General features: G+C 66.8%; 53 protein-coding genes and 1 pseudogene (1 of these 54 only partly in view). 32 read left to right on the forward strand and 22 right to left on the reverse strand.

Features of this window, described 5'->3' with window-relative positions; genetic code table 11:
• Positions 1-122 precede the first annotated feature (122 nt).
• Entirely contained in the window at positions 123-908 is a 786-nt protein-coding gene (gene trpA, locus ACN6PJ_RS03225; protein WP_427994468.1) for a tryptophan synthase subunit alpha, read from the reverse strand.
• Positions 905-2,113, reverse strand: a complete 1,209-nt coding sequence (gene trpB, locus ACN6PJ_RS03230; protein ID WP_427994469.1) for a tryptophan synthase subunit beta — start codon at positions 2,111-2,113, stop codon at positions 905-907. Before trpB ends, trpA begins: the two co-directional genes overlap by 4 nt.
• Before the next feature lie 117 nt (positions 2,114-2,230).
• Between trpB and ACN6PJ_RS03235 the strand changes: the two genes are divergently transcribed.
• Both ACN6PJ_RS03235 and ACN6PJ_RS03240 read left to right on the forward strand, forming a co-directional pair.
• Positions 2,231-3,103, forward strand: a complete 873-nt coding sequence (locus ACN6PJ_RS03235) for a LysR substrate-binding domain-containing protein (RefSeq protein ID WP_427994470.1) — start codon at positions 2,231-2,233, stop codon at positions 3,101-3,103.
• Between the two features lie 116 nt (positions 3,104-3,219).
• Positions 3,220-5,301 carry a PIG-L family deacetylase gene (locus tag ACN6PJ_RS03240; protein WP_427994471.1) on the forward strand — a complete coding sequence of 694 codons (2,082 nt, stop codon included), beginning with the start codon at positions 3,220-3,222 and terminating at the stop codon, positions 5,299-5,301.
• A gap of 43 nt (positions 5,302-5,344) precedes the next feature.
• Here the strand turns inward: ACN6PJ_RS03240 and ACN6PJ_RS03245 are convergent, their stop codons facing one another.
• Positions 5,345-5,941: a low affinity iron permease family protein gene (locus ACN6PJ_RS03245; RefSeq protein WP_427994472.1), complete on the reverse strand. Its 597-nt coding sequence runs from the start codon at positions 5,939-5,941 to the stop codon at positions 5,345-5,347.
• Positions 5,942-6,094: 153 nt separating this feature from the next.
• Between ACN6PJ_RS03245 and ACN6PJ_RS03250 the strand changes: the two genes are divergently transcribed.
• From ACN6PJ_RS03250 to ACN6PJ_RS03270, 5 genes are read left to right on the forward strand one after another with little or no spacing between them, the layout of a single operon-like run.
• On the forward strand, positions 6,095-7,303 hold the full coding sequence (locus ACN6PJ_RS03250) for an amino acid ABC transporter substrate-binding protein (protein WP_427994473.1): 1,209 nt from the start codon (positions 6,095-6,097) through the stop codon (positions 7,301-7,303).
• Positions 7,304-7,332: 29 nt separating this feature from the next.
• Positions 7,333-8,196, forward strand: a complete 864-nt coding sequence (locus ACN6PJ_RS03255; protein WP_427994474.1) for a branched-chain amino acid ABC transporter permease — start codon at positions 7,333-7,335, stop codon at positions 8,194-8,196.
• Positions 8,193-9,140 carry a branched-chain amino acid ABC transporter permease gene (locus ACN6PJ_RS03260; RefSeq protein WP_427994475.1) on the forward strand — a complete coding sequence of 316 codons (948 nt, stop codon included), beginning with the start codon at positions 8,193-8,195 and terminating at the stop codon, positions 9,138-9,140. Before ACN6PJ_RS03255 ends, ACN6PJ_RS03260 begins: the two co-directional genes overlap by 4 nt.
• Complete coding sequence (locus tag ACN6PJ_RS03265) at positions 9,137-9,871, forward strand: ABC transporter ATP-binding protein (RefSeq protein WP_427994476.1); 735 nt, start codon at positions 9,137-9,139, stop codon at positions 9,869-9,871. Before ACN6PJ_RS03260 ends, ACN6PJ_RS03265 begins: the two co-directional genes overlap by 4 nt.
• Complete coding sequence (locus ACN6PJ_RS03270) at positions 9,868-10,590, forward strand: ABC transporter ATP-binding protein (protein ID WP_427994477.1); 723 nt, start codon at positions 9,868-9,870, stop codon at positions 10,588-10,590. The genes ACN6PJ_RS03265 and ACN6PJ_RS03270 overlap by 4 nt, the downstream gene beginning before the upstream one ends.
• 21 nt (positions 10,591-10,611) lie before the next feature.
• Here ACN6PJ_RS03270 and ACN6PJ_RS03275 read toward each other — a convergent pair whose 3' ends face one another.
• The 6 genes from ACN6PJ_RS03275 to ACN6PJ_RS03300 form a co-directional block, all read right to left on the reverse strand.
• Positions 10,612-10,950: a MoaF-related domain-containing protein gene (locus ACN6PJ_RS03275; RefSeq protein WP_427994478.1), complete on the reverse strand. Its 339-nt coding sequence runs from the start codon at positions 10,948-10,950 to the stop codon at positions 10,612-10,614.
• Between the two features lie 3 nt (positions 10,951-10,953).
• Positions 10,954-12,072: an alkene reductase gene (locus ACN6PJ_RS03280; protein WP_427994479.1), complete on the reverse strand. Its 1,119-nt coding sequence runs from the start codon at positions 12,070-12,072 to the stop codon at positions 10,954-10,956.
• Positions 12,065-13,033, reverse strand: a complete 969-nt coding sequence (locus ACN6PJ_RS03285) for a TIGR03571 family LLM class oxidoreductase (RefSeq protein WP_427994878.1) — start codon at positions 13,031-13,033, stop codon at positions 12,065-12,067. The genes ACN6PJ_RS03280 and ACN6PJ_RS03285 overlap by 8 nt, the downstream gene beginning before the upstream one ends.
• Positions 13,034-13,131: 98 nt before the next feature.
• Positions 13,132-14,316: an MFS transporter gene (locus ACN6PJ_RS03290; RefSeq protein WP_427994480.1), complete on the reverse strand. Its 1,185-nt coding sequence runs from the start codon at positions 14,314-14,316 to the stop codon at positions 13,132-13,134.
• A gap of 160 nt (positions 14,317-14,476) precedes the next feature.
• Positions 14,477-14,902, reverse strand: coding sequence for an SRPBCC family protein (locus ACN6PJ_RS03295; RefSeq protein WP_427994481.1), 426 nt, complete (start codon positions 14,900-14,902; stop codon positions 14,477-14,479).
• Positions 14,903-14,924: 22 nt separating this feature from the next.
• The gene (locus ACN6PJ_RS03300; protein ID WP_427994482.1) at positions 14,925-15,944 is read right to left on the reverse strand and encodes an aldo/keto reductase; all 1,020 of its coding nucleotides are present in this window, start codon (positions 15,942-15,944) and stop codon (positions 14,925-14,927) included.
• 104 nt (positions 15,945-16,048) lie between these two features.
• Here ACN6PJ_RS03300 and ACN6PJ_RS03305 point away from each other — a divergent pair, with 104 nt between their 5' ends.
• Positions 16,049-17,005 (forward strand): LysR family transcriptional regulator, encoded by a 957-nt coding sequence (locus tag ACN6PJ_RS03305; RefSeq protein WP_427994483.1) that lies wholly within the window; start codon positions 16,049-16,051, stop codon positions 17,003-17,005.
• 115 nt (positions 17,006-17,120) lie between these two features.
• Positions 17,121-17,870, forward strand: coding sequence for a class I SAM-dependent methyltransferase (locus ACN6PJ_RS03310; RefSeq protein WP_427994484.1), 750 nt, complete (start codon positions 17,121-17,123; stop codon positions 17,868-17,870).
• 16 nt (positions 17,871-17,886) lie between these two features.
• Here ACN6PJ_RS03310 and axcR read toward each other — a convergent pair whose 3' ends face one another.
• A complete protein-coding gene (axcR, locus tag ACN6PJ_RS03315) occupies positions 17,887-18,747 on the reverse strand; it encodes a putative beta-lactamase transcriptional repressor AxcR (RefSeq protein WP_427994485.1) in 861 nt (286 codons plus the stop codon).
• A gap of 100 nt (positions 18,748-18,847) precedes the next feature.
• Between axcR and bla the strand changes: the two genes are divergently transcribed.
• Positions 18,848-19,744 carry a class A beta-lactamase gene (gene bla, locus ACN6PJ_RS03320; protein WP_427994486.1) on the forward strand — a complete coding sequence of 299 codons (897 nt, stop codon included), beginning with the start codon at positions 18,848-18,850 and terminating at the stop codon, positions 19,742-19,744.
• A gap of 52 nt (positions 19,745-19,796) precedes the next feature.
• On the opposite strand, the gene ACN6PJ_RS03325 is transcribed toward bla, so the two are convergent.
• The 4 genes from ACN6PJ_RS03325 to ACN6PJ_RS03340 are packed head-to-tail and all read right to left on the reverse strand — an operon-like array spanning position 19,797 to position 24,195.
• Positions 19,797-21,431 carry a PepSY-associated TM helix domain-containing protein gene (locus ACN6PJ_RS03325; RefSeq protein WP_427994487.1) on the reverse strand — a complete coding sequence of 545 codons (1,635 nt, stop codon included), beginning with the start codon at positions 21,429-21,431 and terminating at the stop codon, positions 19,797-19,799.
• Positions 21,432-21,442: 11 nt separating this feature from the next.
• Positions 21,443-21,733 (reverse strand): hypothetical protein, encoded by a 291-nt coding sequence (locus ACN6PJ_RS03330; protein ID WP_427994488.1) that lies wholly within the window; start codon positions 21,731-21,733, stop codon positions 21,443-21,445.
• Positions 21,720-22,007 (reverse strand): hypothetical protein, encoded by a 288-nt coding sequence (locus tag ACN6PJ_RS03335; protein ID WP_427994489.1) that lies wholly within the window; start codon positions 22,005-22,007, stop codon positions 21,720-21,722. Before ACN6PJ_RS03335 ends, ACN6PJ_RS03330 begins: the two co-directional genes overlap by 14 nt.
• Positions 22,008-22,017: 10 nt before the next feature.
• The gene (locus tag ACN6PJ_RS03340) at positions 22,018-24,195 is read right to left on the reverse strand and encodes a TonB-dependent receptor (protein ID WP_427994490.1); all 2,178 of its coding nucleotides are present in this window, start codon (positions 24,193-24,195) and stop codon (positions 22,018-22,020) included.
• A 230-nt stretch (positions 24,196-24,425) separates the two neighbouring features.
• Between ACN6PJ_RS03340 and ACN6PJ_RS03345 the strand changes: the two genes are divergently transcribed.
• The 6 genes from ACN6PJ_RS03345 to ACN6PJ_RS03370 all read left to right on the forward strand — a co-directional run bounded on the left by ACN6PJ_RS03345 (position 24,426) and on the right by ACN6PJ_RS03370 (position 30,730).
• The gene (locus ACN6PJ_RS03345; protein ID WP_427994491.1) at positions 24,426-24,932 is read left to right on the forward strand and encodes a sigma-70 family RNA polymerase sigma factor; all 507 of its coding nucleotides are present in this window, start codon (positions 24,426-24,428) and stop codon (positions 24,930-24,932) included.
• Entirely contained in the window at positions 24,929-25,933 is a 1,005-nt protein-coding gene (locus tag ACN6PJ_RS03350; RefSeq protein ID WP_427994492.1) for a FecR domain-containing protein, read from the forward strand. Before ACN6PJ_RS03345 ends, ACN6PJ_RS03350 begins: the two co-directional genes overlap by 4 nt.
• A 116-nt stretch (positions 25,934-26,049) precedes the next feature.
• Entirely contained in the window at positions 26,050-28,575 is a 2,526-nt protein-coding gene (locus ACN6PJ_RS03355; RefSeq protein WP_427994493.1) for a TonB-dependent siderophore receptor, read from the forward strand.
• Positions 28,576-28,752: 177 nt separating this feature from the next.
• A complete protein-coding gene (locus tag ACN6PJ_RS03360; RefSeq protein ID WP_427994494.1) occupies positions 28,753-29,136 on the forward strand; it encodes a PAAR domain-containing protein in 384 nt (127 codons plus the stop codon).
• Between the two features lie 4 nt (positions 29,137-29,140).
• Positions 29,141-30,004 carry a Tox-REase-5 domain-containing protein gene (locus tag ACN6PJ_RS03365; protein ID WP_427994495.1) on the forward strand — a complete coding sequence of 288 codons (864 nt, stop codon included), beginning with the start codon at positions 29,141-29,143 and terminating at the stop codon, positions 30,002-30,004.
• Between the two features lie 9 nt (positions 30,005-30,013).
• Positions 30,014-30,730, forward strand: coding sequence for an immunity 52 family protein (locus tag ACN6PJ_RS03370; protein ID WP_427994496.1), 717 nt, complete (start codon positions 30,014-30,016; stop codon positions 30,728-30,730).
• 56 nt (positions 30,731-30,786) lie between these two features.
• Here the strand turns inward: ACN6PJ_RS03370 and ACN6PJ_RS03375 are convergent.
• The 3 genes and pseudogenes from ACN6PJ_RS03375 to ACN6PJ_RS03385 all read right to left on the reverse strand — a co-directional run bounded on the left by ACN6PJ_RS03375 (position 30,787) and on the right by ACN6PJ_RS03385 (position 33,709).
• Positions 30,787-31,497, reverse strand: a pseudogene (locus tag ACN6PJ_RS03375) (transposase).
• Between the two features lie 405 nt (positions 31,498-31,902).
• Entirely contained in the window at positions 31,903-32,655 is a 753-nt protein-coding gene (locus ACN6PJ_RS03380) for an alpha/beta hydrolase (protein ID WP_427994497.1), read from the reverse strand.
• A gap of 115 nt (positions 32,656-32,770) precedes the next feature.
• The gene (locus ACN6PJ_RS03385; RefSeq protein ID WP_427994498.1) at positions 32,771-33,709 is read right to left on the reverse strand and encodes a LysR family transcriptional regulator; all 939 of its coding nucleotides are present in this window, start codon (positions 33,707-33,709) and stop codon (positions 32,771-32,773) included.
• 96 nt (positions 33,710-33,805) lie between these two features.
• Here ACN6PJ_RS03385 and ACN6PJ_RS03390 point away from each other — a divergent pair, with 96 nt between their 5' ends.
• A complete protein-coding gene (locus ACN6PJ_RS03390) occupies positions 33,806-35,023 on the forward strand; it encodes an MFS transporter (RefSeq protein ID WP_427994499.1) in 1,218 nt (405 codons plus the stop codon).
• Positions 35,024-35,047: 24 nt separating this feature from the next.
• Here ACN6PJ_RS03390 and ACN6PJ_RS03395 read toward each other — a convergent pair whose 3' ends face one another.
• The 3 genes from ACN6PJ_RS03395 to ACN6PJ_RS03405 are packed head-to-tail and all read right to left on the reverse strand — an operon-like array spanning position 35,048 to position 38,872.
• Positions 35,048-35,620: a hypothetical protein gene (locus ACN6PJ_RS03395; RefSeq protein WP_427994500.1), complete on the reverse strand. Its 573-nt coding sequence runs from the start codon at positions 35,618-35,620 to the stop codon at positions 35,048-35,050.
• Positions 35,621-35,643: 23 nt separating this feature from the next.
• The gene (locus tag ACN6PJ_RS03400; RefSeq protein WP_427994501.1) at positions 35,644-38,391 is read right to left on the reverse strand and encodes a hypothetical protein; all 2,748 of its coding nucleotides are present in this window, start codon (positions 38,389-38,391) and stop codon (positions 35,644-35,646) included.
• Positions 38,392-38,401: 10 nt separating this feature from the next.
• Complete coding sequence (locus ACN6PJ_RS03405) at positions 38,402-38,872, reverse strand: type III secretion system chaperone (RefSeq protein WP_427994502.1); 471 nt, start codon at positions 38,870-38,872, stop codon at positions 38,402-38,404.
• A 343-nt stretch (positions 38,873-39,215) separates the two neighbouring features.
• On the opposite strand from ACN6PJ_RS03405, the gene apbC reads away from it, so the two are divergent.
• From apbC to ACN6PJ_RS03465, 12 genes are all read left to right on the forward strand, one after another.
• Complete coding sequence (apbC, locus tag ACN6PJ_RS03410; protein ID WP_427994503.1) at positions 39,216-40,304, forward strand: iron-sulfur cluster carrier protein ApbC; 1,089 nt, start codon at positions 39,216-39,218, stop codon at positions 40,302-40,304.
• 12 nt (positions 40,305-40,316) lie between these two features.
• Positions 40,317-40,883: a DUF3305 domain-containing protein gene (locus tag ACN6PJ_RS03415; RefSeq protein WP_427994504.1), complete on the forward strand. Its 567-nt coding sequence runs from the start codon at positions 40,317-40,319 to the stop codon at positions 40,881-40,883.
• On the forward strand, positions 40,880-41,503 hold the full coding sequence (locus ACN6PJ_RS03420; RefSeq protein WP_427994505.1) for a DUF3306 domain-containing protein: 624 nt from the start codon (positions 40,880-40,882) through the stop codon (positions 41,501-41,503). The genes ACN6PJ_RS03415 and ACN6PJ_RS03420 overlap by 4 nt, the downstream gene beginning before the upstream one ends.
• Positions 41,500-43,596: a 4Fe-4S binding protein gene (locus tag ACN6PJ_RS03425; RefSeq protein WP_427994506.1), complete on the forward strand. Its 2,097-nt coding sequence runs from the start codon at positions 41,500-41,502 to the stop codon at positions 43,594-43,596. Before ACN6PJ_RS03420 ends, ACN6PJ_RS03425 begins: the two co-directional genes overlap by 4 nt.
• Positions 43,593-44,222, forward strand: a complete 630-nt coding sequence (locus ACN6PJ_RS03430) for a TorD/DmsD family molecular chaperone (RefSeq protein ID WP_427994507.1) — start codon at positions 43,593-43,595, stop codon at positions 44,220-44,222. The genes ACN6PJ_RS03425 and ACN6PJ_RS03430 overlap by 4 nt, the downstream gene beginning before the upstream one ends.
• Before the next feature lie 149 nt (positions 44,223-44,371).
• On the forward strand, positions 44,372-44,575 hold the full coding sequence (locus ACN6PJ_RS03435; RefSeq protein WP_427994508.1) for a formate dehydrogenase: 204 nt from the start codon (positions 44,372-44,374) through the stop codon (positions 44,573-44,575).
• Positions 44,576-44,588: 13 nt separating this feature from the next.
• On the forward strand, positions 44,589-47,558 hold the full coding sequence (locus ACN6PJ_RS03440) for a formate dehydrogenase subunit alpha (protein ID WP_427994509.1): 2,970 nt from the start codon (positions 44,589-44,591) through the stop codon (positions 47,556-47,558).
• A gap of 10 nt (positions 47,559-47,568) precedes the next feature.
• Entirely contained in the window at positions 47,569-48,213 is a 645-nt protein-coding gene (gene fdh3B, locus ACN6PJ_RS03445) for a formate dehydrogenase FDH3 subunit beta (protein WP_427994510.1), read from the forward strand.
• Entirely contained in the window at positions 48,210-48,434 is a 225-nt protein-coding gene (locus ACN6PJ_RS03450; RefSeq protein WP_129527422.1) for a hypothetical protein, read from the forward strand. The genes fdh3B and ACN6PJ_RS03450 overlap by 4 nt, the downstream gene beginning before the upstream one ends.
• A 13-nt stretch (positions 48,435-48,447) precedes the next feature.
• A complete protein-coding gene (locus ACN6PJ_RS03455) occupies positions 48,448-49,611 on the forward strand; it encodes a formate dehydrogenase subunit gamma (protein ID WP_427994511.1) in 1,164 nt (387 codons plus the stop codon).
• Positions 49,612-49,633: 22 nt separating this feature from the next.
• Complete coding sequence (locus ACN6PJ_RS03460; protein WP_427994512.1) at positions 49,634-50,014, forward strand: hypothetical protein; 381 nt, start codon at positions 49,634-49,636, stop codon at positions 50,012-50,014.
• Positions 50,015-50,136: 122 nt separating this feature from the next.
• Positions 50,137-50,976 carry a formate dehydrogenase accessory sulfurtransferase FdhD gene (locus ACN6PJ_RS03465; protein WP_427994513.1) on the forward strand — a complete coding sequence of 280 codons (840 nt, stop codon included), beginning with the start codon at positions 50,137-50,139 and terminating at the stop codon, positions 50,974-50,976.
• A 12-nt stretch (positions 50,977-50,988) separates the two neighbouring features.
• On the opposite strand, the gene ACN6PJ_RS03470 is transcribed toward ACN6PJ_RS03465, so the two are convergent.
• A complete protein-coding gene (locus ACN6PJ_RS03470) occupies positions 50,989-52,128 on the reverse strand; it encodes a substrate-binding domain-containing protein (RefSeq protein WP_427994514.1) in 1,140 nt (379 codons plus the stop codon).
• Positions 52,129-52,351: 223 nt separating this feature from the next.
• Between ACN6PJ_RS03470 and ACN6PJ_RS03475 the strand changes: the two genes are divergently transcribed.
• Genes ACN6PJ_RS03475 through ACN6PJ_RS03485 form a run of 3 tightly spaced genes read left to right on the forward strand, consistent with a single transcriptional unit; the run spans position 52,352 to position 54,593 of the window.
• Positions 52,352-53,089, forward strand: a complete 738-nt coding sequence (locus ACN6PJ_RS03475) for an ABC transporter permease (protein ID WP_427994515.1) — start codon at positions 52,352-52,354, stop codon at positions 53,087-53,089.
• On the forward strand, positions 53,086-53,781 hold the full coding sequence (locus tag ACN6PJ_RS03480) for a phosphate ABC transporter ATP-binding protein (RefSeq protein ID WP_427994516.1): 696 nt from the start codon (positions 53,086-53,088) through the stop codon (positions 53,779-53,781). Before ACN6PJ_RS03475 ends, ACN6PJ_RS03480 begins: the two co-directional genes overlap by 4 nt.
• A 59-nt stretch (positions 53,782-53,840) precedes the next feature.
• Positions 53,841-54,593, forward strand: a complete 753-nt coding sequence (locus ACN6PJ_RS03485; RefSeq protein WP_427994879.1) for an extracellular solute-binding protein — start codon at positions 53,841-53,843, stop codon at positions 54,591-54,593.
• Positions 54,594-54,609: 16 nt separating this feature from the next.
• Here the strand turns inward: ACN6PJ_RS03485 and mobB are convergent, their stop codons facing one another.
• Positions 54,610-54,924, reverse strand: the 3' portion of a protein-coding gene (gene mobB, locus ACN6PJ_RS03490; RefSeq protein WP_427994517.1) for a molybdopterin-guanine dinucleotide biosynthesis protein B. 213 nt of this gene lie beyond the right edge of the window; the window shows 315 of its 528 coding nt (coding positions 214-528); its start codon lies off the right edge, out of view — the gene reads right to left on this strand; the stop codon is at positions 54,610-54,612.

Genomic DNA, 54,924 nt, shown 5'->3' on the forward strand with positions numbered 1-54,924 from the left:
GTCATGGGCATCCATTCCTGCAACCTGGCGATTCCCATCCTCATGGAAGAAACCGGCGGCCAGCCGCCCGCCTGAGCGCGCGGGAAGGCGCGGGCCGGACGGAGACACCCGCCGCCGCAGCCTCATCCGCGCAAGGCGGCCGCCAGCCCGCGCACCTCCTCCAGCGCCCCGGCGACGCCGCGCTCCGCCAGCACTTCGGCAAGCCGGGAGCCGACCGCCACCAGGTCCGCGTGCCGCCCGACGAGCCGCGCCGCTTCCGGGGAGCGCACCCCGAAGCCCGCGGCGACGGGCAACCGCGTATGCGCGCGCAGACGGTCCAGGTCCCGGGCGATGCGGCGCTCGTCCGGCAGCGCCGCGCCCGTCGTGCCGGCCAGCATGATGTGATAGACGAATCCGCTGGCATCGGCCAGCAGTTGCGCCAGGCGCGCGTCCTCGGAAGTGGGCGCGGACATGCGGATGAGGTGAATGCCGCGAGCGCGCGCTTGCCGGCCGATTTCGCCGGCATGCTCGATGGGCAGATCGATGATGATCAGCCCGTCCACCCCTGCCGCCGCGGCGTCCGCCATGAAGGCGCCTGCGCCGTGCCGCAGGATGGGATTCAGGTACCCCATCAGCACCAGCGGCGTACCCTTCTCCGACACCCGGAAGTCGCGCACCAGTTCCAGCGTGCGCTTCAAGGTCTGTCCCCCCGCAAGCGCCCGGGCGTTGGCCCGTTGCAGGATGGGGCCGTCGGCGACCGGATCGCTGAACGGCATGCCCAGCTCGATCACGTCGGCGCCCGCTTCGGGCAGGCCGCGCAGCAGGTCCAGGCAGGCGCCGGAATCGGGATCGCCCGCCGCGAAATAGGTAACCAGGCCGCTGCGGCCGGATTGGCGCAGCGCCGATAGGGTGTGGTCCAGCCGTGTCATGCCGCTACCTCGCCAAATTGCGTAACCGTGTCCAGGTCCTTGTCGCCGCGTCCGCTCAGGCAGACGACGAGGGCCTCGTCGCGCCCCATCCGCGGCGCGAGCTCGCGCACGTATGCCAGCGCATGGGCGCTTTCCAGCGCGGGCAGGATGCCCTCCGAGCGCGTCAGCCAGTGAAAGGCGGATACGGCTTCCTCGTCCGTCACGGACACATAAGCCACGCGCCCGCGGTCATGCAGCAACGCATGCTCGGGGCCCACGCCCGGATAATCGAGCCCCGCCGACACCGAATGCGCATTCAGGATCTGCCCGTCCTCGTCCTGCAGGTAGTAACTGCGGCAACCGTGGAGCACGCCCGCATGGCCCGCGGTGATGCTGGCCGCGTGCGCGCCGCTGGCCAGGCCCAGGCCCCCGGCCTCGACGCCGTACAGGCGCACGTCCGCCGATTCCAGGAAGGGATAGAAGAACCCCATTGCGTTGGAGCCTCCGCCCACGCAGGCGACCATGGCGTCCGGCATGCGCCCCGTCTTGGCCAGGATCTGCTGAAGCGTCTCCTCGCCGATCACTTTCTGGAACTCCCGCACGAGCCAGGGATAGGGATGCGGCCCAGCGCCGGTGCCCAGCAGGTAGTACGTGTCGGCGGGATGGGCGATCCAGTCCCGCAGGGCCTCGTTCATCGCATCCTTCAGGGTGGCCGTCCCGGCATGCACGGCGCGCACCTCGGCTCCGAGCATGCGCATCCGGCGCACATTGACGGCCTGGCGCGCCATGTCTTCGGCGCCCATGTACACCACGCAATCCAGGCCATGCAGGGCGCACACCGTCGCGGTCGCCACGCCGTGCTGGCCGGCGCCGGTTTCCGCGACGATGCGTCGCTTGCCCATGCGGCGGGCAAGCAGGATCTGCCCCAGGCAGTTGTTGATCTTGTGGGCGCCGGTGTGATTGAGGTCCTCGCGCTTGAGATAGACCTGCGCGCCCCCGAGTTCCTGGGAAATGCCCCGGGCCAGGAACAAGGGGCTCGGGCGTCCGACGTAGTCGGCCAGCAACCCCCGGTAGGCCTGCCAGAAATCCTCGTCCGACAAGGCCGCCCTGAAGCTGCGTTCGAGCTCGTCCAGGGCGGGAATGAGGGTTTCGGGCATGTAGCGGCCGCCGTAAGGGCCGAATTGGCCAAGGCTGTCGGGAACGGCCGGGTGGCTGGAGAATGGCATGGATCGCGGGCTCCGTGGCAGATAAGGCGACATTCATGCTTATGCTATCTTCATGAAAAACTTATTTGAATCAATGATTTGTTTAGAATTCGTGTAAGTACAGCTAATACCTATATCATGAGACGCCTGCCTTCCCTGAACGCGTTGCGGTTCTTCGACGGCGCTGCCCGCCACTCCAGCTTCACGCTTGCCGCGAAGGAACTGTGCGTTACCCATAGCGCGGTCAGCCAGCAGGTCCGGCAACTGGAGGACTGGCTCGGCTGCCCGCTCTTCGAGCGCCGCGCGGGCGGCGTCCACGTCACGGCGGCGGGCCTCGATCTGCAGCGCGCCACCCAGGAAGCGTTCGACCTGCTCGAACGCCGCTGCGACGAGCTCAAGCGCGGCTCGCAGCCAGCGGAACTGGCCCTGGGCGCGCCGGCCAGCTTCCTGTCCAACTGGCTCATCCCCCGGCTGGAACGCTTCGAAACGCGGCATCCGGACATCCGGATAAGGCTGCAAACGGCGGCAGACCCCAGCCTGCTGAATACCCAGCGGGTGGACGCCCTGATCCTCGCGGGCCGCGACTGGCCGCGCGAATGGGCCGTCACCCCGCTCTTCGCGGAGACCATCGGCCCCGTCTGCGCCCCTGCCTGGGCCGATCGCATCGGGCGTGCGGCCGACGTCCTGGACGCGCCGCTGCTGCACACCACATCCCGGCCCGACGCCTGGCAGGACTGGGCGGCATGCCAGGGCCTTCCGCTCGCCTCCAGGCGGCCCGGGCGCGAGTTCGACCACCTGGGCCACATGCTCGAAGCCGCCGCAGCCGGCCTGGGCATCGCCATCGCCCCTTCGGTGCTGGTCGAGACCGATCTGCACCGGGGCCGGCTGGCCGCGCCGCTGGGCTTCGTCGAAAGCGGCGCGGCCTTCAGCCTGTGCACGCGCAAGGACCCCGCACGCGCAGACGCCGCCCTGGAGCGGCTGCGCGGCTGGCTGCTGGAAAGCGCAGGCTAGCGTCGCGCGCCGGTTATCCGACCCCATATCCCGTCACCAGCCCGCCGTCCGTCGCCGCTATACTTTTCGACTCGTCAACCCCCTGCCGCGCGACGCCTTTTCTGCCGCGCCCCGTTATGCACGTTCTGAAGGCCTTGCTGCGCCCCGTTGGCCAGGCGCTATTCGCTACGCTCGCGGTTCTGCTCTCCCCCCAAGCGTTCGCCTCCCCTCCCACGCTGACGCAATGCCACGGCATCAAGGACCTGGCGTTCGTGGCCCATCTGGATGACGATCTGCTGTTCATGAATCCGGACATCGCCTCCAACATCGAGGCGGGCGGCTGCGTGCGCGTCGTCTACCTGACCGCCAGCGACGCGGGCGAAGGCGAAAGCTACATGCTGGGCCGCGAGCGCGGCGTGCGCGCCGCCTATGCCTACATGGCGCACGAGCCCGACGTCTGGAAGGAAGATGCCGGCACCGCCGGCGGGCATCACTTCGCGCGTTTCACGCTGCAGGGGAACCCGCGCGTCCAGCTCTGGCACATGCGCCTGAAGGACCCCTGGCTGGGCAAGGGCTGGGGCAGCCTGACGCCGCTGAGCCGCACGGAGTCGGAACCCGGGCAAAGCGTCGAGACGCTGGGCCCCTATGCCGAGTCCTACACGCGCGAACAACTGATCGGCACCCTGGCGGACGTGATCCGCCAGTACGCCCCCACCACGGTGCGCCACCTGGACGACACGATCGCGGTGCCCTATACCCAGCTGTGCTGGCGCTGCGCCGGCCATGGCCATCCGGACCACATCGCCAGCGCGCGGCTGGTGCGCGAAGCCATGGTGCGCGTCCCGGGCAACTACGCGGAGACGGGCTACATCGACTACCCAAGCCAGGAACGCGCCAGCAACCTCACCGACACGGAGATCGCCAGCAAGTCGGTGATCTTCCAGCACTACGCCTGGAACGACTACCACTATTGCGCCGGGCCCACCGGCTGCAAGGAACCCGCAGGGCCCGCCGCCGCCTGGGTGCAACGCGCGTACTACGTATCGCGCCAGGACATGACGCCGCAGCTGTACCCGGACGGCCGCGGCGGCCTCGTGGTGTTCGCGGCCGGAGAAACCAATGCCGCCGTCAACCGCTGGGATTCCGGCCAGCGCCGCTGGCAGAGCCTGGGCGGGCGCACCAGCGGGCCGCTGGTCTCGTTCACCCATGCCGACGGCACCGCCGGCCTGATGGCCCGCGATCCGCTTGGCGGCGTGTGGGCGAACAAGCAGCGCCATGACGGCACCTGGCAAGGCTGGCAGGCGCTGGGCGGCGTGCGCGTGACGCAGATCCCTGCCGTGGCGCCGCGCGGCGAAGCCGCCGCCGTGGCGCTGGGCTACGACGACCGGCTCCACTGGATCGCGCCTTCCGGCATCGATGGCGGCTGGAGCACCTGGCAGGACCTGCCGCTGCTCGATGGCGCCACCGGCGGCCCCGCCGCGGCGCGCGGGGCCGATGGGCGCTATGTCGTCTTCGCGATCACGTCCAAGGGCGAACTTTTCTACACGCGTCAATTGCCGGCCGCCAGGGGCCATCGTCCCGAATGGCAAGGATGGCGCCCGGTGCCGGCGCCGACCGCCGCGGGCGGCCTGGCGGCGATCCGCAACCATGAAGACCGCATCGAGCTCTATTTCCGCCAGCGCGCGAACAATCACCTGACCCGGCTGCTGGAAACTGGCGACACGACCGACCTCGACATGGACTGGAGCGCTCCGGCCGATCTGGGCGTGCCCTACATCGGACGCCCGGCCATCGGCGCCGACGGCCAGGGCAATGTCGTGCTCGCGTTCCTGGAACGCGCGGGCGGGCAGCTCTGGCTCGTCGAACACGGCAAGCCGGCGAAGCTGGACGCCGAGGCCGCTTCGCCGCCCGCGATCAACATCATCGACGGCACGCTGTACGTCGTCGCCCGCACCAACGGCGGGCAGCAACGCTACCAGGTGCTGTCGCGCCGCGCCGGCATGTGGGCGGCAAGCCTGACGCTGGACGGCGTGCCGTCCAGCGGCGGCAGCGCGTTCGCGGCCGTGGCCGCGCGCCCCTCGGATCTGCCCAATCTGGGCGCCAACGACGCCAACCAGGCCGCGGTAGTGCGCCCCGCCGCCGGCGCCCCCGGCTCGCTGACCGTGGAACGCATGCCTACGCAGGCCTCGCGCACGGCCGCCCCGACCTCCGTTCAATGAATGAAAGCGCGGGCCGCAAACGCGGCCCGCGCGGGCCATCTCCCTAGGGCTCTCGCGCCCGTCCCTTCGGCCTCAGGCGGGAACGCGCAGCGGACGGCCCCGCCGCCTGGCGCTTTGCCGCGGACCCGCCGCCCGCGGCGCGGCGCCGCGCCGTCTTCATGGCTACGCGCCCGCCCTCTTCCCGCGCCTGCCCTTTGCGCTCGTCCGTCAGCCGCCTGCGCTTGTCCCTCGCCATGCGCTTGGCGTGCGCGGTCAACGCGGCCGCAAGCGCGACGAGCCGGTCCTCATCCAGGCGCTCGGCGTCGACCAGGTCTTCGTCCGCATCCTTCAGCGCGATGAGCAGATCGTCGATCTTCAGATGCAGCGCCCGGTCGTTCTTGTTCTGGCTCTGCTGGATGAGGAACACCATGAGAAAGGTCACGATGGTCGTGCCGGTATTTATCACCAGCTGCCAGGTCTCGGAGTATCCGAAAACCGGACCGGTCACGGCCCATGCCGCCACCACGGCGACCGCCAGGCCAAACGCGATCGAGGATCCCGCCCACGCTGTGACCGCCGCGGCGAAGTGGTCGAAGTAGGTCGCGACGGATTTGCCCGACGGTCGCGGCGGGCCATGTCTTCGGGCACGGGACGCGTCCATGTTTCCTCCCGGACGTAACGGCACGGATCGCCTGCAGCAAGCGTCGTGCCCGCGCGGCGCCGCCACGGCCGATTGCGAGCTGCGGTTCAGGTTAACGTAACCAAGCGAGTCCGAGAATGGAGCCCATAAGGTCCAATACAAGGAGACATCATCATGTCTCGGAGACTATTGCATGCGCTGCCCGCGCTGGCCCTCGTCCTCTCGGCGGGCGCAGCCGCAGCCCCCGCAGCGCCAGACGTCGTGCTCGGCGCCTCCATCCAGCTGACCGGCCCCGTCGCCAACACAGGACGCTATTACCGCGACGCCTACCAGATCGCGGTGGATCGGATAAACGCCGCGGGCGGCGTGAAGATCGGCGGAACGGCCCACAGGCTCGCGCTCAAGATCTACGACAACCAATCGGACGTGAACCTGAGCGTGCGCCAATACACGCAGCTCGTCACCCAGGACAAGGTGAATCTGCTGCTCGGCCCGTTCGCCAGCAACTTCGCGCTGGCCGATTCCGCCGTATCGGAAAAGTACAAGGTGCCCATGGTCCAGGGCGGCGGCGCGTCCGACCAGATCTTCTCGCGCAAGTTCAAGTACATATTCGGCACCTTGGCGCCCGCCAGCAATTACTTCGGCAGCACGGTGGAAATGCTCAAGGCGCTCAAGCCGCCACCGGCCAGCGTGGCGCTGCTGTATGCGGACGATTCGTTCGACGTGTCGGTCGCCCAGGGCACGCGCCCCTTGCTGAAAGCGGCCGGGCTGCGCGTCGCGATGGACGAGCGCTACAGCACCAATGCCACGGACTTCAACTCGCTTCTTTCGCAAATAAAAAGCAAGCGGATCGACGCGGTGCTGGTGGCCGGACACGAGACGGAAATCCTGAATTTCGTGCGCCAGGCCAAGAGCCTCGCCGTTGCGCCCAACATGTATTCGTTCACCGTCGGCGTGCCCTCGGAAGATTTCCGCAAGGCGCTCGGCGCCGACGCGGACTATGCCTTCGGCATGACCGCCTGGCTGCCGTCCGCGGCGCTGAAGGACCGCTGGTTCGGCGACGCCGAACAGTTTGCGCAGGCCTACCAGGCGAAGTACGGCTATGAACCGGACTACCACGCGGCGTCCGGCGTGGCCGACGTCGAAGCCCTGGTCCAGGCCATGGAAAGCGCCAGCAGCCTGGATCCGCAGAAAGTGCGCGACGCCCTGGCCAAGACCCGCTTCGACAGCCTGTACGGCCCCATCGCCTTCAACGCCCACGGGCAGATCGACCTGCCCCAGGTTGTGATCCAGATTCAGGGCGACAAGCTGGCGGAGGTCTACGGCGCCAAGGGCTTCATCACGCGGCCCAAATACCCGATGCCGGCCTGGAACGCGCGCTAGGCGGCCCGCCAGAGGCCCGGGATCAGGCGATGGACCTGCTCGCGCAAATCCTCGTCAACGGCATACTGCTAGGCGGCCTGTATGCCGTGATGGCCCAGGGCCTGGCGCTGGTCTGGGGCGTGCTGAACATCGTCAACCTCGCTCACGGCGCGTTCATCATGCTGGGCGCGTATGCCTCCTGGTACCTGTACACCGACCTGGGCGTGGACCCCTTCCTGGGTTTGCCCGTGACGGCCGCGGCCCTATTCGTCCTGGGCTATGCGCTGCAGCGCGGGCTATTGAACCTTATCGTGCGCGCGCCCATGTTCAACACGCTGCTGATCACCTTCGGGCTGGAGGTCGTGCTGACATACCTGGCGCAGCTCGCGTTCTCGGCGGACTTCCGCACCATCAACCCGCCCTACGCGGGCAACAGCTACGCCCTCGGCCCGGTGACGCTGCCCATGGCGCGGCTGGCGGCCTTCGGCGTGGCGCTGGCGCTGACGCTGGGCATGTGGCTGTTCCTGCTGCACAGCCGCCTGGGCCGCGCCATCCGCGCCACCGCGCAGAACCTCGTGGCCGCCCGCCTCTATGGCGTGGAGCCGCGCCATCTCTACGCCGTCACGTTCGGGCTGGGCCTGGCGCTGGCGGGCGCGGCCGGCGGGCTGTACGGCACAGTGTCGCAGATCAATCCCTACATCGGGGCGACGCTGACCGCGAAGTGTTTCGCCATTTCCATCATCGGCGGGCTGGACAATCCCCTGGGCGTCATGGTGGGCGGCCTGTTCCTGGGCATCATCGAATCGCTGACCACGTTGTATGTGGGGCCCACGTTCGCCGACGTCGCGAGCTTCGGCATACTGGTGCTGGTGCTGTTCCTGCGGCCCAGCGGGCTTCTGGGCAGAGCGGCATGAAGGCCGGACGCGCGATCCTGGCGCTGGCGGCGGTGGCCGCGCTGGCCGGCGTGCCCTGGTACGGATCGGACGTGCTGGTGCAGTTCGGCATCAATACCTTGCTGCTTGCCGTGCTCGCGCAGGGCTGGAACGTGATCGGCGGATACACCGGCTACGCGTCCTTCGGCAATTCCGTTTTCTATGGGTTGGGCAGCTATGGCGTGGCCATCGCCATGGTCCAGTGGGAGCTGCCCTTCGCGGTCGGCCTGGCATTCGGCGTTGCGCTGGCCGTCGCCTTCGCGCTGCTGCTCGGTCTGCCGGTGCTGCGGCTGCGCGGCCATTACTTCGCCATCGCCACTCTCGCGCTGGCGCAGGTCATGACGGCCATCGTTTCGAACATCGCGCTGGCCGGCCAGAACATCGGCCTGGTGCTGCCGCCGCTCAACAACGATCCGCTCTTCTACGAGCTGTCACTCGGCCTGCTGGTGCTGGCGACGCTGACCGTCGCCTGGCTGACGCGCAGCAAGTTCGGCTTCGGCCTGATCGCAATCCGCGAGAACGAAGAAGGCGCGGCCGTCATGGGGGTGAACACCACCCTGTACAAAGTGGCTGCGTTCGCGCTGTCCGGTGCGTTCAGCGCGCTGGCCGGCGGCATCTACGCCTACTGGATCACCTTCCTGGACCCCGAAAGCGCCTTCGACATCGGGTTGAACGTCAAGATGATCATCATGGCCGTGTTCGGCGGCGCGGGCACGATACTGGGCCCCGTCGTGGGCGCCTTTTCGCTGTCGGCCATATCCGAGCTGCTGTCCAGCGAGGTAACCAGCGCCGCCGGCCTGTTCTTCGGCGCCGTCATCGTGGCCGCGGTCGTGCTGATGCCGCGCGGGCTGACCGACCTGCTGCGCCGCTACAGGAAGTCGGGATGGCGCTACTTCATCGAAAACATCCGGGCGCACAAGCTATGACGGCGATCCTCGAAATCCGCAACGTCACGCGGCGCTTCGCCGGGCTGGTGGCCGTGAATCAGGTCAGCTTCACGCTGGGCGAAGGCGAAATCCTGGGCCTCATCGGTCCGAACGGCGCCGGCAAGACCACCCTGGTGAGCCTGATCAGCGGCACGCTCGAGCCGACGCATGGCGAAATCCTCTACCAGGGCAGGCCGATAGGCAACCTGCCCGCTTACCGCCGCGCCCGCCTGGGCATCGGCCGGACCTTCCAGATCATGCGCCCCTTTCCCGGCCTGTCCGTGCTGGACAATGTCGCGGTCGGCGCGCTGTTCGGCCGCGGCGGCGGCCAGCCCGATCTGGCGAAAGCCCGCGAACAGGCGCGCGCCTGCCTGGATTTCGTCGGGTTGGGCCGCGCGGCGGGCCAGCGCGCCGAGGAACTGGGCGGCCCGGGCCGCAAGCGGCTGGAGCTGGCCAAGGCGCTGGCCATGCAGCCGCGGATATTGCTCTGCGACGAAGTCATGGCGGGCCTGAATCTGGTCGAGATCGACGAAGTCATCGAGGTGATACGCAAATTGCGCGCCGCCGGCATCAGCGTGCTGGTCATCGAGCACGTCATCAAGGCCATCAAGAGCCTCTCGGACCGGCTGCTGGTACTGCACCACGGGGAGAAAATCGCCGACGGCGCCCCGGACGAAGTGCTGGCCGACGCGGAAGTGGTGCAAGCCTACCTGGGCAGGCAGCGAGCATGAACGAGATCGCGGCCCCCCTGCTCTGGGTAGAGGGCCTGAACGCCGGCTACGGGGAACTGCCGGTGCTGCACGAGGTGGCGCTCGAAGTCCGGCGCGCCGAGATCGTGGCGCTGGTCGGCAGCAACGGCGCCGGCAAGACAACGCTGCTGCGCGCGCTGTCGCGCGTGCTGCCCGGCACCGGCAGCATCGTGATGAATGGCCGCCAGCTGTCGCAGGCCACGCCAGACCAGGCCTTCGCCTGCGGCATGGTCCAGGTGCCCGAGGGCCGCCAGCTGTTCGACCGCATGACGGTACAGGACAACCTGCTCATGGGCGCCTACCGGCGCACCGCCAAGGCCGACGTCGCGCGCGACCTGGAAAAAGTCTACGGCGTCTTTCCGCGGCTGGCCGAAAGGCGCAGACAGCTCGCCGGCAGCCTGTCCGGCGGCGAACAGCAGATGTGCGCCATGGCGCGCGCGCTCATGGCCGCTCCCGTGCTCATGATGATCGACGAGATGAGCCTGGGCCTGGCGCCGGTGGTGGTCGAGCAATTGATGGGCGTCCTGGCCGACATCCGGCGCGACGGCGTCACGGTCCTGCTCGTCGAGCAGGACGTCCACCTTGCGCTGTCGGGCGCCGACCGCGGCTACGTCATGGAGACTGGCCGCATCGTGCACAGCGGTCCGGCCGCGGAACTGCTGAACGACCCCAAGGTGCGACAGGCGTACCTGGGAGCCTGACGCCCGAAGCGTAGCGACGGCCTAGTCCGCCGCCAGCGCCGTCAGCGGCCCCTGCATGCGGTGGAAGCTCATGTCGGCTGCCGTGAAGTAGGCAAGCGACCGACCTTGCGCGAAGTCGTCCAGATGCACGACGGTGGCGCCGTCGGCCTCCTGCCAGGAGATCGCGTAGACACCGTCGCCGACCTGCCGCCATTGGCAGCGCGCCTCGCCGCTCGCCCCGGCGTAGGGGCCGGAGACGATCTCGTAGCGGATCGTTTCTCCGTCCTCGGAATAGCGGTTGTGCGCCGACAGCCCCTCGTAGTCGACTCGGAAGCTGCGCCCGGCGAAGACCGGCTTGGTGCCGGGAGATTGTTTTTCCATGGTTCAGGCCTCCGCCGCTTCCAGCGCGGGATAGTCGATCAGGCCGCGCGCGTCGCCGCCGAACAGCGTGGCGCGGTCGTGTTCATTCAAGGGCGCTCCGATGCGCAGGCGCTCGGGCAGGTCCGGATTGGCGACGAAGGGACGGCCGAAGCCGATCAGGTCGGCCCAGCCCCGCGCCACGGCTTCGCGCGCGCGCTCGGCCGTGTAATGGCCGGCGTAGATCAACGTGCCGGGGAAGGCTGCGCGCAGGCGCTCCTTGAACGCGACCGGCATCAACGGCGCGTCGTCCCAGTCGGCCTCGGCGATGTGGATGTAGCCCACGCCGATCTCCCCAAGCCGCTTGGCCGCCGCAAGGTAGGTGGTTTCCGGATCGGCGTCGGAGCAGCCGTTCAGCGTGGTCAGCGGCGCCAGGCGAATGCCGACGCGGCCGGCGTCGCCCGTGCCTTCGGCCAGCGCGCGGGCCACTTCATCCAGGAAGCGCAGGCGGTTCTCCAGCGAGCCGCCGTATTCGTCCTTGCGGTTGTTGGCGTTGGAATCGATGAACTGGTTGACCAGGTAGCCGTTGGCGGCATGCAGCTCGACGCCGTCGAATCCCGCTTCCATGGCGTTGCGCGCCGCCTGGCGGTATTCGTCGACGATGGCGCGGATTTCCGTCCGGTCCAGCGCGCGGGGCATCGACGCCTGGACGAAGCCGGGCTTGCCGTCGTTCTCGGCCACGAACACATTGACGCCTTCGGCCTGGATGGCGGAAGAAGAGACGGGCGCCTGGCCGCCCAGCAGGCTGGTGTGGCTCAACCGGCCCACGTGCCAGAGCTGGGCGTAGATGCGGCCGCCGGCGGCATGCACCGCCTCCGTCACCTGGCGCCAGCCGGCGACCTGCGCCGGGGTGTGGATGCCGGGCGTCCAGGCGTAGCCCTTGCCCAGCGGCGAAATCCAGGTGCCCTCGCTCACGATCAGGCCGGCGCTGGCGCGCTGCGCGTAATACTCGGCCATCAGCGCATTGGGCACGTCGCCGGGCTGGCTGGCGCGCGAGCGCGTCATCGGCGGCATCACGATGCGGTTGGGCAGTTCGAGGCTTCCCAGGGAGTAGGGTTGGAAGAGCGGATCTTTGATATCAGGCATTGCAGGTCTCCTCGGCGGCCGCGGTCACGGCCGGCGATGGGGTGTGGAAAAGGGGCAGCACGTGCTCGGCGATCTCATGGAAGGTTTCGGCGAGCGGCCGCCGGTTGCGGCGGAAATGCAGGCTGACGTGGTCGACGCCGGCCTCGCGCAGGGCGCGCAATTCGGCGTTCAGCGCCTCGCGGCCGCCGCGCATGCCGAAACGCCAGCGTTGCATGGGCTCATCGGCGCGTTCGGCCAGGTCCAGATGGATGAAGGTGGCATAAGGCTTGGCGCCCGCCACGTCGCGCCAGGCGGCGACTCGCCGCGCATGATCGTCGGGTGTGCCGGGATAGGCGAGGCAGCCGTCCATGTGTTCACCGATCCAGGCCGGGGTTTGCTGGGCCAGGCCCGCAACCAGCAGCGGCAGCGGCGCGTCCAGCCGCGGCAGGACCTCCAGCCCGGGAGGCAGGCGCGACGGCGCGCCGTCGCGCAGCAGCGCGACCTGCTCGCGGAAGTTGCCGCCGCGGCCCGCGAAGTCGCGGCCGAACAGCGGGTATTCCACGGGCCGGTCGCCGCTGGCCACGCCCAGCAGCAGGCGATCGCCGCTCAGGCGCTGCACGGTCGCCGCGGATTTCAGCGTCAGCAGCGGCTCGCGGATCGGGAGCACCACGGCGGCGGTGCCCAGCAGGATGTCGCGCGTGATGCCGGCCAGATAGCCCAGATAGGAAAACACCTCGAAAACCTGCGCCGCGTCGCCGAACGACGGGTCGTAGACGGGCACGTCCCGCACCCACAGGGCGCGGAAGCCGAGCCGGTCGGCCAGTTGCGCCAATTCGGCATGGCGCTGCAGGTCGGGCTCGCCGGGCAGGCGGCCGGCCTGGCGCCGAGCCTGTTCGCCGGCGTGCGTCCAGTCATTGTCCAGCGGCGCCTCGATACCGACGCTGAAGCCGCCCGCCCCCAGGCGGGCCAGGGCGTCCGGCATGGCCGGGCCCTGGGCCTTGGCGTCGGCGTCGGCGTCGCGGCCGCTGCGTTCCCGCATATTCATGGAATGGCTCCTAAGTCGAATGGATGAAAGAGGGATCAGGCGTGCGCGGGCCGCACGGCCGCGGCGCGCTTGTCCAGGCGCCCCGACAGCACGGTCAGGCCCAGCGCGGCCAGCGTCACCAGCGCGGCGATCCACGGCGTGTGCTCGAGGCCCAGGTGGCCCACCACCAGCGCGCCGGCCCACGATCCGCCCGCCACGCCGAGGTTGAAGGCGGAAATATTGAAGCCGGCGGCGACGTCGGTCGCATCGGGCGCGACCTGTTCGGCCTGGCGCACCACATAGAGCTGCAAACTCGGCACATTGCCGAAGGCCACGGCGCCCCAGGCCAGCACGGTCAACACCACCAGCACCTTGCTCGGCGCGGTAAACGTAAGCACCAGCAGGACCAGGGCCAGCAAGCCGAAGATGATCTTCAGCGCGGCCACCGGGCCGCGGCGGTCGGCCAGGCGGCCGCCCCAGATGTTGCCCGCCGCGACCGATATGCCATAAGCCAGCAGCACCAGCCCCACCATGTCCGGCTTGAAACCCGCAACGGTTTCGAGAATGGGCGCCAGGAAGGTGAACGCGATCAGCGAGCCGCCATAGCCGACGGCAGTCATCGCGTAGACCAGCAGCAGGCGCGGTTGCAGCAGCACGCGGACCTGGCGACGCAACGGCGCCGGCGCGGCGTGAGGGATATTGCGCGGCACCAGCAGCAGCGCGCCGATCAGGGCGATCACGCCAAACGCGGCGACGGCAAGAAAGGTCGTGCGCCAGCCGAAATGCTGCCCGATGAAGGTGCCCAGCGGAATGCCGGTGACGAAGGCCACGGTCATGCCGCTGAACATGGTGGCGATGGCGCTGGCCGCTTTCTCGCGCGGCACCAGGCTGGTGGCGACGATGGAACCGACCGAAAAGAACACGCCGTGCGCCAGGCCCGTCAGCAGGCGGGCCACGATCAGCGTGGCGTAGCCGGGCGCGAGCCAGGCCACCACGTTGCCGACGGTGAACAGCGCCATCAGGCCGACCAGCAGCGGCTTGCGTGGCACCCGCCCGGTCAGGGCGGTCAGGATGGGCGCGCCTACGGCGACGCCGAGGGCGTACAAGCTGACCAGCAGCCCGGCCGACGGCAGGGACACCCCCAGATCCATGGCGATGGTCGGGATGAGGCCGACGATGACGAACTCCGTGGTGCCGATGGCAAAGGCCGCCAGAGTCAGGGCAAACAGGGCGAGAGGCATGACCGCGCTCCAATGAAATTCTCGAATGGACCGAAGTGTGCGCGCTTTATATTTGTGGATTAAGCCCTGGATGGTCCAAATTCTTTTGAATTCAAATCAATAATGAATGCGCGCCTGGCGGCGCGGGCCGTCCAGGCGCACAATGCCGCGCATCCACACGTCAGGGCTGGGCGGCGGCCAGCGTCGCCTCCAACGCCTTCAGGCCGTCCCGGTAGATGCCCTCGAACAACTCCGAGGCAGCGTCGTCGCTGACGCCCACGGGCGTGAATTCGCCAGACCACTCGACCCGCGAGGCCCGGTCGCCGTCCGTGCCGACCACGCGCAGCGTGGAGCGGTACCCGGTGACGGGAAACGGCGCTTCGAGGATGGAATAGGTATAGCTGCGCGCGCCGTTGTCGAAGGCTTCCAGCCGTTCGACGATGGCGTCCCCGTCGGGGTTGGCGAGATGGCGGACGCGGCCGCCCTCGCTCAGTTCGCTCTTCGGGATGTACGGCAACCAGTCGGGCAGCGCATCGAAGCCGCCGATCAATTGCCATACCTTGCCGGGTTCGACCGGCAGCGCGATCATTGCAGAAGCTTTAGCCATGATGAAATCCTCCTGACGAATATCAGATGCGGTCGACGGGCAGCGGCGCGTTCGCGGCGACCAGGCGCTGCTCGCGCAGTTCGTGCCAGAAATCGGCGGGTATGGCTTCCTTCAACGCGGCGGCGTCTTCGGCAACGCGCGCCGGCCGGCTTGCCCCCGGAATGACGGCCGCCACCGCGGGGTTCGCCAGCACGAACTGCAGCGCCGCCGCCTTGACGCCTACGCCGTGGCGTTGCGCGATCGCCTTGATACGCCCGACCCTGGCAATGATTTCGGGAGGCGCCTCCTGGTATTCGAAGTGCGTTCCGCCCGCCAGGATGCCGGAGCTGTATGGGCCGCCCACCACGATCTCGGTCTTGCGTTGCGCCGCCTTCGGCATCAGGCGCTGCAGCGCGCGCTCGTGGTCGAGCAGGGAGTAACGGCCCGCAAGCAGGAACCCGTCGGGTTGCGCTTCGGAAAGATCCAGCGTCAGTTCGATCGGCTCGACGCGGTTCACGCCCAGGCCCCAGGCCTTGATCACGCCCTCTTCGCGCAGGCGGGTCAGGACGCGGAAGGCGCCCTTGCGGGCCACTTCGAAGTACGACAGCCACTCATCGCCGTAGAAGTCCTGGGCGATGTCGTGGATCCAGACGATGTCGAGACGGTCGGTCTTCATCCGCTTGAGGCTGTCGTCGATGGAACGCAGCGTCGCGTCGGCGGAATAGTCGTTGACCAGTCGGTTGGCGCGGCCGGCCGCGAACAGGCCGCTCTTTTCACCGAGCGCCCGCGCGCTGGCGTCCTCGACTTCGTCGAGGATCAGCCGGCCCACCTTGGTGCTGAGCACGTATTCGTCGCGCTTGTGCCGGGCCAGCGCTTCGCCCAGCCGGATTTCGGCCAGGCCCGCCCCGTAAAACGGGGCTGTATCGAAATAACGCACGCCCTGTTCCCAGGCCGCATCCACCGTGGCTTGGGCTTCCGCTTCCGGAATATCGCGAAACATGTTGCCCAGCGGGGCGGTGCCGAAACCCAGTACGTTTCCGGCGAGTTTTTCCTTGATGCTCATGATTGCTCCATGTGCAGATTTGTTGAGGTGAAGGCAGTCTAGGGTTGCCACTTAAGTCTGTCCAAGACATAATTTGCACAAGATGAGTCACTCAAGGTCTTAACATGCTGGATCTGCGCCAACTTCACTATTTCGTCGCCGTCGCCGAGGAGGAGCACGTCGGGCGCGCGGCCGAGCGGCTTCATATCTCCCAGTCCCCCCTGAGCCGCCAGATCGCCCAGCTCGAGGAAAAGCTCGAGCTGGTGCTTTTCGAGCGTTCCCAGCAGCGGATCCGCCTGACCCGCGACGGGCGCACGTTCCTGGCGGAGACAAAGGCCTTCCTGACGCATGCCAACCGGCTCGAATCCCTGGCCCGCCGCCTCGGCCGCGGCGACGAGGGCGGCCTTTGCATCGGATACCTGGAATACGCGATGCATTCGGGCGTGCTGCCGAACGCGTTGCGCGAGTTGAGCGACAGCCGCCCGGCGGTGCACATCGCGCTGTACAACCAGCAGTCGGAGACGCAACTGGAAGGGTTGCGCCAGCGCAGCCTGGATATCGCGCTCGTTTGCGAACCTCCTTCGCCCGACGACCCCGATCTCGAAGCCGCCCAGGTGCTCAACGACCCGATGCTGCTGGTCCTGCCCGTGGGGCACCCGCTTGCCGACGTGGCGCAGATCACGTCGGCCGATCTCGCCGCGCAGAAATGGATCGGCGTCATGCACAAGGAAAGCGCGCTGCGCCACGACACATTCATCGCCGCCTGCGCGAAGGCGGGCTTCACGCCGACGATATCGATGGAGGCCACGGAACCGTTGGCCGCGCTGGGCCTGGTCGCCGCGGGGCTCGGCGTGACCACCGTCCAGCGCAGCCTGCGCCACCAGGCGCCGGCTGGCGTCGTCATGCGCGAACTGCCCGAATTTTCCTATCGCACGCCGCTCTGGGCGGCCTGGCACAAAATCAACCTGAGGCCTCTGGTGCAGACCTTTCGCGAGACATTGATCCGGACGGTCGGCGCCGACGGCGAGCACGAACCCGGGGCCCGGCCTCATCGCCAATCGGAAGCGACCCTGGAGCGATGACGTCCATTCTCCAGATAGCGTCTTCGAACGGCGGGCTGCGGTTTCCCGCGCTCCATGTCCATTCGGGCAATGGCGCCTGCGGCTCCGGCTGATTCGTCATGAGACATTCGACACCATGAAACCCTTCGATCAACTTATCGCCGAGGCCGAGGCCGCCGATGTGACCGGCTGGGGATTCGGCTGGCTGGCCGGACGCGCCACCGAGGAACGGCCGCCCTGGGGCTATGCGCGCCTGTTGGCGCAGCGCCTGGCCCAGGCCCGGTCCGCGCTTGACCTTGATACGGGCGGCGGCGAGGTGCTGGCTGAAGCGCCTCGCTTTCCGCCGCGCCTGTGCGCGACGGAAGCCTGGCCGCCGAACGCGCGCCAGGCCCAGGCGCGCCTGGCTGCGCGCGGCGTGGACGTCGTGCAAGTGGCGGACGGCGCCGCGCTGCCCTTTGCCGACGCCGCTTTCGACCTCGTCACGGCGCGCCACCCGGTGCGCCCGGATTGGCGGGAGATCCACCGCGTCCTGATGCCTGGCGGCTGTTATTTCGCGCAGCACGTGGGCCCGGCCTCCGCGTTCGAGCTGATCGAGTACTTTCTGGGCCCGCTGCCGCGCGAACGCGCCCGGCGCGATCCGAATGAAGAGGCCGCCGAAGCGCGGGCGGCCGGGCTGACCGTCACGGACCTGCGCCTGGCGCGTTGCCGCATGGTCTTTCACGACGTGGGCACGGTCGTCTGGATCCTGCGCAAATGCGTATGGTGGGTTCCGGACTTCTCCGTGCGGAAGTATCTCGGCCCGCTGCGCGCGCTGGACGGCAGGATGCGCCAGGGCATCCCTTTCATCGCCCACGCCTCCCGCCATCTGATCGAAGCCCGGCGCTGAAGCGCCGTATCTTGCGCTACGCCGCCAGGACGCCCTGCATCCATGCGCCGAAGGCCTGCATGGCGGCGTTCGGTCGGCGGCTGGCGATGCGGGTCAGCCAGTACTTCCCCGTCTCCACCTCCAGCGCGAACGGGCGCAACAGGCGTCCCGACAGGAACTCGCGCTCGAACAGGCGCGCGGGCAGCAGGGCAATGCCGGCGCCCTGGGCCGCCGCGTCTGCCAGCACCAGGGACGAATCGAACATGGATCCCTGCACCAGGGGCGGCTCCAGGCCGGCCGCGGCGAACCAGGCGGGCCACTCGTCCGGCCGGTAGGAGCGCAGCAAGGGCTCGCGCAGCACGTCCCGCGGGGCGCGCAGGCGCGCCGCCACTGCGGGCGCGCACACGGGCGACAAGGGCGCGGACAGCAATGGCTGCGCATCGATGCCGTGCCAATTGCCGTCGCCGAACCGGATCGCCAGGTCCAGGCCCTCGGCCGCGAGATCGACCCGGTTGTTGTTGGAAAAGACGCGCAGGTCCACGTTCGGATTCAAGGCCTGGAAGTCCCGCATGCGGGGCAACAGCCAGCCCACGGCGAAAGTCCCCACGACCCCTACCGACAGGACCTGCCGCCGCGCCTTGCCGCGATAACCGCGCAGGGCCGTCGCGATCCTGTCGAACGACTCGGACAGCACCGGCATCAGGGCCAGGCCCTCGTCGGTCAGCACGAGCCCGCGCGGCACTCGCCGGAATAGCGCCACGCCCAGCCTCGCCTCCAGGTTCTTGACGTGCTGGCTCACGGCCGCCTGCGTCAGGTTGAGCTCCTGCGCGGCCCGCGTGAAACTCAGATGCCGCGCCGACACTTGAAAGGCCCGCAGGGCGTTCAGGGGGAGGTCCATGGCCGGCATAAGTTTTTCTATGGGATAGCCACAATTATTCCCGTTTGTTCCCGCGGCCGTCCAGCGCCTAGCATGCAAGCGTTTTTCAAAGGAGAACGCCTTGATTACGAGAAGAACCTTCACGGCGGCCGGCCTGCTGGCCGGCTGGATTCCCGCGCTGGCGCGAGGCCGGACGGATAAGAATTATCGATGGACGGCCGACCGTCTGGCCACGCTGAACCAGGCCCTCGCCACGCTGGAAACCGCCAGCCGGGGTCGGCTGGGCGTCGCGCTTCTGGACACCGCCAGCGGGCAGACCGTCGGCTACCGCGGCGATGAGCGCTTCCTGATGCTGAGTTCGTTCAAGACGCTGGCCGCCGCCTACATCCTGACGCGCGCGGACCGCGGCGAGGACCGGCTGGACCGGCGCATCCCCATCGCCAAGGCGGATCTGCAGGAACACGCTCCCGTCACCCGGCAGCACGTCGGACCGCAAGGCATGACGCTGGCCGAACTCTGCGAGGCCACCATCACTACCAGCGACAATACGGCGGCCAATCTGATGCACCGGAGCTACGGCGGCCCCCAAGCCTTGACCCGGTTCGTCCGAAGCCTGGGCGACACGGTCACGCGGCACGATCGCTACGAGCCCGAACTGAACCGCCCGCATGCGGGCGAACCGCTGGACACCACCAGCCCGCGCGCCATGACCGGCACCCTCAACACCCTGCTGTTCGGCCAGGCGCTGGAACCGGCGTCGCGGCGCTTGCTGCAGTCCTGGCTCCTGGCCAACACGACCGGCGGCAAGCGCCTGCGCGCGGGCTTTCCGGCGGACTGGAAGATCGGCGAAAAGACCGGCACCTACTCGAAGGTGGGTTCCAATGACGCCGGCTTCGCGCAGGCGCCCGGCGGCGCCCCCATCGTCGTGTCGGCCTATCTGGAAACCGCCGGCGTTCCCATGCCGGAGCGCGACCGCATCCTCGCCGAGGTCGGCAGGCTGGTCGCCGCGCTGGGATAGCCCGCCACGCCGGATCTCCATTCTTCTGGCGCGGCGCCCGCTTGCGTCGTGGCTAGCCCGCCGCCGAGGCCGAAGCGCTTGCCCGCCTCGGCGCCCACACGCTGTCCATGGCTCCCTGGCCGATCCGCCGGGCGGCCGCCTTCGCCATCCAGGCGAACCCCGCGGCGGCGGCCAATGCAGTCGCATCGACGGCCAGCGCCGCCGAGGTATGCGCCCACACGCCCGTCCGGGGAAACAGGCCGCCCAGCAGCGAAGTCAGGGGAATCGCGAAAGTCAGGGCGGCGGCCAGCCAGAGCAGATGCGCGCCCGCCCTGGCTCCGCCCCGCAGAAACGACCAGGCCAGGCAGGCAAAGAAGACCAGGTAATAAATCCCCTGCAACCAGGCGTTCAGGTCTCCGACGCGCCCGTGCAGCCACTTGGACGCGACCACCATCAATGAAATCCCGCATACGCAGCCCAGGCACACGCCAACGGTCGCCGAGGCCATCAGCCTGGTGTCCAGCCGCTGCCGCGGCGGCTCCCCCGTCTTGCGATCGGCGCGCTTGCGGCGCGTCTCGATCCAAAGCAGGTTGCCGCTATAGAACAGCCATGCGCCCGCCAGGCCGAGCAGGAAGTACAGCCACTGCACCGCCGCGCCCCCAAAGGAAGCCATGTGCAAGGCGAAGAAGCTGCTGACCCAGAGATTGGACGTGGTCTGCTTGCCCGGCAGGTAATCGGTATTGACGATCCTGCCCGTATACGGGTCGATCGCCACGAAGCCGCCGCGCGCCCTGGGCGACACCGCGCTGGTGTCCTTGCCCCATACGCGCACCATGGCGCGCGGCCCGGTGACCTGCTGGTATTGCAGCATGCTCGGCTCGAAGTTCGGCGCCAGGTTTTTCGTGCGCGCCACCAGTTCCAGCGGCGCGAGCATGGCGGCCGGGTCTCGGGCGGCCCCGGGGGCCTCCGCGCCCCCGGGCCGCTGGAACACCGATTCCAGCTTGCCGCCGTACATGAACTTGTCCTGCAGGTCGTAGATGCCGTCGTGATAAGCGAACACGACCGAACTGAGCGCCATGACGATGTGGAACGGCAGGGACACGATGCCCACGACATTGTGCGCGTCCAGCCACATGCGCTTCAGGTTCCTGCCGGTCCGCAGAGCGAAGAAATCCTTCACCAGCGACGGCAGCAGCACAATGACGCCCGACACCAGCGCCACCGCGTACAGCGTCGCGATGACGCCCATGATCCAGCGGTTGGGGTCGCTGTCGACGGGCAGCCCCACAACGCGGTGCAGAACGTCTATGAAGTACGTCAGCCCGCTGGCGGATGACCGCTCCATGCGGACTCCGCCGTCCGCGTCCAGATAGGCGGAATAGTGCCGCACCGAGGATTCGTCATGGTCGTCCGCCTTCGAATCCCGGACCTCCCAGCCCATTCTCGCGGGCGCGTTTTCCGTGTCCTGCAAGTGGATGCTGAAGCCCTTGGCGACGTCGGGCCGCGCCTTCAGGACTCCCGCGATCAATGCCGGCGCCGCCTCCAGCGGCACGCGCGAGACCGTCGATTGCGGCGATGCCCAACGGGCCAGCGGCTCCTTGAACACCGTCAAGGCGCCGGCATAGAAGGCGATGAAAAGCGCCATGCCGGCCAGGATGCCCGTCCAGGTATGGACCGATTTGTAGATGCGTATGTAGTCGGCTCTCATGGCGTTTCCCCTCAAAGCACCCCGGCAAGGAACAGGCCGCCATAAAGCGCCGCGCACGCGGCGCCCAGCCAGGCCCAGGCGCGCAGCCCGCTGCCGAAGAAATAGACGGTGCTCAGCACGCCCAGCCAGACCGGAGGCACGAGCCACATGGCGAGCTGGGAACGCGTGACCAGCGGCACGCTGACCGTCAATGCCGCGAGCAGCGCGCTGCTTCCCATCGCCAGCGCAAAGCCCAGTACCGCGCCGGCCAGGGTCTTGGATATCCAATCGCGCTGGATCGCAGCGGGTTTACCGGCTTTCATGCGAATCGCTCCTGCGCAGCCCGATGAGCGCGCCCAGGTAGGGAATCAGGCAGAAGAACAGCATCAGGGCCGTGCAGAACACAAACACCGCGGCGACGGCCGAATAGGCGCGCAGGCAGGCCCAGCCGCCGAGCGCCAGCAGGGCGACGCCCGCGGTCCGCGCGGGCGCGGCCGGCCACGGCACGCGGCGCCAACGCTGGTTCGGAGAGGCGCGATAAACGCAGAAGCAGCCCAGGAATATGGCCGCCAGGCCCAGTATGTGGAGCAGTTGCATGGCCACCCGGTCAGAAACTCACGTTGACGGACGCGGTGACGCTGCGGGCGGGGCCCAGGGTCGCGATCGGGGTCGTATCGCTGAAAATGCCGGCGTAGTAGTGCTTGTCGAACACATTGTTGACGTTCAGGCGCAGCACCACGTCGCGGCCGCCCACCTTGGTGGCGTAACGGGCGCCCAGGTCCAGTTGCCCCCAGCCCGGGATCTCCAGCTTGTTGGCCGAGTCCGCGTATTGTTTCGAGGTCGCCTGCACGCGGCCGCTGAACGTAAGGCCGGGCACCCAAGGGGTATCCCACTCCAGCCCGAGGTTCGCCTGCCAGCGAGGTGCGCCGACCGCGGTGTTGCCGTCGTACCGGCCGAAGGATGTCTTGGTCTGCGTGCCCTGCGTATACGTGACCCCGCCCAGCACGCGGACTTCGGGGGTGAGTTCGCCGAAGGTGTTCCATTCAATCCCCCGGACGCGCTTCTCGCCACCGTCCGCATAGGTGGGATTGGCGGGCGAACCGTCGCTGACCAGCGTGGGCTTGGTGATTTCGAACAAGGCCAGCGTGTTGGCGAAGGCCCCGGCGTTCCATTTGACGCCCAGCTCCTTCTGTTCGGTCTTGTACGGTGCGAAGACCTGCCCGAAGTTGGCCGCCGCGGTGTCCGTGACGCTGTCTCCCTTGCTCAGGCCCTGCACGTAGTTCGCGTACAGGGAAACGTCCGGCCCCCAGGGCTTGACGACCACGGCCACGGCGGGCGTCACGGCGTCCTCATCGTAGCGGGAAGTGACGTTGCCCGACTTGTCGAAGTTCCGGGTTTTGACACGCTGGTTGCGCAGCCCGCCCGTCAGCCGCAGCGCATCGTCGAAGAACGACATGGTGTCGACCAGCGCGAGGCTGGAAAGCGTGCTCTCGCTCGTCTTGGGCGCGTAGCTCGGCACCGCGGGCATCACCGGCGCGATCGGATCGTAGATGTTGGACTTGAACGTGGAGGCGGTGCCGGTGGCCGAGCCATCCTCGGTGTCCAGGATGGAGGCCTGCAGCACGAGTTCATGCCCCACGCTGCCCGTTCTGAAACGGGTGCGCAGCCCCCCTTCGGCCGACGTGCTGTCGGAATAGGCGCGCTGGCCGACGATCGATCCCGTGAAGTTGCCATTGGCGTCGATCTGCCGCGCATGAGTGCCGTTGATGAGGCCCGACTGATGGCTGTCGCGCCTGCCCACGCCTGCGAACGCCGACACGTTGTCGTTGAAACGATACTCGGCGCGCCCCACTACCGCATTGCTCTGCACGCTGCCGTACCCCGTGCTGAACTGGTTGATGCGGGGATCGGGCGCCTCGGGAACGACGGATCCCCCGAACCAGAACATGGCCGGAGTGCCGCCGGTGAAGGATTCCTGGCTGTGATAGGCATCGATCGAGGCCGTCAGCGCGCTGCCGCGATAATCCAGGCCGGCGGAGAGGAACTCGCGCTTCTTCGATTGGCCGTCCAGCGTGGTGGCCCCATCGCTGAAGGCGCCGTTGACGCGCGCGCCCCATTCATTGCCCGCGCCGAAACGGCGGCCCGCGTCTATCGTCGTGCCCAATTGTCCGTCGGACTGCCAATCGACCCCGAACGCGGCATTGGGCGTATCGCCTGCGCGCTTGGGCACCAGGTTCACCGTGCCGCCGACCGCGCCGCTGGGAGCCATGCCGCTGAACAAGGCGTTCGGCCCCTTCAGCACCTCTACCCGCTCAACGAACTCGACAGGAACGTGCCCCATGGGCGCCAGGCCGTACATGCCGTTGATCGCCACGTCATTCTGGTTGACGTCGAAACCGCGGATGCGGAAGTTTTCGTAGACGTGCCCGCTGGACGTCGTGAACCGGACCGACGGATCGTTGGCCATGACGTCTGCAAGCGTGCGCGCCTGCTGATTCTCGATGAGCTCGGAGGTATAGCTGGTGACGTTGAACGGGGTGTCCATCACGTCCTGGTTGCCCATCAGGCCCAGTCTTGCGCCCTGCCCCACCTGCCCGCCCGCATAGGCTGGCGGCAGCTCGGCATCCGCGATCGACCCGCCCGTGACCGTGACCGCCTGCAGGGTCGTGGTCGGCGCCGCCTCCTGCGCCCAAACGCCCGCGGCGGGCAGAACCAGGGACAACGCCAGTCCAGGCGTAAGCCGCCGGGCGCGCGAGCCCTGCGGGAATTTGCGTTGATTAGCCAAGCCGTACCCCTCAGTACATGCAAATAAGAATGAGTTTTATATAGATTACAATATTTCAGCGGTGGAACTCAAAGCGAGGAGCGCCTTCATATTCAGCCTTTCGTCAGCATCTGCGCCGATCCAGGACGATTCGCGTCTCGCGCGGCGGTGCATGTTTGCCCGGAATTTGGCAAACAAGTAATAATTATCGTTCTTATTTAATTACCCGCCGGCATGGGCGGCTCAAGGCCTTGGACACTTCGGATTACGCTTTCCCGCCCAGCGTGGAGACCCTCTACTGCGATCACCATCCGTGGCTGCAGTCCTGGCTGCGCCGGCGGCTCGGCAATGCGGCGGACGCCGCGGATCTCGCGCAGGATGCATTCCTGAGGCTGCTCGCCGCGCCCCGCAAGTTCGGCAGCCTGCCCGAAGCGCGCGTCTACCTGAGGACGATGGCGGGAGGCCTGTGCGTCGACCTGTGGCGCCGGCGACGCATCGAACAGGCCTGGCTCGACACCCTCGCCGCGCAGCCCGAAGCCCGCGCTCCGTCGGCGGAGCACCAGGCTATCGTGCTCGAAGCGCTCCAGGAAATAGACCGTCTGCTGCGCACCCTGCCCGTCAAGGCCGCTCACGCCTTCGTCATGACGGTCGGCAGCGGAATGAGCGAAAAAGAGGTCGCGGCCGAGTTGGGCGTGAGCACGCGCATGGTGCGTAAATACATCGCGCAGGCGATGCTGCATTGCCTGGAAACGCTTTGAACGCCGCCGATGCGCCTTCTGAACGGCAACAGTCTCCGTCCCGCTCCGAGCGCGCCGCGCTTGAACAGGCGGCAGAATGGTTTGCCTTGCTGCAATCGGGCGAGGCCACATCCGCCGACCGGGAGGCCTGGCGCGCGTGGCACGAAAGCGCCGAGGCCCATCGCGCCGCATGGGAGCGCGTGGACCGCGTCGGCCAGCTGTTCCAGCCTATCCGGAAAGCGCCCGATCCCCGCGGCACGGTCCGCGCGTACCGCTCGGCAACGATCGATGCCGGCCGGCGCCGCCTGATACTGGGGCTTGCCGCCCTCGCCGGCGTCGGGCTGGCGGGCGGCGCGGCATGGCGCCCCTCCCTCCTGCCGGGCCTGCTCCTGGCCTGGGCGGCCGACCACCGGACCGCCACCGGCGAAGTGCGCGAGATCCTGCTCGGCGACGGCACGCGCGTGTGGCTGGGCACGGCCGGCGCATTCGACGAGGATTACACCCCGGCGCTGCGGCGCCTGCGGCTCGTGGCCGGCGAAATCCTGGTCGACACTGCCGCCGATGCCAGCCGTCCTTTCGTGGTCGATACGCCGCAAGGCCGGCTGCGCGCGCTGGGCACGCGCTTCACCGTCAGGCTGGAAGACGGCGACACGCGGATCGCGGTCTATGACGGCGCGGTCCAGGCGCATGCCATCGACGGCAGCAGCACGATCATCCAGGCGGGCTGGCGGGCTCGCCTGGCCCGCGGGGGCCTATCCCCCGCAGAGCCCGCCAGCCCCGCAAGCGAAGCATCGACGCGCGGGCTTTACATCGCGCAAGATGTGCCCCTGGGAGCCGTGCTGCGTGAACTGGAGCGTTATCGCAGCGGGTATCTGACCGTATCGCCCCAGGTAGCCGAGCTGCCGGTGTTCGGCAGCTATCCGATGACGGATCCGGATCGCGCGCTGGCGATGCTCGAATCGGTATTGCCCATACGCATCGGCCGCCCGGCGCCGTGGTGGGTCCGCGTCACGCCCCGGTAGCTCTTGGCTCGCGGCACGTTTTTTTTGGACCGAGGTTCCTATTTTCGGCGGCTCGTTCGATGAACGGGATGACAGCTCACCCGATCACTGAACAACTCGGCTTCCAAGGAACCCTCATGTCCGTTCGCCCGCCCGCCCAGGCACGCATTCCATTGTCCCTTTTCCGCGGCCCCGCCCACGAAGGACGTGCCCGGCAACCGGCTCCGCCGGCGCGCGCCGCCTTGCGGCTCGCATGCGCCTGCGGCCTGCTCGCGGCCGCAGCCTGGGCCCCGGCGGCCCTCGCACTGGCCGAGGGTGCCGGCCGCCCCCCTACGCCTGGCAGCCAGACCCGCCATTACGACATTCCGGCAGGCCCATTGGGTTCGGTGCTGGCCCGCTACGCCGCGGAATCCGGCGTCCTGCTCGCCAGCCCGCCCGGCCTGCTGGACGGGCGCCAAAGCCCCGGCGTGCACGGAATGCTCAGCCCGGAAGCCGCGCTCAACGCCGCCCTGGCGGGGACGGGCCTGGATGCCTTGCGGGATACGCGGGGGCAATACCGCATCCACCCGGCCGCCGGGATATCCACGCTGGCGCCCGTCACGGTGCAAGGCCGGGATCTCGCCACCACGGAGGGATCGGGCTCCTATGCCTCGAACGTCGTGACGATCGCCAAGGGAGATCAATCGCTGCGCGAGATTCCCCAGGCCGTCTCGGTGATCACCCGCCAGCGCATGGACGACCAGAACATCACCGACATCCGCGAGGCCCTGGGCAACGCGCCGGGCGTTTCCATGGTGGCCAATGAACCCGGCGGGCAATTCTATTCGCGGGGCTTCTTCATCCAGAGCTACCAGTTCGACGGCGTGCCGCTGGAGCGCCAGCTCTATGCGCGCGGTTCAGCCTTCAATTCCGACACCGCGATCTACGACCGCGTGGAAATCATGCGCGGCCCGCAAGGGCTGTTCGAAGGCGCGGGCGACCCTTCGGGTTCCGTCAATATGGTGCGCAAGCGGCCGACGCCTGAGTTCCAGATGACGCTGACCGGCAAGGCGGGGTCGTGGGACCGGTACGGCGCGCAGGCCGACCTGGGAGGCCCGTTGAACGAAAGCGGCACCGTGCGCGGCAGGGTCGTGGTGAACTACGAGACGGCGGGATCCTTCCGCGACTACCTGGACTCCAACGACCGGACGATCTACGGCGCGCTGGACATAGACCTGGGCCCTTCCACCACGCTGGGAATAGGCTACAGCCGCGAAAAACCGTACGGTGTCATCGACTGGACGGGGCTGCCCAACTACGGCGACGGCTCCATGCCCGATTACTCCCGCTCCACCAACCTGAGCGCCCCCTGGAACCATGCCTACAAGACCCAGGACACCTGGTACGCCGACCTGCTCCACCGCTTCGCCAACGGCTGGAAGTTCAAGGCCGCCCTGGTGCGGGTGGACGAGGCCAACGACATCAAATACCTGTTGCGCACAGGCAGGCTGGGGCCGCCCAACACTTTCCGCGGCGATGCCTATGCCTTCGACATGGCGTCCAGGAATCTGGGCGGCGACGCCTACCTGACGGGAGGCGCCACCCTGTTCGGCCGCAGGCTCGACCTGACGGTGGGCGCGAACTTCTCGCACCAGCGCAGCAACGATACCTGGGGCTGGACCCGCAACGTCGAAAGCCTGAACGCAAGCTATGACCAGCCCGTTACCGTGCCGGGCATGAACAGCGACCAGATCATCGCCGCCAACCGGATGGACGACGGCTACCGGTCCGACAAAAAGGGCCTGTACGCCACCGCGCGCTACCCGTTGCTCGATCCGCTGTCGATCGTGCTTGGCGGGCGGTTCTCCTGGTACAAGCAAACCTACGTTTCCGACGGCGTCTGGGGCTATTCGGAAACGACGGCCAAGGAAACGGGCGAGTTCACGCCGTTCCTGGGCACGGTCCTCACGTTGAACGATCGATGGTCGGCCTATGCCAACTACGCGGACATCTTCCGCCCGCAAAGCCAGCGCGACGCATCCGGCGCCTTCCTCAGCCCTGTCACGGGCAGGAACTACGAATTGGGCTTGAAGGGCGAACTGCTGGACGGACGCGTCGACGTAGGATTCGCGCTCTTTCGCACCGAACAGAAAAAGGTGGCGTTCGAAGATGGCGGCGTCCCGGAGGAGGTGGCCAACGCGCAATGCGGCGGCACCTGCTACCGTCCGACGGCGCAGGTGCGCAGCCAGGGCTTCGAGGCCGAGGCCAGCGGCGAAGTGCTGCCCGGCCTGCAACTCGCCGCGTCCTATACCTACACGCAGACCAAGCACAAGGGCGAGGACGTTCCCGCGGTCGGTTATGACATTTCCGCCAACACGGGGGTGCCCCGCCACCTGGCGCGCCTGTGGGCCAACTACCGCCTGCCGGGCGAGTGGAGCCGTTATTCGGTGGGCGCCGGCGTCACCACGCAGAGCGAGTCGTCCGGATTCGCCTATTACGGCCGGGTGCAAGGCGGCTACACGGTATTGGACGCGCGCATCGGCTACCGTTTCGACGACCGGCTATCGGTTGCGCTGAACGTGGGCAACCTGACGGACAAGAAGTACTACACGTCCATCAGCTATGACCACAACTACTACGGCGCGCCCCGGAATTATCTTCTGACGGTGCAGTACAAGATGTAGGCATCATCGGGAAATGACGCCGTCCATGCGTTTGATCAGATAGGGATAGAACGGATTGGGGGTCTTCGCCGATCTGTGCGGGTATGGGAAACGCCGGAATTTGAATAATCAGACCCCCAGTGGCAGCGACACGTTTCCAGGAAGGCTAAATTGGTCTCCGACGATGACGGAGGCTGCATGTCTGAACGAGCCATTATCCGAAGAGGGGATCGAACCTCGCACGGCGGCACAGTGGTAGAAGGCCACCCCACCTCGATGCTTCTCGGACGGGAAATCGCCCTGGTGGGGCACAGGGTCGTATGCCCGAAATGCAAGGGAGCCTTCCCAATCTTGCCCGACCCGGGACGCAATCATTCCTTCATGGGCAACGACACCGCCGTAGAAGGGATGCGCACCGCATGCGGCGCGGTATTGATCGCCTCGCAGATGGTGGCGCGTGTCGGCGAGGCTGAGGGATTGTCTGAGCCCGCCGGTAGTCCAACGCCGCAAAGTGAGACGCTCTGTCAGGAATGCCTAGAGTCCGCCGCTCGTACGGCCGCAACGACCGTGGCACGAGGGTAGCAGGGTGACGGCTCAAGTAGAGGAATACCTGGCCACTCGTCAGCAGCAGACGCCTTACCCATTGCGGCTATACGGCCTGGTTGACGGACTGTTATACGGCGAGGCTTCGTCCGATCAGGCTTTGTTCCGCTCCGCATCCTGTGTCGCATTGTTCGACGGAACGCCTGACGAGGCACTGGCTAACGCTGGTCCTTGGCTGCTTGATTGCACGGGCGACCGAGATTCTCATATGGCTTCGCTACAACGGCTGGGCGATAGCGCGGTGGGGTGCCTTTGGATCGCGGAAGCCATTGCGGCCGCACTTGCACGGGCTGCCGCAAGCGCTGCGGCAGGCGCGGTACTGGGCGGGGTGGCCACCCTGCCAGGCGATACGCCGCGCGAGGACAGTGAAGCCAAGCCCACTGATCGCGCCTTACCTAGAACAGGGGAGCCATGTAAGAAGTGCCCGCCTGATCTGGGGAGGATAGTGAGGCGCAAGCACGGCGTGAACTGGAATGCCTACGAATATCAGGCCCGGATAACGGGATTTGCCTACGATACCGAGTATTGCCTGTGGAGTGAGGAATGGTATTGGGTTGGAAATGCCCTTGGAGATGCCTTTGAGATCCATTTTGACGGCTTCATATCCGCCGAGTGCCTGCTGCAGGAGGCCAAAGGTGACTACGATCAGTTCATTGATGATGATGGGGAGATCCCAGAATGGTTTGGAGGCTTTCGTACCATGCAAGGGGACATTGAAAGGCAAGCTTTTGCCGTTAACAGTTCTCCGCCGATGCGATTGAGATGGTACTTTCAAACCCCTAAGACCCTAGCGCTAATGTACTCGGTATTGATCGAATATCGTGTTGAGTCGGAATGGCGTCCCTAGAGAGCGAAAATGATCATTACGTGCAAATTCAGAGATCCAGAACTCGCCTCGGAAGACTTCCCTGAGATGCTGCGACGAATGCACAGCATTACCACCATGTTGGCTGAGAAGTCGGAAGGCTTGGACAACTGGTTCGCGCAAGGCGACTCCATTGAAGAAGCGTACCTATATCCAGCTTTTGAGAACGGAGAGCCATCAACAGCATTGCTTGCGGTGCTCAACCACAAGTACCGAAATGACAAGTCGTTCACGCTCGTTTCAATTTGGAACGGGGCCCGCGAGCAACGCAACGGGGTTTCGCTCGCACTCCATGCGAACGACAAGAGGCAGCCTTGTACACTGACCATTTCAAATCATAAACGGCGAGACGACAGGTTCGGCGGCACGGATTCGGTTAAAGATATTGTTATTGGGTTGGTGCAGATTTTTCGCCCTTTGTATGTGTCTGTCTCGCCGCGCTATTACGCTCAAAAGCAAGTTTTCGACGACAAGCCTGGCGTGGGTTGGATGCTATACCTCCCGCAAGTGATTACCGCCCAGCAAGTGCCGGAGGCCCAGGCGCTGATCCCCGTCCCTGCCGCCGGAAAGAAGCAGACGGGTACCATCATCGTCAGTGTCGCCGATGAGGTGTTTTCGCTCGACAATCCCAGCCACGTCGAGTTGGCGAATCATATCGAGATGCGTCTGGTAGACCAGGATCTGTTGCCGTGCTACGTAGACCTATGACGCCAGGCGCAGCTGTGCTGCCGGGAGCAGGGTTGTGACGAAGCGGAATCTCACAGTCAATGGGAGACATCCAATTTGCCGTAGTGGAATAGGATGCCCTGCACGAACCGGTTCTTGTTTCGGTAGCCACGAACCTTCAGTCGCATAACTCGGATCTGGCTATTCAGGGCTTCGGCTCCCGTATTGGATACCTTCAAACGCATGGCATTGAGAATACCCCACAGGCGCGCCTCGATCTGGTTGGCTGCGCCGCGCAAGGAGGTAATGCCTGTTTGCCGCGCCGCTTGGATCCACACTTGCCATGTCTTGGCCGACTGGCTCGGATGATAGCCCGTATGCCAGATCTCCCGCGCCTTTTCCTTGAGCATCCAGACCATGGCTGTGTCCAGCAAGCAGGCTGACAACGCTTGGATGCGATCACGGAAAAAGTCCGACAGAGCTGCGCCGCGCCGCAATCAATCGTAGCGGCTTCGATGGATATCCCGACGCAGGCTATAGTCAACTCGGTGCGACTCGCTCTTGCGCGTGTTGTCCACCGATTCTCCCAGCGCTTTGGCAACATGGAAGTGATCGAACACAGCCTTCCCTATCGCGTCGGGCAAGGTGTCGAGCGCGGCCTTGATATACGCTCCGCTCATGTCCATGGAGACGGATTTGAGCTTCTCGGAACGCCGGTGCCCCAGCGCTTTGAAGTAACGGCGTAAGCTCTCGGCGGCCCGCCCATCTTCGACCGCCCGCACGCGCCGAGCCGATGAGACGATCGTCACGTAGTCCCGCCCCTAGGCGAACGCAACTTCATCGGGGCCGACGAACACCGTTATGGTCTTCAACGGCTCGCTCACCGTCACGTTCAACACCAGCCAGGGCTTTCGCAGCCCGAGAACCTTTGCGTAGAGATTGTATCGTTCATACGCATATTTAAACGCAAGTACGCGCGTCTTCCGTCTTCCCTATGACTGGCTTGCCCACACACTTCGGCGAAAACCCACGGATTGGACGTCAGCCTTGCCAGGGAGTCCATCCCGCTCACCAGCGCGCCCACTTCTCCCCTGATCGAGATCGCGCCGAGGCTGATGCCGTACTCCGAGTGGAACGTCAGGATGCGCGGCAACCGGTCGAGCGTACCCTCGCGCTGCCGCGTGGCGATGTTCCCCTGCAGCACGCGGGTCGGCTCATACGATTGGCGCCGCGTTGACCGGGAAGGAGTTGTATTTGAACGGATTGAATTCCGGCACGATGCTGAGCCACGCCGCCTTGGCAAAGGCCGGCAATATTGCCGGCAGGCCCGCCAGGCCCGCGACCCGCGCGAACTGCGTAATGCCGATCATGGGCGAGACCAGGACCAGTCGGTCCGGGCGGGCCGGCCCGGAGCCATCGATGGCGTCCATGGCGTACATCAGGGCGAGCGCCCCGCCATTGGAGAAACCCACGATATGCAAGGGCCGGGGCGCGGGCACGCGCCGCCTTGCTTCCCGCACCGCCAGCCGCGTCGCCGCGGACCAGTCTTCCCAGGTTGCATCGGTCAAGCCGCCTGCCGTGCCATGTCCCGGCAGGCGGATCGCCACCACCGTATCGCCCGCGTCGCGGTAATGCGCCGCGATATGCCTCAGGCTGTAGGGGGAATCGGTCAGGCCATGCAGCAGGACCGCCACCCCCGCAGGCTCCGCATCCGGCTCGAGCACAGACGAAAGGTTCCAGTCATGGGCGAAACGCTCGGGATAGGCCACCGCGTCGCGGCTCAGTTCCTCCGGCACGCAGGTATGCCAGACGGCCAGCGGCGGGCCATGCCGGATGTCGTACAGGCGCATTCCGATCGCCGTGGCCAGGAAGACGGCGACGACCAGGCCAGGAACACGCAGGGCCTTCCTGGTCCGACGCCAGGCGGTACGCCGCGGCCGCGCGGGCAACCCGCTACTCAGAGACATGATTCCAATGCCCAAGAGGCAGCTTGAAATGCAGTACTGACTGAAGCGGCTAGCTTACGAAGGCGGATGCAAGAACACAAGGCTCCGCCCCCCCTTTTTGCGCAGCCCTGCCGCCTCAGGCCTCGACGTTGCGCAGTTCGGCCGGCAGGTGCTCGCGCATGACTTCGATGAAGCGCCGCAACCGCGCCGGCTGATAGCGCGAAGGCGCATACACCAGGTACACCGGCAGCGGCTCGGCGTGCCAGCGCGGCGCCGCGTGCACGAGACGCCCTTGGGCGATGTCCTCGGCCATGGCCCAGGCCGAACCCAGGCCCACGCCCAGCCCCAGCGCCGCGGCACGGCGCAGCGCATGCAGGCCATCGGTGGACAGGCGGGGCTCGATGCCAAAACGCGCCACCTCTCCCGTGTCCAGGTTGGTGAGGACGACCTCGTTGCGGTAGAACGTGCGCAACGCCAGCCATGGCAACCCGGCAAGTTGCCTGGGGTGCTGCGGCACTTCCCCGGACGGCAGCAGGCCGGGCGCCGCCACCACGATGCGCGGCACCTCGCCCAGTTTCAGCGCCACCACAGAAGGATCCGTGACGGGGCCCACGCGCAAGGCGCAGTCCACGTTTTCGGCGATGAAATCCGGCATGCGGTCATGCAACAGCCATTCGACGCGCATGTTGGGATACAACCGCAAGTAGTGCGCAAGCGGCTCCACGAATTGATGCTGGCCGAAGGCGTGCGGAGCGACCACGCGCAGCATGCCCGCGGGTTCTTCGACCGCGCCGCGCACCTCGCTTTCAAAGGATTGCCAGCCGGCAATGAGGTCCTTCGCGCGCTCGTAGCAGCGCTGGCCGTCCTCGGTCAGGCGGATCGCATGGGTGGACCTTTGCAGCAGGCGCACGCCCAGGGCGCGCTCCAGCAGCTGGAGGCGCCGGCTGACCGTGGGCTGGGTGCCTCCCAATTGCACGGCGGCCGCCGACAAACTGCCGGCCTCCACGATGCGCACGAAGGTCTCGATGAGCAGCATGCGGTCGGTGCCGAACGCCGGAAGTTGAGGCTTGGTCATACGCCTATCGTATAACGGATCTACCCCTGGCAGGGCTACCAGCGGCCGGCATCGACGCCCACAATCTGCGCCACACTCCTTTTTCGGACTTCCATCATGTCTACCCCGAACGCTACCGAAACTCCGCTCATGCGCGGCCTTATTGTGCTTCTGGCCGTGGGCGCCGGCCTGGCCGTGGCCTCGCTCTACTACAGCCAGCCGATGCTGGGCGTGCTGGGCGCCGAGCTGAACGCCGCGCCCGGCGCCCTGGGCTGGATTCCCACGTTGACGCAGCTTGGCTATGCGTTCGGCATATTGCTGCTGGCGCCTCTGGGCGACCGATACGATCGCAAACGCATCATCCTGGCCAAGTCCATCGCGCTTGTCGCCGGCCTGCTGCTGGCCGGCTTCGCCTCGAACATGGCCGTGATGCTGGCGGCCAGTTTCATAGTCGGCGTTGCGGCGACCATGGCGCAAGACATCGTGCCCGCGGCCGCCACGCTGGCGCCGGCCGAGCGCCGCGGCGCGGTCGTGGGCACCGTGATGACCGGCCTGTTGCTGGGCATCCTGCTGTCGCGCGTCATTGGCGGCTTCGTCGCGGAAAACATCGGCTGGCGCTACATGTTCTGGCTGGCGGCGCTGGCGATTCTTGCACTGACCCTGGCGCTGGGGCGCCATCTGCCCCGCTTCGCGCCATCCAGCCGGCTGCCCTACCGGGCCCTGCTCGGCTCGCTGGGCACCCTGTGGCGCCAGCACCCCGAACTGCGCCGCAGCGCCATTGCGCAAGGATTGCTGTACATGGGATTCAGCGCCTTCTGGTCCACCCTTGCCGTCATGCTGCACGCGGCGCCGTTTCATCTGGGCGCCGACGCCGCCGGGGCCTTCGGCCTGGCGGGCGCGGCAGGCGCGCTGGCCGCGCCGCTGGTCGGCCGCAAGGCCGACCGCCACGGCCCCGCTCTGCTCGGCCGCCTGGGCGCCGCCCTGACGGCCGTCTCCTTCGCCGCGATGGCGCTTCTGCCCGTGTTGCCGCCATCCGCCGCGCTGTGGCTGATCGCAGCCAGCGCCGTCGGTTTCGACCTGGGCATCCAGATGTCGCTGATCGCCCATCAGAGCATCGTGTACGGCATCGATCCGGCTGCGCGCAGCCGCCTGAACGCGGTGCTCATGACGGGCGTGTTCGTCGGCATGGCGGCGGGCGGCGCACTCGGCAGTATGGCGCTGGCCCATTGGGGCTGGAGCGGCGTGACGGCGCTGGCCACCGCAACGGCCGCCGGCGCCCTGGCGTTGCGGGCCTTGCCGCGCCGCCAGGCCCGCGTCAGGCAATGCCAGGCTTGAACCTCCCCCGACGCCGCGGCCGGGTCAGCCCGGCTGTTTCACAGCGATCAAGGCATCCATGACCGCGCCGCTGCGGCTGGGGTGCCAAATGGCCTCATCTGCCGGCAACCAGGCCCAGCGCGCCCCGTGGAAGCTGCTTTCCGCCGCCACGATGCGCTGACCGGCGGGAAGCCGGCCGGCCTTCGCCTGCGCCTCGGCGGCGGCCAGCAGTCTCTGTCCGAGCGATAGCACTGCGTCGTGGCGTTGGCGGTCCTGCTCTGGCCGGTTCATCGGCGTGCCCCAGCGCATCTGGAACAGCAGCGCGCAGCGCGCGGTGACGGCGTAGTAATGGGCGGCCTGCAAGGCCACGCCATGCCCGGACAGGCCGAAGGCCACGTAGGGCTCGACCGCCTCGCCCGCCCGCAGCTCGTCCACGAAATTCCCGAAGTCGTATAGCGTCCAGCCGAGATCGCGGCTGGCATAGGCATTGGCACCGACCTGGCGCAGGCCCGGAACCAGCGAGGCCGGCACGGGCGGCAGCGCCAGCCCCTCGCCTCGGTACAAAGTCCTGGCGGCGTCGAGCGCCGCGGCGCCGTATGGCGTATTGGTAGCGTCCATGAGTGTCCTTGGCGTCCTGCGGGTCAAACCGAGCCCTGGGACTCGGGGATCTCCCGTTCCAGGTCTTCTTCCTGCCGCAGCTGATTGATGTACTTCCGGTCGCGCGCCACATAGCTGCTGTGCACGTCCTGCAAAGCCGAATTTGCCTTGTCGCCACCCCATTCGTCCGTGCCGATGACCATGCCCTTGCCCTCTAGCTGATCCAGGTGGCCCTTGATGACGTTCAGCCGCAAGACGGCCACCTCGATTTCCGGATCCGGCAAGAGGCCCGCCAATTCGGCCCTCAGCGCCTCGGAAGTGATCTTGTCGAACGCGGCTTTCATTTCGCGGTCGACCACGCCGGGCAGCATCACGCCGTTCAGGTTCTGCATGCCGCCGCGCCTCTCGCCGTCGGGCCCCATGACCATCTTGCCGGGAACCCGCCGCAGGAGGTCGTTGGGGTTGGAGATTTTCGTGCCGAAGGCCTGGTCGTTGTCGATCGCGATGACACCGGTGTAGTTGCCGCTGCCGTCCTGGGTGACGATGTAGTTGGCCTGGTGCCGATCGCCTTGCGCGGTAAGCGCGTCCAGCAGCTGCAGCTGCACCAACCCCTGCCGCACCACCGGATCGTCGAAGTCCAGGTCCCGGTCGCCCCGCTGCCGCATGGCGATGATGCGCAGCTCCTGGATGACGCGGCCTTCCTCGATTTTTCCGGGCAGCCCGCGCAGCAGCGCCCTGGCCTCTTCCTTTTCCTGCGGCGAACCGTCGGCAAGCAGCAGGATGCGCCGTCCCTGTTCGCTGTCCGTCACGTCGAAAGCGCCCAGCTCATAGCGGCTTTCGGTGGCCGACACCAGGTCTTTGAGGATGCCGACCGTTTCCGGATCGCCGTCCTTGACGGATTGCAGCACGTCGGCGTCTTCCTCGCCGAGCACCGCCATCATCTTCCCCCATTGCCGGGGCGTGTCGTCCACGTCGACCGTGTAGCGGGGCGCGATGCCTTCGGCATAGCCCATTACCAGCCCCAGCTTGCCGCCCAGCACGCCGATCCGCGTGTCGGGCACGAGCCCGAAGCCGAGCAGTTCGTCGACGACGCGGGTGGCCACGTTGCGGACCGTCATCTGCGGATGCTCGGGATTGATGCCCAATACCTTGGAAGACGGGCCGTAACCACTTTCCTCGCCCGTTTCAGGATTGATCCGCGGCTCCTTGTAGACCATGCGATCGCGGCCATAGGTGACGTCATAAGGCTTGCTCACCTGCCCGCCGCCCAGGGCCTTGGGTTCGCCGACGATCAGCTCATCGCGATAGTCGTCCACCAACGTGCGCGGATGGATGGGCACGCCCTTGTCCAGGTACTGCAGGCCCAGTTCGATGCCCAGGCCTTGGGTCTTCAGCAGCCGCACCTGCTCAAGCGAGAAACGCATGACGGTATCGCCGACGTTCAGGCCCTGGGCGTGCATCCACGCGATGTCCGGTCCGTCGAAGCCGCCCTCGTCCAACCGCGCCAGGATGTCGTGCGCTTCGTGCCGGGGAGAGACCAGGTCTTCGCCTCGCAGGCCATTCACCATGGCGCCGGGCAGGCCGCGCGCGATCGACATGGCGTTCTCGCCCCGATCCATGACCGATTGCAGCGTCATGCGCGCTTCCTCGTTGCCGGGTTGCACGCCACGCAATGTCTCCATCGAGACGCCGATCTTGCGCGCGGTTTCGCGGCACATCGGCTCGACCTCCCGCAGCCGGCTTTCGCCGATATCCTGCTCCAGCATGCCGGCCTCGCGGTTCACGTCGGTCAGGGCGCGTATCTGATCGGACGTCAAGCCCTGCAGGCCCAGCCGCTCCGTGATCAGCCCCTGCATATGAACGGCGTCGTCGCGCATGGCCTCGACATAGGCCTTTTCGATATCGCTCATGCCGCTCGTGTCGAGGCCCTGCAAATACTCGACGCCGCCTTCCAGGTATTCGTGCATGCCGACGTAGCTGCCGACCTTCGACGGCGACATGTCCTCGTCGATGCGCAGCGACGCTTTGATGATGCCGCCAAGATAGGCCTCGATCTCCTTGAGCCTGCCGCGCGGCTCGTCGGGCAGCGTGTCGAAGCAACGATCGATGGCCCCGTCGCCGCTCGCGCCGCGCAGCGCGGTGCTGCCCGGCATCAGGCGGGCCGACACCTCGCGCTCAAGCGCCTGTTTGGCGGCGCCCTTGAAATGGGAAAGGAATTCCTGCGTGGCCTGGCCCACGCCGTCCTCGCCGAACATGTCCATCAGGAAATGCACCGCATTCAGGAACGGCTGCTGCAGGAATGCGGGGGAACCTTCGATGGCCTGGCGCAGCGCCTGCTCGGCCTGGCCGCGGTTCAATACCCCGGGATGGGTATCGTTGCCCATTGCGCGCAGGGCCCAGTCGGTCAGTTCGGGCAGGCACTCGTCGAGCAGCTGGCGGTTCTGGGCCTGGATGCCGTTGCTCATCCGTTCGGCTTTCGCCAGCACCTGCTCGATGCGGTAGCCGGTCAGGGGCCTGCCCTTGGACAGATGCGCCTGCAGATCGCGCGACATGACGTTGGCGATCTCGTCCCCGTACTCTTCGCGCAGCGCGCCGATGAAGCTGCTGGCGGCCGCCTTGTTGGCCGCGATTTGCTCGTCGCTGCGTGTGATGCAGTCCCACGCCCGGGTGAAGATGTTGGCGACGTTGCGCTTGCCAGTGGCTTGCAGGCCGCCTTTGCCGTCAAGCGCGAAGCGCGAATCGACGCCGGCCTGCGCATGGTTGGCGAAAGTGTTCAGTTGGATGCCGGGCACGATGCGCTCCTCAAGCCCAGCCGGCAAGCATGCCGCCCGGCGCCGCGGCGTCGGGCGCCGCCGCGGACGAGGATTCCGGCGTGGGATCGGCCAGGCGGCCGGCCCAGCGTTCGGCGTTCATGACGAGCGCCTGCAGCAGTTTCTCCAGCCGGGCCTGGTCCATCTGCGCGGTAGGCTCGCGGAACTGCAGGTACACCATGCCCTCGCGCGAATTGGTCGACAGCGTGCCGCCGCCTGCGCCGACCCAATAGAAATTGGCGTCCGCGATCTGCTGCAGCACGCGGGCGCGGTTATGGTCGCCGAAGGCGCCGCAGCGCGCCGTGAAGACCGCCTGCTCGCCGTCCTCGATGAACTCCACGGAGATATCCAGCTTGCCGTCCAGCCGAAGCTGGCAATAGCCGTCGTCGTCCAGCGCCATGCCGGAAATGCCGACCGTCTGGCCGAAGCGTTGCAGAAGCGTTTGCAGGTTTTGCCTGGACATCGGGAGTTCCTCAGTCTTGGAGATTGCGTTTATCGAAGCGCAAGCATGGTTGGATGCTGCCTGAGTAACCGGGACGGCCGGGAAGTTCCCCGCACCGCCCGTCGATAGGCATTTCCGGCGGCGCCGCGGGCTCGATTTTTCGAGGGAAAACCCTAGGACAATGCCACGCGGTCCGCAATGTCCGCTCCGCTCGCGCGGCGCGGCCCGCAAGGGAATCCGGCGGCTGAAAGACTCATCGCTGCGCACTGCCGCCTCTGCTAAGATGGATTGCCCAGGTCATCCAGGGGCAAGACGCTCCTGAAGGTGCACCTATTTGTTGTCGTCACCCTTCATAAGAAGCCCGATGGTTGCCTCCGATACCCTGCTCAAAGCGCTGCAAACCTGCCTGGATCCCAACACCCGCAAGGATTTCGTTTCGGCGCGTGCGGTCAAGAACCTGGAAATCAGCCCCGACGGCGACGTTTCCTTCGATGTCGAACTGGGCTATCCAGCCAAAAGCCAGATCCCTGCCCTGCGCCGCGCGCTGATTGCGGCGGCGAAGGCGGTCCCCGGCGTCCAGAACGTATCCGTCAATCTTCAAAGCGTCATCACGGCCCATGCCGTGCAGCGGGGCGTCGCGCTCCTGCCCAACGTGAAGAACGTGATCGCCGTCGCCTCCGGCAAGGGCGGGGTCGGCAAAAGCACCACGGCCGTCAACCTGGCGCTCGCCCTCGCCGCCGAAGGCGCCAGGGTGGGCCTGCTCGACGCGGATATCTATGGCCCCAGCCAGGCCCTGATGATGGGCATCGAAGGCCGCCCCCAGAGCGAAGACGGCGACACCATGGAACCGCTGGAAAACTACGGCGTGCAGGTCATGTCCATCGGGTTCCTGGTGGACGCCGATGAAGCCATGATCTGGCGCGGCCCCATGGCCGTGCAGGCGCTTGAACAGCTCTTGCGCAAAACCAACTGGAAGAATCTCGATTACCTGGTCATCGACATGCCGCCGGGCACGGGCGACATTCACCTCACGCTCAGCCAGAAAGTGCCGGTCACCGGCGCGGTGGTCGTCACCACGCCGCAGGATATCGCCCTGCTGGACGCGCGCAAGGGCGTGAAGATGTTCGAGAAGGTCGGTGTCCCGATCCTGGGCGTGGTCGAGAACATGGCGGTGCACGTCTGTAGCCAGTGCGGGCACGTCGAACACATTTTCGGCTCGGGCGGCGGCCAGAAAATGGCGGCGGACTATGGCTTGGCCTATCTGGGCGCGCTGCCGCTGGACATCGATATCCGCCTCCAGGCCGACAGCGGGCGGCCTTCGGTGGTCTTCGACCCCGACGGCGAAGTCGCGGGCCTGTACAAATCCCTGGCGCGCCAGGTGGCCGTGGCCGTGGCGGACATGGACAAGGACTACTCCGCGAAATTCTCGGCCATCGCCATCAAGCGGGCGTGACGGAAGACGCTCATGGAAACCTTGCCGCCCCTCCCCCTCACGCTGGAAGTCGCCGTGCTGATGCGCAAAGAACGCATCACCGGCCCCATGAGCCGCTGGCAGGATTGGCGGTGGGTGCTCGAAGACGTAGTGGTCAACGAACCGGGGTTCGGCGAAGCGCCGCGCCTGCTCTACCGGGATGACGCCCAGGAGCGCTGGCTGCATCCGGGCTTCACCGTGCGCCTCTTCAAGGACGACGCGGAAGGCTATCTGCTCAACGCCTCCGCCCCGGCGCCCTGTTGGTTCGTGCTGTGGCGCATGGAGGAAAGCCCTTCCGTGGCCGAGGAATGCCTGGCGCGCCCGGAAATCGTCACCTTGAGCTATCACGATGCCGGGCGTTGGCTGGACGCCCAGGAAACCGTGGAGCAGATACCCGCGCCGCCCGATATCGTGGCGTGGATCAAGGCATTCGTGGCCACCTACTACGTGCCCGAGCCCAAGCGGCGCCGCCGCCCGGCCAGCTTCCAATCGCTGCAGGACCGCTTCGGCAACCCGGCCTCCGTCACCACCCACAAGAAATTCGGCGGCGAGCAACCATGAACGAAGAACGCCGTTCAGGCTTCCTGCATCGCTGGTCGCGCAGGAAAATCGAGGCGCGGGCAGGCGCAAGCCTGGAAGAAGCGCCGGCGCCCGCAGGCGAAGCCGAGGAGACGCCCGCGGCCGACGCAATGCCGCTTGTCCAGCCCGAGCAGCCCCCGCTGCCCCAGGCCGAGCCCGAGCTCCCCACGATGGACGACGTCCGCGCGCTCACGCCCGACTCAGATTTCAGCCGCTTCGTGATCCGCGGCGTGACGCCCGAGGTCAAGAACGCGGCGCTCAAGAAGCTGTTTTCAGACCCGCATTACAACGTGATGGACGGGCTGGATACCTATATAGACGACTATTCGCAGCTGGCGCCGCTGCCGGAATCCGCCCTGCGCAAGATGGCCGTATCCAAGGTCCTCGGCTTTTTCGAGGAAGAGGCGCGCTGCGCCGCCGACCTGACCGCCGCAAAACAAGCGAACCCGGCGCCCGCCTGCGGAAACGAGCCGGAAACGCATGAGCCCGGCACGGCGGAAGCGGGCGGCGACGCCGTCTCCGCCTTGTCCCCGCCCGCCGATTCCCCCGCCGGCCTCCCGTCCGCCACCGTGCCGGAGCCGACAGCCAGAACCAAGCCATGACGACACTCATCTGCGACTGCAACCGCACCATGCCTCTGGCGCCCGACGCGCTGGGCAAGGCGCTGGGCGAAACCCTCACCCTGCATTCCACGCTATGCCGCCGCGACGCTGGCGCCTTCCAGCAAGCCATACGCGGCGAAAGCGATGTGGTGGTGGCCTGTACGCAGGAAAAGCGCCTGTTCGCGGAGCTCGGCGCCGCCACCGAAGGCGCGGCTGCCCCCGTGAAATTCATCAATATCCGCGAGACCGGCGGCTGGAGCCGGGACGCCAGCCAGGCCATGCCGAAGCTCGCGGCGCTGCTTGCGGCCGCCCACCTGCCCGACCCGGACCCCGTTGCGACCGTCACGTACAAGAGCGCGGGCCGCCTGTTGATCATCGGCCCGCTGGATCGGGCAGAACAGGCCGCCGCCTTGCTCGACGACGTGCTGAACGTGACGATATTTGCCCAAGGCTTCGGCGAACTCGGCGGCGCCCAGGACCGGCGGTTTCCCGTCCTGTCCGGCCGCCTGAACGCCGTTACCGGCTGGCTGGGCGCCTTCGAAGCGCAATGGACCCAGGACAACCCCATCGACCTGGATCTCTGCACGCGCTGCAACGCTTGTCTGGCAGCCTGTCCGGAAGGCGCCATCGGGCTGGACTACCAGGTCGACGTCGGGCGATGCCAGTCACACCGCGACTGCGTCGCCTCCTGTCAGGTGGCGGGCGCGATCGATTTCAGCCGCCCGCCGGAAACCTACGCGGAAACCTTCGATCTGGTGCTGAACGTCGGCACGCATCCCGTTTTCACCCGCCATGCGCCGCCGCAAGGCTATTTCACCTGGGACGGCGCCGATCCGCGCGTGTTATTGCGGCTGCGCGACATGGTCGGCGAGTTCGAGAAGCCCAAATTCTTCGACTACAAGCAGAAGCTCTGCGCCCACAGCCGCAACGGCACCGTGGGCTGCGACGCCTGCGTGCAGATCTGCTCCGCCGAAGCCATCTCCAGCGATGTCCGCAATCAGCAGATAAAGGTGAACCCCAATCTGTGCGTCGGCTGTGGCGCCTGCACCACCGTCTGCCCGACCGGGGCGATCAGCTACAGCTACCCCCGCTCGACCGACCAGGGCGCGCGCCTGCGCACGCTGCTGTCGACCTATGCCCGGGCGGGAGGCCGGGACGCCATCGTGCTCTTGCACAGTCAGGACCGCGGCCAGGACCTCATCGGCCAACTCGGCCGCGCCGCCGCGCTGGGCGTGGCCCATGGCGTTCCGGCCAACGTCATCCCGGTATCGCTCTGGCACACCGCGAGCCTGGGCGCCGATCTTTGGCTGTCGGCCGTGGCCTATGGCGCCAGCCAGATCGCCGTGCTGACCACCGGGGAAGAGGCGCCTCAATACCTGGACGGCCTGGCCGCGCAGATGGACGTGGCGCAAGCCGTGCTCAGCGGCCTGGGCTACGCCGGGAGGCATCTGCACCTGCTCCGCGAATCCGACGCGGCGGGGCTGGACCGGGCCCTGCTTGCCCTGGCCGGCAACAGTCCGCAGGCGCCCGGCGAACACGCCCGCCACGCCGTGGCGCCGGAGAAACGCACCACGCTGGAACTGGCGCTGGACCACCTGATCGCCCATGCTCCGGCGCCGCTGCCGCAGGCCATCGCGCTGCCGGCCGGCGCCCCCGGCGCGGGCGCCGCGCTGGGCGGGCTGGAAGTCGATAGCGAACGCTGCACGCTTTGCATGAGTTGCGTGGGCGCCTGCCCGTCCAGCGCTCTCCTGGACAACCCCCAGGCGCCGCAGCTGCGTTTCCTGGAGAAGAACTGCGTGCAGTGCGGCCTGTGCGTCACCACCTGTCCCGAACAGGCGATCACGCTGACGCCCCGCCTGTTGCTGACGCCGCAGCGCAAGGAAGCCGTCGTCGTCAACGAGACTCAGCCCTTTCACTGCGTGCGCTGCAACAAGCCCTTTGGCACGGTCAAGGGGGTCGAAGCCATGCTCGGCCGGCTGGCGGGGCACGCCATGTTCCAAGGGGCGGCGCTCGAACGCCTGAAGATGTGCGGCGACTGCCGCGTCATCGAACTGTACTCGTCCGAAAACGAAACCAAGATCACGCAACTATGACCGTTTCCGTCTCCGCCGCCATCTCCCCCCCGTCGGATTTCGACGAGGAAGTCGCCCGCGCCGACATATACGGCCTGCTGGCGCAACTGTTCTATGCTCCCCCGCCGCCCGACCTGCTGGAAGCCCTGCGCAAGGCCGAACCGCATGCCCCGGACTCGGGCAGTTTCCTCGAAGCCCCGTGGCAGGACCTGGTGCGCGAGGCCCAGGCCATGGACGACGCGGCCGTTGCGGCCGAGTACGACACGCTGTTCGGCGGCATGGGAAAACCGGAGGTTTATCTATTCGGTTCGCACTACCTGACCGGCTTCCTGAACGAAAAGCCCCTGGTCGGCCTGCGCAACGACCTGCAGGCGCTGGGCCTGGCGCGCGACGCCTCCGTGTCCGAAACCGAGGATCACATCGCCTTTCTGTGCGAGGTCATGCGCTACCTGATCGCCGGCGAGGATGCCGGCGTGTCCAACCTGGCCCGCCAGCGCGAGTTCTTCGGCACGCACATCCAGCCCTGGGTGCACGACATGGTCGCCGCCATTGGCGCCCACCCCGCCGCGCGCTTCTATGCGCGGTCGGCGGCCTTCCTCCAGGCATTCGCGAATGTCGAGGCCCAAGGATTCGACATGCTGGGATAGCCGGCCCGACATGAATTGATTCCCGTCTGCAATTCGGCATTCACTATTGTGCGGTGCAACTTGCGGTTCGCCCGTCAGGCGGTTGTCCTGCCCTGGGGCACGGGGTACATTATGCAAAGAATTTCATAGCTAAATACCAGGAGACGACCATGTCGCAAAGCCCGACCAATCGTTCGCGCCGCAAATTCTTCGCGGGTACGGCCACGGTAGGCGCCGCCGCTGTCGGGGCCGTCGTCCTCCCCGGTGTACAGGCCAGGCCGGCTGCCACGGATGCGCAGCCCGCGCCCGAACAGGGCGGCGGCTACCGACTGAGCGAACACGTCAAGCGTTACTACAAGACCACCCTCGTTTGATACGGAGCCCGGCATGTTGCTGACCAAGAAAACCAGCGGAGCCGCTGCGGGCGCCTCCGAGTCGCGATTCGTTCAAAGCCTGCGCCGCGGCATGGCGCAAGCGCTGCCCACCATGGACCGCCGTGCCTTCCTGCGCCGCTCGGGGCTGGGCGTGGGCGCGGGCCTTGCCGCCACCCAGCTGTCGCTGCTCAAGCGCGCGGAGGCGGCCGAAGGCAAGAACGGGGTGGCTACCGGCAATACCAAGATCGAAGTGCGCCGCACCGTCTGTACGCACTGTTCCGTGGGCTGCGCGGTGGACGCCGTCGTCGAGAACGGCGTCTGGGTGCGCCAGGAGCCGGTGTTCGACTCGCCCATCAACCTGGGCGCGCACTGCGCCAAGGGCGCTTCCGTGCGCGAGCACGGGCACGGCGAGCACCGCCTGCGCTATCCCATGAAGCTGGTCAACGGCAAATACCAGCGCATCAGCTGGGACACCGCCTACGCCGAGATCACCGCCAAGCTGATGCAATTGCGCAAGGAGAGCGGCCCCGACTCGGTCTACTGGATCGGCTCTTCCAAGCACAACAACGAGCAATCGTATCTGCTGCGCAAATTCGTCAGCTTCTGGGGCAGCAACAACTGCGATCACCAGGCCCGCATCTGCCACTCGACCACGGTGGCCGGCGTTGCGAATACGTGGGGCTACGGCGCCATGACCAATTCGTACAACGACATGCAGAACTCCAAGGTGGCGCTGTACATCGGCTCGAACGCCGCCGAAGCGCACCCGGTATCGATGCTGCACATGCTGCACGCCAAGGAAACCGGCTGCAAGATGATCGTGGTCGACCCGCGCTTCACCCGCACGGCGGCCAAGGCCGACCAATACGTGCGCATCCGCTCGGGCACCGACATTCCCTTCCTGTTCGGCCTGCTGTACCACGTCTTCAAGAACGGCTGGGAAGACAAGGCGTACATCGACGCGCGCGTCTACGGCATGGACCAGGTCAAGGCCGACATCCTGGCCAAATGGACGCCGGACAAGGTCCAGGACGCCTGTGGCGTCGATGAGGCGACCATGTTCAAGGTGGCCAAGACCATGCACGAAAACCGGCCCGGCACCCTGGTGTGGTGCATGGGCCAGACCCAGCACTCGATCGGCAACGCCATGGTGCGCGCGTCCTGTATCGTGCAGCTGGCGCTGGGCAACGTCGGCAAGTCCGGCGGCGGCGCCAACATCTTCCGCGGCCACGACAACGTGCAAGGCGCCACCGACGTCGGCCCCAACCCGGACTCGCTGCCGGGGTACTACGGCCTGGCCGAAGGTTCCTGGAAGCACTTCGCCCACACCTGGGGCGTCGACTACGAATGGATCAAGGGCCGCTACGCGTCGCCGGCCATGATGACCAAGCCGGGCATCACCGTGTCGCGCTGGATCGACGGCGTGCTCGAAAACCCCGACCTCATCGACCAGGAAACCAATCTGCGCGCCGTGTTCTATTGGGGGCACGCGCCCAACTCGCAGACGCGCGGGCTGGAAATGAAGCGCGCCATGGACAAGCTGGATCTCCTGGTGGTGGTCGATCCCTATCCGTCGGCAACCGCGGCGATGGCCGCCATGCCCGGCAAGGCGGAAGACCTCAACCCCAACCGGGCGGTCTATCTGCTGCCCGCCGCGACGCAGTTCGAGACCAACGGCAGCTGCACCGCGTCGAACCGTTCGCTGCAATGGCGCGAAAAGGTCATCGAACCGCTGTGGGAAAGCCGCAGCGACCACATGATCATGTACCAGCTTGCCGAGAAACTGGGCTTCGGCAAGGAACTCTGCAAGAACTACAAGATGCAGAAGGTCAAGGACATGGACGAGCCGGTCGTCGAGGACATCCTGCGCGAGATCAACGCCACGTGCTGGACCATCGGCTACACCGGCCAGAGCCCCGAACGCCTGAAGGCGCACATGCGCAACATGCAGATGTTCGACGTGAAAACCTTGCGCGCCAAGGGCGGCAAGGACGCCGAAACCGGATACGACCTGACGGGCGACTATTTTGGCCTGCCCTGGCCCTGTTGGGGCACGCCAGGCCTGAAACACCCCGGCACGGCCAATCTGTACGACACCAGCCTGAACGTCATGGACGGCGGCGGCAATTTCCGCGCCAACTTCGGCGTTGAACGCAACGGCGTGAACCTGCTGGCCGAGGACGGCTCGCACTCCAAGGGCGCAGACCTCACCACCGGGTATCCGGAATTCGACCACGTGCTGCTGAAGAAGCTGGGCTGGTGGGACGATCTCACCGCCGAGGAGAAGGCCGCGGCGGAAGGCAAGAACTGGAAGACCGACCCCTCCGGCGGCATCATCCGCGTGGTCATGAAAGTACACGGCTGCTACCCCTTCGGCAACGCCAAGGCGCGCGCCGTGGTCTGGAACTTCCCCGACGCGATTCCGCAGCACCGCGAGCCGATCTACGGCACACGCCCGGATCTGGTCGAGAAGTACCCGGCCCAGGCCGACCTCAAGACCTTCTGGCGCCTGCCCACGCTGTACACCTCGCTGCAGAAGAAGAACGTCGCGGAAAAGCTGTACGAAAAATTCCCGCTCATCCTCACCTCGGGCCGCCTGGTCGAATACGAGGGCGGCGGCGAGGAAACGCGCTCCAATCCGTGGCTGGCCGAACTGCAACAGGAAATGTTCGTCGAGCTCAATCCCAAGGCGGCCGCCGATCGCGGCATCCGCAACGGCGATCGCTGCTGGGTCGTGACGCCCACGGGCGCGCGCCTGAACGTGCAGGCCCTGGTCACGGAGCGCGTGGGCGCCGACACCGCCTTCATGCCCTTCCACTTCTCGGGCCGCTGGCAAGGCCAGGATATGCTCGCGCACTATCCGGAAGGCGCCGCGCCCATCGTGCGCGGCGAGGCCGTGAACACCGGCACCACGTACGGCTACGACTCCGTGACGATGATGCAGGAAACCAAGACCACCATCTGCAACATAGAAAGAGCTTAAGGAGAGCGCAATGGCTCGCATGAAATTTGTCTGTGATGCGGAACGGTGTATCGAATGCAACAGCTGCGTCACCGCCTGCAAGAACGAGCATGAAGTCCCCTGGGGGGTCAACCGCCGCCGCGTGGTCACGCTCAATGATGGCGTGCCGGGCGAGAAGTCCATCTCGGTGGCCTGCATGCATTGCAGCGATGCGCCCTGCATGGCGGTCTGTCCCGTGAACTGCTTCTATCGCACCGACGAAGGCGTGGTCCTGCATAACAAGGACACCTGTATCGGCTGCGGCTACTGCTCCTACGCCTGTCCTTTCGGCGCCCCGCAATTCCCCTCCGAGGGCAATTTCGGCGTGCGCGGCAAGATGGACAAGTGCACGTTCTGCGCGGGCGGACCCGAGGAACACGGCAGCGCGGCCGAATTCGAGAAGTACGGGCGCAACCGCCTGGCCGAAGGGAAGCTGCCGGCCTGTGCCGAGATGTGCTCGACCAAGGCCCTGCTGGCTGGCGACGGCGACGTGGTGGCCGACATCTTCCGCACCCGCGTCGTGCATCGCGGCAAGGGCGCCGAAGTCTGGGGCTGGGGCACCGCCTACGGCTCGCAGCAGGCGGGCCAGCCGCCCGCCGGTCAACCGCAATCCCAACCCGCGAAGGCCAAGCCATGAACGCCCGCCTCGCCCTCATGGCCACCGCCCTGCTTCTGCTGTCGGCCTGCAGCGAACCCTCCCAGGAATTGCACTCCGGCAATGTCGGCAAGCCTTACTACGACGGAACGGGCAGCAATTTCATGGCCGCGGGCTGGAAGCCAGGCGACAAGAACAGTTGGCAGCAAGAGATGAAGACCCGCACTCAGCGGGGCCAGAACGAATACACGCGAGTGTATTGATCGGGAGCTTGCCATGATACGGTCACTAATCGCGGCACTGGTGATCAGCACGTCGGCCCTGGCGCCGGCTGTTGCCCAGAACGCCCCCTCGCAGCCGCCCGCCGGCGCGCTGGGCGGCATCCAGAGCGCCAACATCTTCGAGGTCAAGCCCGACGCCAACGAGTTGCCGGGCTATGCCGAGCAGACCAATGCAGAGCGCGCCAAGGTCCAGCCGGGCAACAATGCGCCCATGTGGCGCAAGGTCAATTCCGGGGAGCCCGGCTATTCCAGCCTGCCGCACAGCCAGGCGCCCGAGGCCGGCGTCCTGATCCAGCGATTCGTGCAGTATCCCGGCTCGACGTTCACGACCGCCGGCGAAGCATGGCGCCAGGTCCGCAACCACTGGATCATTCCCTACGGCGGCGGCCTGCTGCTCATCGTCCTGGTCGCCATATTGCTGTTCTTCCTGGGCAAGGGCTCGATCAAGCTGCGCGAGGCGCCGACCGGCCGCCGCATCGAGCGCTTCACCTACTTCGAGCGCGCCGCGCACTGGGTCAACGCAACGGCCTTCGTGATCCTGGCGATCTCGGGGATCGTGATGGCCTTCGGCAAGTTCTTCCTGCTGCCCATCATGGGCAGCGCCCTGTACGGCTGGATGACCTGGGTCCTGAAAACCACGCACAACTTCGTCGGGCCGGTGTTCGCCGTGTCTCTCGTCGTGGTGCTGCTGACCTTCATCAAGGACAACATCCCCCGCCGCTACGATCTGATCTGGCTCAAGAAGGGCGGAGGCCTCCTGAGAACGGCGCACGTGCCGTCGCACCGCTTCAACGCCGGCGAAAAAATCATGTTCTGGGGCGGGATGATGTTCCTGGGCCTGATCGCGGTCCTGTCGGGCCTGTTCCTGGACAAGGTCGCGCCCGGCCTGGATTACTCGCGCGGCAATATGCAGATCGCCCACATGGTCCACGCCGTGTCGGTCATCCTCATGACCTGCATGATCATGGGCCATATCTATCTGGGCACCATCGGCATGCAGGGCGCGTTCAAGGCCATGAAGACCGGCTATGTCGACGAGGCCTGGGCGCGCGAACACCATGAGCTCTGGTACGACGACATCCAGGCCGGCAAGATCCCCGCCCAGCGCACGCCAGACAAAGGCGCCAAATCGCGCCCCACCCGCCCAGCCGGCGCCTGACGGCCCGGCGCAAGGAGTCCGCATGAAAAAGATCGCCGCAATACTCCTCGTGCTGGGCGCCGCGCCGGTGGCCCATGCCAAGCTTCCCCCTCCCAGCGCCGAAGCCCAGGCGCGCGCGGCCGAGACCGCGGCCAAGGCCGCCTGGTCGGCCAAGGTGGACGCTTACAAGCTCTGCCAGGCGCAGGATCGGGTCGCCGCCCTGTACTATGAAAAAACCAAGGCCGCCGGCAAAACCACCCGTCCGCCCATGGCCACGGCCGGCTGCCAAGACCCCGGGCCCTTCGCCTATACCCGGCCCGAGGAAAAGCCGCGCGAAGCCTCCGGCGCCCACTCCCCCGCGGGCACGGCCACGCAGCCGCCCAGCACCGGCACGCCGGCCGCCGACGGCAAGCCCAAGCCCTGAATCCCGTTGCGAACATCGGGCCCGGCCCTTGCGCGCCGGGCCTTTTGTTTTAGACTTGGCCGGTTGCCCCCGGCTCCGAGCCGCCGACTTGCGTCCGCCCCATGACACACCCGCTTCCTCGCATGACCGCCGCCCGCGCCCCGCTGACCCGCGAAGTCGGCGTCGTCAACGAACACGGCCAGCGCGAATCCCTGTTCATTCCGGCCGAGCGTCCGCTCACCATCTACGTGGATCGCCGTGAAATCGTCACTCTGATGACCCTGGGCGCCATGCCCGAGCTTCTGGTGCTGGGATACCTGCGCAACCAGCGCCTCGTGCGGGAACTGGACGAAGTCCTCACCGTGACCGTGGATTGGGAAGTCAATGCGGCCGCGGTGGAAACCCGCCACGGCATCGCCGACATCGAAGCCCGCACGAAAAAGCGCGTCGTCACGACCGGCTGCGGCCAGGGCAGCGTATTCGGCGACCTGATGGGCGAAATCGACGGCATCCGCCTGGCGCCGCAGGCGCGCCTGGGCCAGGACGAACTGTACGGCCTGCTCAACGCCATACGCGTGCAGGAAACCACCTACAAATCGGCCGGATCGGTGCATGGCTGCGCGCTGTTCCGGGGCTCGGAAATGCTCATGTTCGTCGAGGATGTCGGCCGCCACAACGCCATCGATACGATCGCCGGCTGGATGTGGCTGCAAGGCGCGCAGGGCCAGGACGGCGCCGACAAGGTGTTCTACACCACCGGCCGCCTGACGAGCGAAATGGTCATGAAGTCGGCGCAGATGGGGGTGCCCATCGTGGTTTCACGCAGCGGCATCACGCAGATGGGCTATGAAATCGCGGAGCAGCTGGGCCTGTGCGCCATCGGGCGCGCCATCAACAAGCGCTTCATTTGCTACACCGCCCCCGAGCGCCTGCTGCTGCAACCCGAGCTGGCCGCGGAACGCTTCCCGCCGGCCGCCGGCTGATCTCCCCGCGCCTCAGCGGCCAGCGGCCTTGCCCGGCCTCGCGCCGGCGGAGCGCCGCTTGGGCTTGCCACCGAAATCCCACCACGGCAGCATGCGCCGCAGCGACAGCACCTCGCCGCTGTTCGTCGGGGTATACCCTGGCATCCGGGCGAGCAACGCCTGCCATGTTTCGCTGCGCAGGATTTCCATCAACGCCTGGGTCGACGGCTGGTCCAGCGTCGATTTCAGGCACACCAGGAAATAGTTCTCCCTGACGAGCGGCACGAAATCCAGGCGCTCACGCAGCGCCGCCGAGGCGATTCCCAGGCCTGCGTCCGCGCCGCCCGAGGCCACCGCATGCGCCACGGCCTTGTGCGAAGGTTCGGTGCGCTGATAGCCATCGATGGCCTGGGGATCGATGCCGGCCTCTTCGAGCAACTCGTCAAACAGCACCCGCGTGCCCGTGCCCAGCGCGCGGTTCACGTAGCGCAGGCCCGGTTGGAGCAGGTCCTGGATGCCGCCCAGGCCCCTGGGGTTGCCGCGAGGCACGATCAGCCCTTGTTCGCGCTGGGCGAAACCAATGATCTTGTGCAGCCCTGGCTGCAGCAGAGGTTTGTAGGCCCTTTCGCTGCGCGACCCCGGCTTCGGCTGCTGGCGGGTGTGGAATCCCGCCATGACGCAGCGGCCTTCGTTGAGCGCGCTGATGGCGTCCAGGCTGCCCGCGTAACGCACGTCCAGATGCAGCTTGGCCGAAGCAACGGCATGCTCCTGCAGGGCGGCCAGGGCGTCGTCGTGACTCGCGTAGAGCGGCACCACATGCGCGGCATTGTCGAAGGCCACCGCGAAGGTGCGCTCCAATTCGGCGCGCAGCGCGCTGATCTGGGGAGCCAGCCGGGCCTGGGCCTGGCGCTCGGCCCACAGCAGTTTTTCGCCGAACTCGTTCAGGCGGGCGGGCTGGCCCTTGTCCCAGACGATCAGGGTGCGCCCCAACGTCTGCTCCCAGCGCTTCAGTTCGCCCCATACGTGCCGGTACGACAGGCCCAGCGCCTTGGCCGCGGCCGAGATCGATCCGTGCTCGCGCACCGCGAACAGCAAGTCCATCAGGGCGTTGCGGATCAGGGCTGGTTGCGCGCCGCTGGCGCCCAGCAGATAGGTAAGTTCAATGCTATGCACGGCGGCGAGTATGCCTCAAAAAGCCCCCCCGCGCTGTACCCGCCTTGCGGGTTTCCTGCCTCCCAAGAGGCGTTTTTGTCTCGGGACGGCCCGGTGACAAAAACCGCGGATTACATCGCAGCAGCGTAGCGCAAAGCCGGGCGCATCGCTATGCAATCCGCTTCATATGGCCCGCCGGCAACGCATACGATACCCTGCCCCGGGGATACAGGGGAAAACAGGCATGAACACACTTCTGGAGAGCGTGCAGACTGCGCTGCGGCTCATCGTCTCGCTCGATCCGGTCCTGCTGGCCATCGTCGGACGTTCGCTGGCAGTCAGCGTCACTGCCTGCATCCTGGCCTGTACGTTGGGCATGGCCGCCGGCGCCTGGCTGAGCGTCGCCGCCTTTCGCGGAAAGGCGGCCGTCCTGACCCTGCTCAATACCTCGCTGGCCCTGCCCTCGGTGGTGGTCGGCCTGATTGTCTATCTGCTGCTGTCGCATTCCGGCCCCTTGGGATTCCTGGGCTGGCTTTTCTCCTTCAAGGCCATGGTGCTGGCGCAGACGATTCTCGTACTGCCCTTCGTCACCGCCCTGGTCCGCCAGGCAGTGGGCGACGCCGAGGCCGACCATGGCGAGCAATTGCGCTCCCTGGGCGCTCCGGCCTCGATGCGAGGCCTGTTGTTGCTGTGGGACGAGCGCTTCGCCCTCGTCACCATCGTGATCGCGGCTTTCGGGCGCGCCATCTCCGAAGTCGGGGCGGTCATGGTGGTCGGCGGCAATATCGACGGCTACACCCGCGTAATGACCACCGCGATCGCCCTGGAAACCAGCAAGGGCGACCTGCCCATGGCGATGGCGCTGGGCCTGGTGCTGCTGACCGTCGTGCTGGCGCTCAATATCCTCGGCGCCATGGTGCGGCGCTGGCGCGAGCAGCGCGACGCGGGCGGCGCGTCGATCCTCGCGCGGGAAGCGCTATGAGCGCGCTGTTCGAACTGGACGGGGTCCACGTGCGCTATGGCGCCGTCCACGCCCTGCGCGACCTGCGGCTCACCATCGGCGCCGGCGAGCGCGTGGCGCTGGTGGGCGCCAACGGCAGCGGCAAGAGCACGTTGCTGCGCGTCCTCCATGGACTGGCCCGCCCCAGTTCCGGCCGGGCGCGCTGCCTGCCCACGAACCGCCAGGCGATGCTGTTCCAGCATCCTTATATGTTGCGTACCTCGGCCCTGAACAACGTCGCGCTGGGCCTGTGGCTGCGCGGCACGGCCTGGCGCCAGGCGCGCAAGCGCGCCGCCCAGGCGCTGGATCAGGTCGAGATGGGTGAATTGGCCGGACGCAATGCGCGCAGCCTGTCCGGCGGCCAGAAGCAGCGCCTGGCGCTGGCGCGCGCGTGGGCGCAATCGCCGGAAGCCATGCTGCTGGACGAGCCGACCGCCAGCCTGGATCCGCACTCCAAGCGCGAAGTCGAGAACCTGATGCAACGCTTCAGCGCCGGCCAGTCTGCCACCATGGTTTTCGCCAGCCACAACCTCGGCCAGGTCCAACGCCTGGCCGACCGCGTCGTCTATCTGGACCACGGCCGGATCCTGGCCGACCTGCCCGTGCACGATTTCTTCAATGGCCCGCTGCCCGAAACCGCGAGTCTGTTCCTCAAAGGAGAACGCATCCTATGAATCTGCTCACCCCCCTTAAATACGGCGCCGCGTTCACCGGGCTGTCCGCGGCATTCGCCATGGCTCCCGTCAAGGCCGAGACCATCACGATGGCCTCTACCACCTCTACCGAACAGTCTGGCCTGTTCGCTCATCTGCTGCCCGCCTTCAAGACCGCCAGCGGCATCGACGTCAAGGTCGTCGCCCAGGGCACCGGCCAGGCCCTGGACACCGCCCGCCGCGGCGACGCCGACGTGGTCTTCGTGCACGATCAGGCCGCTGAAGAGAAGTTCGTATCCGAAGGCTTCTCGGTCAAGCGGTATCCCGTCATGTACAACGACTTCGTCCTCATCGGCCCTTCGGCGGACCCGGCGGGCGCGAAGGGCAACGACATCGTCGCGGCCCTGAACAAGCTGGCCGCCGCCAACGCTTCCTTCATCTCCCGCGGAGACAAGAGCGGCACGCACGCGGCCGAACTGCGCTACTGGAAGCAGGCGGGTCTGGACAACAAGGGAACGGGCTACAAGGAGTGCGGCTGCGGCATGGGTCCGGCGTTGAACATGGCGTCGTCGATGAACGCCTATGTCCTGTCGGACCGGGGCACCTGGCTCAGCTTCAAGAATCCGGGCGACCTGAAAGTGCTGGTCGAGGGCGACAAGAAACTGTTCAACCAGTATGGCGTGATGGTGGTCAATCCGGCCAAGCACGCGCATGTGAAATCGGCAGCCGCCCAGAAGTTCGCCGACTGGGTGACCTCCAAGGCCGGGCAGGACACGATCGCCAGCTACAAGATCAACGGCCAGCAGCTGTTCTTTCCGAACGCCGACCAATAGCGGCAGTGGGCGCGCGTCAGGCCACGGACGCCAGCACCCGTTCCAGGGGCCAGGCATGCGCCTGGACCAGGTCCGCCACGGCTTCGTAGTCGTTCAGGCCGACCCAGGGCAGGCCGCCGCCGGAAGGCGGCGGCACATCGCTGGCGATGGCGCCGATGCTCGCGTCCTCCGGATAGAGCCAGGGCTTCGCGTTGGCTTGGCGGTGCACTTCGATCTTGATGTGCGGATTGCGCTTGAAGCCCTCGATGAGCACCAGGTCGACGACGCTCATGCGGCCCAGCAGTTCGCCCAGCCCCGGCTCCGGCTCGCCGCGCAATTCATGCATGATCGC

Origin of the sequence: Achromobacter sp., assembly GCF_050285585.1 — a bacterium.
Taxonomy (GTDB): Bacteria; Pseudomonadota; Gammaproteobacteria; order Burkholderiales; family Burkholderiaceae_B; genus Achromobacter.

What these genes read in the sequence shown, in the direction of transcription:
- ACN6PJ_RS03430 (WP_427994507.1), top strand. Translation starts at nt 43,593, where the DNA reads ATGACCGTTTCCGTCTCCGCCGCCATCTCCCCCCCGTCGGATTTCGAC.
- ACN6PJ_RS03420 (WP_427994505.1), top strand. Translation starts at nt 40,880, where the DNA reads ATGAACGAAGAACGCCGTTCAGGCTTCCTGCATCGCTGGTCGCGCAGG.
- ACN6PJ_RS03335 (WP_427994489.1), bottom strand. Translation starts at nt 22,007, where the DNA reads ATGCAACTGCTCCACATACTGGGCCTGGCGGCCATATTCCTGGGCTGC.
- ACN6PJ_RS03275 (WP_427994478.1), bottom strand. Translation starts at nt 10,950, where the DNA reads ATGGAAAAACAATCTCCCGGCACCAAGCCGGTCTTCGCCGGGCGCAGC.
- ACN6PJ_RS03270 (WP_427994477.1), top strand. Translation starts at nt 9,868, where the DNA reads ATGAACGAGATCGCGGCCCCCCTGCTCTGGGTAGAGGGCCTGAACGCC.
- ACN6PJ_RS03300 (WP_427994482.1), bottom strand. Translation starts at nt 15,944, where the DNA reads ATGAGCATCAAGGAAAAACTCGCCGGAAACGTACTGGGTTTCGGCACC.
- ACN6PJ_RS03460 (WP_427994512.1), top strand. Translation starts at nt 49,634, where the DNA reads ATGAAAAAGATCGCCGCAATACTCCTCGTGCTGGGCGCCGCGCCGGTG.
- ACN6PJ_RS03290 (WP_427994480.1), bottom strand. Translation starts at nt 14,316, where the DNA reads ATGCCTCTCGCCCTGTTTGCCCTGACTCTGGCGGCCTTTGCCATCGGC.
- ACN6PJ_RS03285 (WP_427994878.1), bottom strand. Translation starts at nt 13,033, where the DNA reads ATGCCGGACGCCCTGGCCCGCCTGGGGGCGGGCGGCTTCAGCGTCGGT.
- ACN6PJ_RS03245 (WP_427994472.1), bottom strand. Translation starts at nt 5,941, where the DNA reads ATGGACGCGTCCCGTGCCCGAAGACATGGCCCGCCGCGACCGTCGGGC.
- ACN6PJ_RS03325 (WP_427994487.1), bottom strand. Translation starts at nt 21,431, where the DNA reads ATGAGAGCCGACTACATACGCATCTACAAATCGGTCCATACCTGGACG.
- ACN6PJ_RS03250 (WP_427994473.1), top strand. Translation starts at nt 6,095, where the DNA reads ATGTCTCGGAGACTATTGCATGCGCTGCCCGCGCTGGCCCTCGTCCTC.
- ACN6PJ_RS03255 (WP_427994474.1), top strand. Translation starts at nt 7,333, where the DNA reads ATGGACCTGCTCGCGCAAATCCTCGTCAACGGCATACTGCTAGGCGGC.
- fdh3B (WP_427994510.1), top strand. Translation starts at nt 47,569, where the DNA reads ATGGCTCGCATGAAATTTGTCTGTGATGCGGAACGGTGTATCGAATGC.
- ACN6PJ_RS03280 (WP_427994479.1), bottom strand. Translation starts at nt 12,072, where the DNA reads ATGCCTGATATCAAAGATCCGCTCTTCCAACCCTACTCCCTGGGAAGC.
- axcR (WP_427994485.1), bottom strand. Translation starts at nt 18,747, where the DNA reads ATGGACCTCCCCCTGAACGCCCTGCGGGCCTTTCAAGTGTCGGCGCGG.
- trpA (WP_427994468.1), bottom strand. Translation starts at nt 908, where the DNA reads ATGACACGGCTGGACCACACCCTATCGGCGCTGCGCCAATCCGGCCGC.
- ACN6PJ_RS03455 (WP_427994511.1), top strand. Translation starts at nt 48,448, where the DNA reads ATGATACGGTCACTAATCGCGGCACTGGTGATCAGCACGTCGGCCCTG.
- ACN6PJ_RS03380 (WP_427994497.1), bottom strand. Translation starts at nt 32,655, where the DNA reads ATGTCTCTGAGTAGCGGGTTGCCCGCGCGGCCGCGGCGTACCGCCTGG.
- ACN6PJ_RS03395 (WP_427994500.1), bottom strand. Translation starts at nt 35,620, where the DNA reads ATGGACGCTACCAATACGCCATACGGCGCCGCGGCGCTCGACGCCGCC.
- ACN6PJ_RS03385 (WP_427994498.1), bottom strand. Translation starts at nt 33,709, where the DNA reads ATGACCAAGCCTCAACTTCCGGCGTTCGGCACCGACCGCATGCTGCTC.
- ACN6PJ_RS03295 (WP_427994481.1), bottom strand. Translation starts at nt 14,902, where the DNA reads ATGGCTAAAGCTTCTGCAATGATCGCGCTGCCGGTCGAACCCGGCAAG.
- ACN6PJ_RS03235 (WP_427994470.1), top strand. Translation starts at nt 2,231, where the DNA reads ATGAGACGCCTGCCTTCCCTGAACGCGTTGCGGTTCTTCGACGGCGCT.
- ACN6PJ_RS03355 (WP_427994493.1), top strand. Translation starts at nt 26,050, where the DNA reads ATGTCCGTTCGCCCGCCCGCCCAGGCACGCATTCCATTGTCCCTTTTC.
- ACN6PJ_RS03485 (WP_427994879.1), top strand. Translation starts at nt 53,841, where the DNA reads ATGGCTCCCGTCAAGGCCGAGACCATCACGATGGCCTCTACCACCTCT.
- ACN6PJ_RS03390 (WP_427994499.1), top strand. Translation starts at nt 33,806, where the DNA reads ATGTCTACCCCGAACGCTACCGAAACTCCGCTCATGCGCGGCCTTATT.
- apbC (WP_427994503.1), top strand. Translation starts at nt 39,216, where the DNA reads ATGGTTGCCTCCGATACCCTGCTCAAAGCGCTGCAAACCTGCCTGGAT.
- ACN6PJ_RS03260 (WP_427994475.1), top strand. Translation starts at nt 8,193, where the DNA reads ATGAAGGCCGGACGCGCGATCCTGGCGCTGGCGGCGGTGGCCGCGCTG.
- ACN6PJ_RS03475 (WP_427994515.1), top strand. Translation starts at nt 52,352, where the DNA reads ATGAACACACTTCTGGAGAGCGTGCAGACTGCGCTGCGGCTCATCGTC.
- trpB (WP_427994469.1), bottom strand. Translation starts at nt 2,113, where the DNA reads ATGCCATTCTCCAGCCACCCGGCCGTTCCCGACAGCCTTGGCCAATTC.
- ACN6PJ_RS03450 (WP_129527422.1), top strand. Translation starts at nt 48,210, where the DNA reads ATGAACGCCCGCCTCGCCCTCATGGCCACCGCCCTGCTTCTGCTGTCG.
- ACN6PJ_RS03330 (WP_427994488.1), bottom strand. Translation starts at nt 21,733, where the DNA reads ATGAAAGCCGGTAAACCCGCTGCGATCCAGCGCGATTGGATATCCAAG.
- ACN6PJ_RS03370 (WP_427994496.1), top strand. Translation starts at nt 30,014, where the DNA reads ATGATCATTACGTGCAAATTCAGAGATCCAGAACTCGCCTCGGAAGAC.
- ACN6PJ_RS03435 (WP_427994508.1), top strand. Translation starts at nt 44,372, where the DNA reads ATGTCGCAAAGCCCGACCAATCGTTCGCGCCGCAAATTCTTCGCGGGT.
- ACN6PJ_RS03415 (WP_427994504.1), top strand. Translation starts at nt 40,317, where the DNA reads ATGGAAACCTTGCCGCCCCTCCCCCTCACGCTGGAAGTCGCCGTGCTG.
- ACN6PJ_RS03480 (WP_427994516.1), top strand. Translation starts at nt 53,086, where the DNA reads ATGAGCGCGCTGTTCGAACTGGACGGGGTCCACGTGCGCTATGGCGCC.
- ACN6PJ_RS03240 (WP_427994471.1), top strand. Translation starts at nt 3,220, where the DNA reads ATGCACGTTCTGAAGGCCTTGCTGCGCCCCGTTGGCCAGGCGCTATTC.
- ACN6PJ_RS03265 (WP_427994476.1), top strand. Translation starts at nt 9,137, where the DNA reads ATGACGGCGATCCTCGAAATCCGCAACGTCACGCGGCGCTTCGCCGGG.
- ACN6PJ_RS03305 (WP_427994483.1), top strand. Translation starts at nt 16,049, where the DNA reads ATGCTGGATCTGCGCCAACTTCACTATTTCGTCGCCGTCGCCGAGGAG.
- ACN6PJ_RS03440 (WP_427994509.1), top strand. Translation starts at nt 44,589, where the DNA reads ATGTTGCTGACCAAGAAAACCAGCGGAGCCGCTGCGGGCGCCTCCGAG.
- ACN6PJ_RS03310 (WP_427994484.1), top strand. Translation starts at nt 17,121, where the DNA reads ATGAAACCCTTCGATCAACTTATCGCCGAGGCCGAGGCCGCCGATGTG.
- ACN6PJ_RS03425 (WP_427994506.1), top strand. Translation starts at nt 41,500, where the DNA reads ATGACGACACTCATCTGCGACTGCAACCGCACCATGCCTCTGGCGCCC.
- ACN6PJ_RS03465 (WP_427994513.1), top strand. Translation starts at nt 50,137, where the DNA reads ATGACCGCCGCCCGCGCCCCGCTGACCCGCGAAGTCGGCGTCGTCAAC.
- ACN6PJ_RS03360 (WP_427994494.1), top strand. Translation starts at nt 28,753, where the DNA reads ATGTCTGAACGAGCCATTATCCGAAGAGGGGATCGAACCTCGCACGGC.
- ACN6PJ_RS03405 (WP_427994502.1), bottom strand. Translation starts at nt 38,872, where the DNA reads ATGTCCAGGCAAAACCTGCAAACGCTTCTGCAACGCTTCGGCCAGACG.